The sequence below is a fragment of the Siminovitchia acidinfaciens genome (genome assembly GCF_003605385.1).
Lineage (GTDB): Bacteria > Bacillota > Bacilli > Bacillales > Bacillaceae_C > Siminovitchia > Siminovitchia acidinfaciens.
Genome location: NZ_QYTV02000003.1, coordinates 518,716 through 568,188, shown reverse-complemented (window position 1 = coordinate 568,188; position 49,473 = coordinate 518,716). Strand labels below are relative to the sequence as shown.

General features: G+C 41.2%; 46 protein-coding genes and 1 pseudogene (1 of these 47 only partly in view). 10 read left to right on the top strand and 37 right to left on the bottom strand.

The genetic code is table 11. The features are described 5' to 3' along the window. Positions 1 to 221 (top strand): hypothetical protein (locus tag D4T97_RS20485; protein WP_206435551.1); only part of this gene is annotated, 221 nt, incomplete at its 5' end. A gap of 445 nt (positions 222 to 666) precedes the next feature. On the opposite strand, the gene D4T97_RS10040 is transcribed toward D4T97_RS20485, so the two are convergent. From D4T97_RS10040 to D4T97_RS10030, 4 genes and pseudogenes are all read right to left on the bottom strand, one after another. Then, positions 667 to 1,833: an MFS transporter gene (locus tag D4T97_RS10040; RefSeq protein WP_126050206.1), complete on the bottom strand. Its 1,167-nt coding sequence runs from the start codon at positions 1,831 to 1,833 to the stop codon at positions 667 to 669. A gap of 339 nt (positions 1,834 to 2,172) precedes the next feature. Further along, entirely contained in the window at positions 2,173 to 2,319 is a 147-nt protein-coding gene (locus D4T97_RS20480) for a hypothetical protein (protein WP_164525525.1), read from the bottom strand. Between the two features lie 448 nt (positions 2,320 to 2,767). Further along, positions 2,768 to 2,863, bottom strand: a complete 96-nt coding sequence (locus D4T97_RS10035) for a YjcZ family sporulation protein (protein WP_126050204.1) — start codon at positions 2,861 to 2,863, stop codon at positions 2,768 to 2,770. A 101-nt stretch (positions 2,864 to 2,964) separates the two neighbouring features. Then, a pseudogene (locus D4T97_RS10030) lies at positions 2,965 to 3,135 on the bottom strand (tyrosine-type recombinase/integrase); the annotation flags it as partial. 206 nt (positions 3,136 to 3,341) lie between these two features. Here D4T97_RS10030 and arsR point away from each other — a divergent pair. The 6 genes from arsR (at position 3,342) to D4T97_RS10000 (ending at position 7,499) form a co-directional block, all read left to right on the top strand. Then, on the top strand, positions 3,342 to 3,656 hold the full coding sequence (arsR, locus tag D4T97_RS10025) for an arsenical resistance operon transcriptional regulator ArsR (RefSeq protein ID WP_164525524.1): 315 nt from the start codon (positions 3,342 to 3,344) through the stop codon (positions 3,654 to 3,656). Between the two features lie 58 nt (positions 3,657 to 3,714). After that, positions 3,715 to 4,116, top strand: coding sequence for an ArsI/CadI family heavy metal resistance metalloenzyme (locus D4T97_RS10020; RefSeq protein ID WP_126050202.1), 402 nt, complete (start codon positions 3,715 to 3,717; stop codon positions 4,114 to 4,116). Between the two features lie 38 nt (positions 4,117 to 4,154). Continuing rightward, complete coding sequence (locus D4T97_RS10015; RefSeq protein ID WP_126050200.1) at positions 4,155 to 5,450, top strand: arsenic transporter; 1,296 nt, start codon at positions 4,155 to 4,157, stop codon at positions 5,448 to 5,450. A 15-nt stretch (positions 5,451 to 5,465) separates the two neighbouring features. After that, entirely contained in the window at positions 5,466 to 5,867 is a 402-nt protein-coding gene (gene arsC, locus D4T97_RS10010) for an arsenate reductase (thioredoxin) (RefSeq protein WP_126050198.1), read from the top strand. 571 nt (positions 5,868 to 6,438) lie between these two features. Continuing rightward, positions 6,439 to 6,717 carry a hypothetical protein gene (locus D4T97_RS10005; protein ID WP_126050196.1) on the top strand — a complete coding sequence of 93 codons (279 nt, stop codon included), beginning with the start codon at positions 6,439 to 6,441 and terminating at the stop codon, positions 6,715 to 6,717. A gap of 257 nt (positions 6,718 to 6,974) precedes the next feature. Further along, the gene (locus tag D4T97_RS10000) at positions 6,975 to 7,499 is read left to right on the top strand and encodes a GNAT family N-acetyltransferase (protein ID WP_126050194.1); all 525 of its coding nucleotides are present in this window, start codon (positions 6,975 to 6,977) and stop codon (positions 7,497 to 7,499) included. 198 nt (positions 7,500 to 7,697) lie between these two features. On the opposite strand, the gene D4T97_RS21075 is transcribed toward D4T97_RS10000, so the two are convergent. Further along, a complete protein-coding gene (locus tag D4T97_RS21075) occupies positions 7,698 to 7,985 on the bottom strand; it encodes a LysM peptidoglycan-binding domain-containing protein (RefSeq protein ID WP_235872204.1) in 288 nt (95 codons plus the stop codon). Positions 7,986 to 8,071: 86 nt separating this feature from the next. Then, positions 8,072 to 8,566 (bottom strand): DUF1906 domain-containing protein, encoded by a 495-nt coding sequence (locus D4T97_RS09990; protein WP_164525523.1) that lies wholly within the window; start codon positions 8,564 to 8,566, stop codon positions 8,072 to 8,074. Positions 8,567 to 8,591: 25 nt separating this feature from the next. Between D4T97_RS09990 and D4T97_RS09985 the strand changes: the two genes are divergently transcribed. Further along, on the top strand, positions 8,592 to 9,209 hold the full coding sequence (locus tag D4T97_RS09985; RefSeq protein ID WP_235872218.1) for a site-specific integrase: 618 nt from the start codon (positions 8,592 to 8,594) through the stop codon (positions 9,207 to 9,209). Between the two features lie 78 nt (positions 9,210 to 9,287). On the opposite strand, the gene mutL is transcribed toward D4T97_RS09985, so the two are convergent. From mutL to D4T97_RS09890, 19 genes are all read right to left on the bottom strand, one after another. Next, the gene (gene mutL / locus D4T97_RS09980) at positions 9,288 to 11,171 is read right to left on the bottom strand and encodes a DNA mismatch repair endonuclease MutL (RefSeq protein ID WP_126050186.1); all 1,884 of its coding nucleotides are present in this window, start codon (positions 11,169 to 11,171) and stop codon (positions 9,288 to 9,290) included. Between the two features lie 23 nt (positions 11,172 to 11,194). Further along, entirely contained in the window at positions 11,195 to 13,780 is a 2,586-nt protein-coding gene (gene mutS / locus D4T97_RS09975; protein ID WP_235872202.1) for a DNA mismatch repair protein MutS, read from the bottom strand. Between the two features lie 864 nt (positions 13,781 to 14,644). Further along, complete coding sequence (locus D4T97_RS09970; RefSeq protein ID WP_126050182.1) at positions 14,645 to 15,190, bottom strand: outer spore coat protein CotE; 546 nt, start codon at positions 15,188 to 15,190, stop codon at positions 14,645 to 14,647. A gap of 613 nt (positions 15,191 to 15,803) precedes the next feature. Further along, positions 15,804 to 16,232 carry a RicAFT regulatory complex protein RicA family protein gene (locus tag D4T97_RS09965; protein ID WP_126050180.1) on the bottom strand — a complete coding sequence of 143 codons (429 nt, stop codon included), beginning with the start codon at positions 16,230 to 16,232 and terminating at the stop codon, positions 15,804 to 15,806. Between the two features lies 1 nt (position 16,233). Continuing rightward, positions 16,234 to 17,775, bottom strand: a complete 1,542-nt coding sequence (gene miaB, locus D4T97_RS09960; RefSeq protein WP_126050178.1) for a tRNA (N6-isopentenyl adenosine(37)-C2)-methylthiotransferase MiaB — start codon at positions 17,773 to 17,775, stop codon at positions 16,234 to 16,236. A 275-nt stretch (positions 17,776 to 18,050) separates the two neighbouring features. Further along, positions 18,051 to 18,308, bottom strand: coding sequence for a hypothetical protein (locus tag D4T97_RS09955; protein ID WP_126050176.1), 258 nt, complete (start codon positions 18,306 to 18,308; stop codon positions 18,051 to 18,053). A 279-nt stretch (positions 18,309 to 18,587) separates the two neighbouring features. After that, positions 18,588 to 18,848, bottom strand: coding sequence for a stage V sporulation protein SpoVS (gene spoVS / locus D4T97_RS09950; RefSeq protein ID WP_018705045.1), 261 nt, complete (start codon positions 18,846 to 18,848; stop codon positions 18,588 to 18,590). A 137-nt stretch (positions 18,849 to 18,985) separates the two neighbouring features. Further along, entirely contained in the window at positions 18,986 to 19,783 is a 798-nt protein-coding gene (locus D4T97_RS09945; RefSeq protein WP_126050174.1) for a TIGR00282 family metallophosphoesterase, read from the bottom strand. 118 nt (positions 19,784 to 19,901) lie between these two features. Further along, positions 19,902 to 21,464, bottom strand: coding sequence for a ribonuclease Y (gene rny / locus D4T97_RS09940; RefSeq protein WP_126050172.1), 1,563 nt, complete (start codon positions 21,462 to 21,464; stop codon positions 19,902 to 19,904). A 420-nt stretch (positions 21,465 to 21,884) separates the two neighbouring features. After that, entirely contained in the window at positions 21,885 to 22,925 is a 1,041-nt protein-coding gene (recA, locus tag D4T97_RS09935; RefSeq protein ID WP_126050170.1) for a recombinase RecA, read from the bottom strand. A 331-nt stretch (positions 22,926 to 23,256) separates the two neighbouring features. After that, positions 23,257 to 24,495, bottom strand: coding sequence for a competence/damage-inducible protein A (locus tag D4T97_RS09930; RefSeq protein ID WP_126050168.1), 1,239 nt, complete (start codon positions 24,493 to 24,495; stop codon positions 23,257 to 23,259). A 17-nt stretch (positions 24,496 to 24,512) separates the two neighbouring features. Then, positions 24,513 to 25,091: a CDP-diacylglycerol--glycerol-3-phosphate 3-phosphatidyltransferase gene (gene pgsA / locus D4T97_RS09925; RefSeq protein WP_126050166.1), complete on the bottom strand. Its 579-nt coding sequence runs from the start codon at positions 25,089 to 25,091 to the stop codon at positions 24,513 to 24,515. 195 nt (positions 25,092 to 25,286) lie between these two features. Further along, on the bottom strand, positions 25,287 to 26,177 hold the full coding sequence (locus tag D4T97_RS09920) for a helix-turn-helix domain-containing protein (RefSeq protein ID WP_126050164.1): 891 nt from the start codon (positions 26,175 to 26,177) through the stop codon (positions 25,287 to 25,289). Between the two features lie 9 nt (positions 26,178 to 26,186). Further along, positions 26,187 to 26,987, bottom strand: a complete 801-nt coding sequence (locus D4T97_RS09915; RefSeq protein WP_126050162.1) for a DUF3388 domain-containing protein — start codon at positions 26,985 to 26,987, stop codon at positions 26,187 to 26,189. Between the two features lie 158 nt (positions 26,988 to 27,145). Continuing rightward, complete coding sequence (locus D4T97_RS09910; protein ID WP_126050160.1) at positions 27,146 to 27,403, bottom strand: DUF3243 domain-containing protein; 258 nt, start codon at positions 27,401 to 27,403, stop codon at positions 27,146 to 27,148. Between the two features lie 90 nt (positions 27,404 to 27,493). After that, the gene (gene ymfI, locus D4T97_RS09905) at positions 27,494 to 28,216 is read right to left on the bottom strand and encodes an elongation factor P 5-aminopentanone reductase (RefSeq protein ID WP_126050158.1); all 723 of its coding nucleotides are present in this window, start codon (positions 28,214 to 28,216) and stop codon (positions 27,494 to 27,496) included. A 52-nt stretch (positions 28,217 to 28,268) separates the two neighbouring features. Continuing rightward, complete coding sequence (gene yfmH, locus D4T97_RS09900) at positions 28,269 to 29,549, bottom strand: EF-P 5-aminopentanol modification-associated protein YfmH (RefSeq protein ID WP_126050156.1); 1,281 nt, start codon at positions 29,547 to 29,549, stop codon at positions 28,269 to 28,271. Continuing rightward, on the bottom strand, positions 29,546 to 30,829 hold the full coding sequence (yfmF, locus tag D4T97_RS09895; RefSeq protein ID WP_126050154.1) for an EF-P 5-aminopentanol modification-associated protein YfmF: 1,284 nt from the start codon (positions 30,827 to 30,829) through the stop codon (positions 29,546 to 29,548). Before yfmF ends, yfmH begins: the two co-directional genes overlap by 4 nt. A 353-nt stretch (positions 30,830 to 31,182) precedes the next feature. After that, positions 31,183 to 33,495 carry an FtsK/SpoIIIE family DNA translocase gene (locus tag D4T97_RS09890; protein ID WP_126050152.1) on the bottom strand — a complete coding sequence of 771 codons (2,313 nt, stop codon included), beginning with the start codon at positions 33,493 to 33,495 and terminating at the stop codon, positions 31,183 to 31,185. Between the two features lie 221 nt (positions 33,496 to 33,716). Here D4T97_RS09890 and D4T97_RS09885 point away from each other — a divergent pair, with 221 nt between their 5' ends. Beyond that, positions 33,717 to 34,547 (top strand): transporter substrate-binding domain-containing protein, encoded by an 831-nt coding sequence (locus D4T97_RS09885; protein WP_164525521.1) that lies wholly within the window; start codon positions 33,717 to 33,719, stop codon positions 34,545 to 34,547. Positions 34,548 to 34,782: 235 nt separating this feature from the next. On the opposite strand, the gene D4T97_RS09880 is transcribed toward D4T97_RS09885, so the two are convergent. The 3 genes from D4T97_RS09880 to D4T97_RS09870 form a co-directional block, all read right to left on the bottom strand. Next, positions 34,783 to 35,007, bottom strand: coding sequence for a YlzJ-like family protein (locus D4T97_RS09880; RefSeq protein ID WP_126050148.1), 225 nt, complete (start codon positions 35,005 to 35,007; stop codon positions 34,783 to 34,785). Beyond that, positions 35,004 to 35,765: a ClpP family protease gene (locus D4T97_RS09875; protein WP_126050146.1), complete on the bottom strand. Its 762-nt coding sequence runs from the start codon at positions 35,763 to 35,765 to the stop codon at positions 35,004 to 35,006. Before D4T97_RS09875 ends, D4T97_RS09880 begins: the two co-directional genes overlap by 4 nt. 490 nt (positions 35,766 to 36,255) lie before the next feature. Next, positions 36,256 to 37,926, bottom strand: a complete 1,671-nt coding sequence (locus D4T97_RS09870; RefSeq protein WP_126050144.1) for a ribonuclease J — start codon at positions 37,924 to 37,926, stop codon at positions 36,256 to 36,258. Between the two features lie 208 nt (positions 37,927 to 38,134). On the opposite strand from D4T97_RS09870, the gene D4T97_RS09865 reads away from it, so the two are divergent. Beyond that, on the top strand, positions 38,135 to 39,565 hold the full coding sequence (locus D4T97_RS09865; protein ID WP_126050142.1) for a PAS domain S-box protein: 1,431 nt from the start codon (positions 38,135 to 38,137) through the stop codon (positions 39,563 to 39,565). 185 nt (positions 39,566 to 39,750) lie between these two features. Here D4T97_RS09865 and dapA read toward each other — a convergent pair whose 3' ends face one another. From dapA to pnp, 9 genes are all read right to left on the bottom strand, one after another. Next, positions 39,751 to 40,638, bottom strand: a complete 888-nt coding sequence (gene dapA / locus D4T97_RS09860; protein ID WP_126050139.1) for a 4-hydroxy-tetrahydrodipicolinate synthase — start codon at positions 40,636 to 40,638, stop codon at positions 39,751 to 39,753. A gap of 11 nt (positions 40,639 to 40,649) precedes the next feature. Then, positions 40,650 to 41,891: an aspartate kinase gene (dapG, locus tag D4T97_RS09855; RefSeq protein WP_126050137.1), complete on the bottom strand. Its 1,242-nt coding sequence runs from the start codon at positions 41,889 to 41,891 to the stop codon at positions 40,650 to 40,652. Positions 41,892 to 41,912: 21 nt separating this feature from the next. Then, the gene (asd, locus tag D4T97_RS09850; RefSeq protein WP_126050134.1) at positions 41,913 to 42,977 is read right to left on the bottom strand and encodes an aspartate-semialdehyde dehydrogenase; all 1,065 of its coding nucleotides are present in this window, start codon (positions 42,975 to 42,977) and stop codon (positions 41,913 to 41,915) included. Between the two features lie 619 nt (positions 42,978 to 43,596). Continuing rightward, positions 43,597 to 44,196 (bottom strand): dipicolinate synthase subunit B, encoded by a 600-nt coding sequence (gene dpaB / locus D4T97_RS09845; protein WP_126050132.1) that lies wholly within the window; start codon positions 44,194 to 44,196, stop codon positions 43,597 to 43,599. A 2-nt stretch (positions 44,197 to 44,198) separates the two neighbouring features. Further along, the gene (gene dpaA / locus D4T97_RS09840) at positions 44,199 to 45,095 is read right to left on the bottom strand and encodes a dipicolinic acid synthetase subunit A (protein ID WP_126050130.1); all 897 of its coding nucleotides are present in this window, start codon (positions 45,093 to 45,095) and stop codon (positions 44,199 to 44,201) included. Positions 45,096 to 45,522: 427 nt separating this feature from the next. After that, positions 45,523 to 45,756 (bottom strand): YlmC/YmxH family sporulation protein, encoded by a 234-nt coding sequence (locus tag D4T97_RS09835; protein ID WP_126050128.1) that lies wholly within the window; start codon positions 45,754 to 45,756, stop codon positions 45,523 to 45,525. A 255-nt stretch (positions 45,757 to 46,011) separates the two neighbouring features. Further along, positions 46,012 to 47,250 carry a M16 family metallopeptidase gene (locus D4T97_RS09830; RefSeq protein WP_126050126.1) on the bottom strand — a complete coding sequence of 413 codons (1,239 nt, stop codon included), beginning with the start codon at positions 47,248 to 47,250 and terminating at the stop codon, positions 46,012 to 46,014. Positions 47,251 to 47,599: 349 nt separating this feature from the next. Next, complete coding sequence (locus D4T97_RS09825) at positions 47,600 to 48,571, bottom strand: polysaccharide deacetylase family protein (RefSeq protein WP_126050284.1); 972 nt, start codon at positions 48,569 to 48,571, stop codon at positions 47,600 to 47,602. A gap of 244 nt (positions 48,572 to 48,815) precedes the next feature. Further along, positions 48,816 to 49,473: the final stretch of a polyribonucleotide nucleotidyltransferase gene (gene pnp, locus D4T97_RS09820; protein ID WP_126050124.1), read on the bottom strand. It continues 1,472 nt past the right edge of the window; the window shows 658 of its 2,130 coding nt (coding positions 1,473-2,130); the start codon falls outside the window, past its right edge; the stop codon is at positions 48,816 to 48,818.

Sequence of the window (49,473 nt, the reverse complement as noted above, 5' to 3'; positions counted from 1 at the left end):
AAAGAGTCGGCCGGCTTAATACGGATGTTCAGGAGGTGCGAAGTATGGGCTTTGAATTTGAAGATGATTTTGTAGGTGGAGAAAGAGAAAGACGGAGAAGGCGGTTGATTTGTGAATGCCGCGAAGTGCGTGAAGAGCGCGAAAGAGAGCGCAGGCGTGAATTTGAGTGCAGATGTAGAGAACGCCGGCGCAGACATGAGCATGAAGATTGTGATTGGTAGGTAGCTAATTTGTACAAGGAGAAATCCCTGCAGGTGATAGTCAAAGGGGTTTATCTTATTACAAAGATATCTAACGATTAAATAATCACGATTTGTAGATACTAAATCTACCTCTAAGATCTACACCATGAGAAGGCCCGGCGCTGACCGGGCTTATTGTTACTAGATATACATTTTATCGGTGATCTTACTTTAATTCTCCGGGTTTCTCCACAATCGCGCCCGATTGTGGAATATTGAAAACCATGAAAGCTGCAAAATATTTCAGCAGTTATTTTGCTAAAGCCCCCGATACTTTAAGTACGATAATTCACATACTACTATTAAAAATCCTTATTCCTATAATGGATACCGCCAACATTTCGAAAATTTTGTATGCAAATCAAATATCAACAAAAAAGTCCACCTCTATTAACATAGAAGTGGATTTGTTTTTATATCGATTTTATATATTTTTATACCTTTTCTTTTCATTCAAAAAATCCTTATAGACTAAAACAGCAACAAAAATAAAACTTAGACTAACAACCCGGAAGATTATCTCTAAACTAATCCATTCAGCTAGAATCCCTAATACAAATGCGCTAACTCCAACACCAACGTCAAAACTGGAAAGAAAGGTCGCGTTGGCTGCGCCACTTTTTTCTTGACTTACCTTTTGAACCGTCCATGTTTGTAAACATGGCATAACAGTTCCATATCCTGCACCAAATAAAATCGCTGCAATAATAAGATAAAGATTATTTGTCGTATAAGACAGCACTACAAGTGACAAAAATCCTAGCAATGCTGACACAACGATGATAGACCAAGGTCCTTTTTTGTCATACCATTTTCCTGTAAACGGACGTAGTAAAGTTGAGACAGTCGCATTTATAAGGAAGAATAGAAAAATATGATCCAATCCCTTTTGTTTTCCAAAAAGTACTAAAAAAGTAATAATCGCTCCAAAACCAAGTGTTGTGATAACCGTCAGTAATGCTGGGAACCATGCGTCTTTTTCAAAAATCGCTTCAAAAAATTGAAATAGTTGCTTCTCATGTTTAACAGGAGTAGGTGAAGATACAAATTGAAGCGCAATTACTGCCAATAGACTGAGTGCTACTGATGACCAGATTAAAATATTGAAGGAAAAAGCGTCATATATAAGGATACCTATACTCGGCGCAATGATAGCTCCGACCGTTGTTGAAATAGAAAAATACCCTATACCTTCTCCTAACCGTGTCTTAGGAATTAAATCCACTACAATCGTACTATTGGCTGTGGTTGATACTCCCCACGCTGCGCCATGGAAAAGTCGTAACAATAGTAAAAGCCAAATAATATTTAGAAAAGGATACAGCATAGTAATAAACATTAAAGCTGCACTTGCAATAATGGCAAGGCTTTTCCGTTGGTTATCAATTAAATAGTACCCTATAAAAGGTCTGATTAGAACAGCACCTAGTGTAAATAATGTTGTCATAAGACCAACCTGAATGGAAGATGCATTCATGCTTAACAAATAAGCTGGTAAAATAGGGATCAACATTTCAAACCCTATAAAAACTAAAAAGTTACTTATAAATAAAAATAGAAATGATTTATTAAAGAATTTTTGTTTTTTCATATTAATATTCCTCGCTTCTAATTATTTTTCTAAATTAGAAGCGGTTGGAACACTGAAACGTTCCTATATTGCCTAAGTTTTTTTAACAAATGTCTCACCCTTTCTTAAACTTTTTTATTGGGATCACACGAATTATTACAACTGGTTTTTTCGGTATTTGGTGGTCCCTTACGTGAACCTCACTTTTTCATGAATTTCATCCAACAAGAGGCTGTATACACATATTCATCTCAATTCTTTACCTGTAAAATGCAAAAAGACGCCATATAAAATCTGCGGCTAGTTTTTGCTTAGTATTTAATCAAAATGCACAACCAATTCAAGGGTTTTCTACACATTCTAAAATAAAAAGACAAAAAGCTTCCGGTAGCTGGTCTCTATATGAAGTTTGCTTAAAAAAGGACAGACTGGTCCCATTGAAATTAAATCACCTAGATGTAAATATGACTTTACTTCAGTTGCAATTCTTCTGAAAACAGTTCCCATGGCTTTTTGCCTCCTTTCTTAATACAAGTAAATAGATTTACGCATTATAATATATGTTGATAAAAAAAGCAAATCCATCTGAGGATCTTTGTTGTTGGCAGTACTATTCACCCCCGATTTTTTGATATTGTAAAGATTAATCAATGGTTAATTTCTAATAAAAACCTATTCACGGGTATGTATTCTGAAAAAATTCTAATATTCAATTAGACGGCTCGGGAAAAGCCATTCTGTGTCTTGCAAGGTCTTTATATAGGCTTGTATTTCATAGTAGTTATTTACTTTAAAATAACGCCTTTTTTTAATCCTTGTTAACGATTGTCCAAACTTCTTTATAATTTTTTCATATCTAATAATAGAGAGTCAAAAACTCTCTTCTGCCTCCATCCTGTCCATGTCTCATGGCTTTAAACTCAAAAGGAGCATCACTTGATGCTCCTTTTGAATCTTAGTAAACGAAAGCAGTACCAACGATGATCAGCAGAATAAATAGAACAACAATCAAAGCAAAGTTCATTCCGTGATGTCTATGTCCACCGCTCATAATAGCCACCTCCTTAAAGGTTCTATTTAATGTTATGAAACATGCAATCAATTGGTATAGGACAACGTGTATAAATCGTGATAAATCCGCAATTCCCTGACTTATAAGACAAAATTATTTAAACTATCCTCGATTTCCTCAGCGGTGATGCCGATGTATCGTTTTGTGATTTCTGGTTTTGAGTGATTCAATATTTCTTGGAGCTTGGCAATGTCTTTTGTTTGCTTATAAAACCAATAACCGAATGTTTTTCTCATTGTATGGCTGCCTATCCACCTTGGCGGCTCGGGAAAAGCCATTTTGCGCCTTTTAACGTCTTTATATACTTGGATTTCATCATAAATATTAGTATGTTGAATGATCCTGGCATTCTTTGTTCCACTATAAATCAAAGAAAATTGATTTACCTATTGCATATATATAATTATTTTGTATATACTTTAAACATCAAAAAAATTTGATGAAGGGGTAAATGAGAATGACTGTAATCACAGGACAGTTTCAAGAATATGAAAAAAAGTTTAAAGCTTTAGCTGATCAGAAGCGTTTGGAAATCATGTATGAGCTTTGTCAAAGAGGAAAAACATGTGTATGTGATCTAACAGAGGTATTTGAAATGACCCAATCGAAACTTTCCTATCACTTAAAGATTTTATTGGATGCAGGATTAGTTGTTAAAGAAACAAAAGGTACTTGGAGTTATTACGATTTAAACGATACGGAAGTAAACAAATTATTATCAGAAGAATTGTGCTGTATTTTTAGAAAAACAGGAAAAGGAAGCTGCTGCTAATTTTTTTGTGTCATACATCAACTTTTTTTGATTTATTGAAAATTAAGGAGGAATCAGAATGAAATTCGTTCACGTGGGAATTAATGTGACAAATTTAGAGAAATCCATTGAGTTTTACCAAAAGGTATTTGGTGTATCCCCTGTGAAGGTGAAAGCTGATTATGCGAAATTCTTATTGGAGAGCCCTGGACTTAATTTCACGCTCAATGTACGAAATGAAGTGAGTGGAAATCAGGTAAATCATTTTGGATTCCAAGTAGAAACAGCAGAAGAAATTACAGCTCATAAGGAACGGTTAGAAAAAGAAGGATTCTTTGCCCGTGATGAAATGAATACAACCTGCTGCTATGCGGTACAAGATAAATTTTGGGTAACGGATCCAGACGGAAATGAGTGGGAATTCTTTTATACAAAAACAGACAGTGAGGTCCACAAAATTGAAGCTTCAGCTTGCTGCTAAGAGGTGATTTTCTTTTTTAAAATAATGGAGGTTAGACAGTGACAACAGCAATATTGGCATCATTAATTTTTTTGGCAACACTCATCTTAGTTATTTGGCAGCCTAAGGGGTTGAACATCGGGTGGTCCGCCTGTGGTGGAGCACTCTTTGCTCTTCTAGTTGGCGTCGTCGGATTCAGTGATGTTTTAGAGGTCATAGACATTACGTGGAATGCGACGTTATCTTTTGTAGCCATTATCCTTATCTCTTTAATATTAGATGAAATTGGATTATTTGAATGGGCTGCTTTACATATGGCAAGGGCGGCTAAAGGAAACGGAATCAAAATGTTCGTCTATGTCAGTATTTTGGGAGCCATTGTGGCCGCGTTATTTGCCAATGACGGGGCTGCCCTTATTTTGACACCTATTGTTCTTTCGATGGTTCGTAATTTAAATTTTAAAGAAGCCATGATATTCCCGTTTATTATGGCGAGTGGATTTATTGCAGATACTACTTCATTGCCTTTTGTGGTCAGTAACTTAGTGAACATTGTGTCTGCTGATTTCTTTGATATTGGTTTCGTGGAATATGCTTCAAGAATGATTATTCCCAATCTGTTTTCATTGATTGCAACTATCACGGTATTATTGATTTATTTTAGGAAAAGCATCCCGAAAACATACGATTTGTCTAAATTAAAGAAGCCAGTCGAGGCTATTAGGGATCCAAAAATGTTTCATCTTTCCTGGTATGTTCTTGGGGTACTCTTGATTGGTTACTTTGTTAGTGAGTTTATTCATCTTCCAGTTTCGATTGTTGCTGGAATAATAGCGATTTTCTTTTTATTCATGGCGAGAAAGAGTCATGCGGTAAATACGAAATCCGTTATAAAAGGAGCACCATGGAATGTCGTGTTTTTCTCGATTGGAATGTATGTAGTGGTCTACGGCCTGGGAAATGCATGGCTAACCCATTCGTTAGCACGCTTCATTCAGGCAACCGCCGAACAAGGTTTATTTGTGGCAACGATTGGCATGGGATATATTGCGGCTTTCTTATCATCATTGATGAATAATATGCCCACGGTCATGGTCGATGCCTTGGCAATTGCTGAAACCCACACTTCCGGCACAACCCGGGAAGCTCTTATTTATGCCAATGTCATAGGTTCGGATTTAGGCCCGAAAATTACCCCAATCGGATCATTAGCAACCCTAGTATGGCTCCATGTTTTGTCGCAAAAAGGAGTTAAAATTTCATGGGGAACCTATTTTAAAACAGGGATTGTATTGACGGTTCCCATTTTATGTATCACGTTACTGGGTTTATATATAGCCTTATTACTTTACTAAAAGGAGAATTACATCATGTCTAAAAAAACAATCTACTTCTTATGTACCGGAAATTCTTGCAGAAGCCAAATGGCGGAGGGTTGGGCAAAGAAATATTTAGGTGAAGAGTGGAACGTATATAGTGCTGGGATAGAAGCACATGGATTAAACCCGAATGCTGTAAAGGCAATGCGGGAAGCTGGTGTTGATATTTCGAGTCAAACATCAGATATTATTGATCCTGAAATTTTAAATAATGCAGATTTGGTGGTTACATTATGTGGAGATGCTGCTGATAAATGCCCCATCACACCACCAAATGTTAAACGTGAACACTGGGGATTTGATGATCCGGCCGGAAAAGAGTGGTCTGAATTTCAGCGTGTGCGTGATGAAATTAGTAAACGGATTAAGCAATTTAGTGATACAGGGAATTAAAAAGCCCCTTGTATAAACTAATAACTAATAATGATGGCTTATCTTAAACAAGATACTTCCACATTCGGGCGCGATTGTGGATTAGTACGCAGAATTAAAGTAAAGTCACCGATAAAATGTATTTCCAGTAACCATAAGCCCGGTCAGCGCCGGGCTTTTTGGTGTGCGCAAATATTAAACAACGAGGGGACACTTTCATTATCGTCCAATTTATTTTGTTTAATCCCTCAGCTTGTTTTTAGAATAATGTGAGTTATAATATTAATGTCAGAATAATTGTATACCTATTGTGAAACCCTTGGATTTAGTCCCTAAACAATCAATCCAAGGGGATTTTTTTATGTCCTTAGACACATTGTTTATTTTACAAAAATTGGATAAAATAAAGCTGAGGTCATGATGTATGGCCCTGTAAAAAACCCCTTTCGATATATGAAAAGTCCCTACTATTATCATAGGGACTTTTCTACGTTTCTTATTAACCCCTCAACTTTTTAAGTAGCTTTGTAAATATTTGGACCACTAATATCTATTCAATGATAATATCCAGTGAAATTGGAGGGGAAGTATCTTGATTAAGAAAGTAAAGGAAAACGTATCAGAGGGTATAATTGATTATATAGCAGATATAAAATCGAATTACTTTGATACCGGAATGGATGTTTTAAAGAGGCATTTTAAAAAAGTAGATGGGGTTAAAGTATTAAGGAAAGGTGATCCCTCTAAAACATTAACATCTGCTATGCTAATTATTAATGAAAGGGGCAGACCTACATACGAAGTTTCTTTCACCGCTATATTCAATGATCTTGTTAAGGTTAGAATTCAAGATATGAAAAGAGCCCGTTAAATCACGGGCCTTTAATTAATTATTTTATCACTGCACCTGTCTCCCGGCCAACGTAAATGTTCCGTTTGCCGCGGCTTGTCATGATCTTAGTGTTAAAGCATACTCTGCAAAGGGCGCGATTCTGTGATTTGATCAGCATCCAATCTTAAAGAAAACAGTAAGGTTGGTTAACAAGTAAACTTATCGACTAAAGATGCAGGTTAGCTATGGAAGAGGAGCTTTAATAAATCATAAAACTTGATTGGTGGATATTATACATGGATATATTAATTGAGAAGTTATATAGCACAGATGCGAAAGAGTTGTATAAGTTTGAACTTGAAAACAGAACCTTTTTCGAGGAAATGGTACCTACTCGGGGAGATGACTATTATAAGCCAGAGTTTTTTAAAGTAAGGCATGAAACCTTACTCGGAGAACAAGCTAAAGGGATTTCATATTTATATTTAATTAAAGATGAAAATGGTTCTATTCTTGGAAGAATCAATTTAGTTGATATTGATGAATCTCATAAAATCGGTCATCTAGGCTATAGAGTAGGACAACAACATACTGGAAAAGGTGTTGCTACAAGAGCATTGAAATTATTATTAGAAACTGTAATAGAGCTAGATGTAAAACAAGTTAAGGCCAAAACAACAACCGATAATATAGCATCTCAAAAAGTTTTAGAGAAAAACGGATTTGAGCGTGCAGAAACCAGTGATAAAGTATTTGAAATGAATGGGCAGAAGTTAACATTTGTTAATTATATTTGGACTAATAAAGATTCGATTTATTAAACAAATGGGCGCGATTGTGGAGAAACCCGGAGATTTTAATAACTTTATTGTCCTTTACAAAATCTATGAGAGAATATTTTTACAGAAGATTCCCAAGCAGTCATAGTTCGCTAATACAAGAAAAACTAAGCCCGGTCCGCGCCGGGCCTTTTTCATGGTGCAAAAACATGGAGTAATTATATTATATGATGTTTGTATTTATTTAACCCTTAACCTCTGGCCAACATAAATTTTATTGATGTCCTTGAGATTATTCCAGGCTTTAATCTGTGCCTGTGTGCTGCCATACTTAATAGCAAGCCTGCTTACCACGTCACCGCGGTTGACGGTGTGGTAAACAGGTTTTTGATTAGGTGATTTTGCGGGAGCTGATGAACCTGACAATTTGATTTTTTGCCCTGGATATATAAAATTGGGGTTTTTAATCCCGTTGATACGGACCAGTTCGGCTACAGTTGTTTTGTATCTGGCTGCAATTTTGCTCAAGACATCATCTTTTTTGACAGTATATATGCCACCTGTACCAGCAGCTGGCTTAGGCGATGGGTTTGCGACTGGTCTGACAACAGGCTTTATTTGAGTTTGTACACTACCCCAATGCCCTGGGCTCTTTTTAATACTATTACGATCAATAGCCACACCGGCCACAACAATGTCATTATGAAACTGGTGCATATGGATGAAGTCTGCAACTTTACCGCCGGACCATGCGTAGGTTTGCCAGTAGTAATCAACCTGCCTTTAACAGCTTGCATGACAGCGTATGATCCATACAGTCCTACTTTATATCCTTTGAGTGTCTTTTTAACCCCAGTAATATAATTCAAGATACCCCGCATATGGATAGGTTGGGCAGCAAAGTCCACCGCAAAATAAATGGCAGAGCCTTCCGGCTGACCTACAGCTCTAGCGTATCTTTCGGCTTCTTTTCCGTCCGATACGCCTTGAGATTCCGTAAAATACCCCGAATAGTTGGCCGACTTTTGAAAGATACTGATTAATTTTAATCCGGCGCCTTGAACAGCTTTTGCTTCAGCAGTATTAAAGGTTTTCCATGAATTCCCCAAATAACGAGCCGCATAATTGAATCCAGTGTCCTTTAACCTTTTGGCAGATGCAGCAGTTAATTTTGTGGCACAATCAAATCCTAAAGTCATTATTAATCATACCGGAATGAGGCGTGGAGAACTTTTGGGGTTAAAGTGGAGTAATATCGATTTTAACAAAAAAAGAATATATGTCACACACTTACTTTATTATGTTTCTGGTCAAGGGCTCGTTTTACAAAGTCCTAAGACGAGTAGTGGGAATAGGAATATATCTATCACCGATGAGATTATTGATGAATTACAGTCATACAAACTAAAAAAGCAAGAGCAGCTTTTAAAAGTAGGCATGAAGCTAAATGATGAACACTTTATTATTTCCTCGTTCGGCGGAGAACCGCTTAATCCTAATACTATACACAAGCAATTTTTATATGATGTGAAACTTGCCGGAGTTAAAAGGATTCGCTTTCATGATCTAAGACACACCCATGCAACAATCATGTTAGAAATTGGAGAAAATCCAAAAGTGGTATCGGAGAGATTAGGTCATTCAAACGTTAGCATTACCTTAAATAAGTATAGTCACGTTACCCCTAATTTACAGGATAGTTCAGCAGAAAATTTTACAAAAGCGCTAAGCCATTCACACTCCAAGCAATGAAAGTGGTCAATATGTGGTCATTCACTAAAAAAAACGACGTAAAACCCTTATAAATAAAGGTTTATACGTCGTAACTTTTTACATGATCCGCTTAAACATTTTTTCCATATCCGTTATTGAAAAGTGAACTATAATCGGCCTGCCGTGCGGGCAAGTAAATGGATCTTCAGTCCTTCTCAATTCATCTAATAAAGCTTGGATTTCATCAGAACGCAAATAACGGTTCGCCTTGATCGCAGCCTTGCAGCTCATCATGATTGCCGCTTCTTCACGAAGTTTTTTTATATCGATTTTATTCATGGAGAGCAGTTGCTCGATCATCCCTTCGATGATCATTTGCTCCTGCCCTTTTGGGAACCACGTTGGATGTGACCTGACGATAAAGCTGTTCATTCCAAACTCTTCCAAAAAGATGCCGACATCCTCCAGTTCATTTGTATGCTCTTTGATTTTTACATATTCATCCACTGAGAATTCCAAAGTCAGCGGCACAAGAAGCTGTTGCAAATCATTTTCCACTTTGCCGACCTTTTCCCGGAAATACTCATATTTGATCCGTTCTTGGGCAGCATGCTGGTCAATCATGTACAAGCCAAGTTCATTCTGTGCAAAAATATAAGTACCATGCATCTGCCCAATTGGATAGAGAGCCGGAAAACGTTCTGTTTCCTGACCTGCTTCCGGTTGAACCTCCACTTGAACGTTTTGCACTGCTTCCTCTCTGTCAAATGACTGAACGTTTAATTCATTAGTTTTTGAGACATGGGGAGCTGACGGTTCATACTCTACAGGATCATACAGTCTTTTCATTTCTTTGGCTGGCAGCAACTTTTCTTTCTTATTAAAGGGAGCGGCAGGCTGCCTCCTCCATTCGGTTTTCGGGTGCATTTTTTCTTCGGCCGGTTCCAGTCTGAATTCAGGCTGGAAACTCACATTCTTTTTTTTCGGTGCAGGGATAACGCCTGAAGGGATGAGTTGCTCCTTTTTAAACGCCTGTTTAATGGTTTCTGTAATGAATTCCTTTAGCTCCTGCTCTTTGCTCAACCTGACTTCCAATTTTGCCGGATGGACATTCACGTCTACTAGTATCGGATCCATATCCACAGATAAAAGGGCGATTGGAAATCGGCCGATTGGGAGAAGTGTATGGTACCCCTCAAGCACGGCTTTTACCAGCGAGTAGTTTTTAATAAAGCGGCCGTTGATCATGGTAGATAGATAGCTCCGCGATGCCCGTGTAACTTCTGGCCTCGCTATAAAGCCTGAAACCGAGAAGTCCAGCGATTTTCCGCTAATTTCAATCATGTCTCTAGCCACATTTTTTCCGTAAATGGCTGCCAAGACCTGCCGGATATCCCCACTGCCATTCGTATGAAGCAGAATACGCCCGTCATGGCTCAAGCGGATGGATACATCTGGATGGGCCAGGGCCAAACGGTTGACCACATCTGTAATATGACCAATTTCTGTATGAAGAGTTTTTACATACTTTAGCCGTGCGGGAGTATTGAAGAATAGATCAGACACCGTGATATCTGTCCCTTTGCGTGCCGGAGCTTTTTCGTGTGAAACTATCTTTCCTCCTTCCAGTACGACTTTTGTTCCGTCTTTCCCTTCCTTTGCTGTGACCATTGTAAGGCGGGAGACAGAAGCGATGCTCGGGAGGGCTTCGCCGCGAAAACCCAGAGTCCTGATTCTGAATAAATCATGTTCATCTTTGATTTTACTTGTGGCATGCCTTTTAAAGGCAGACAGGATGTCCTCTTCGCCAATCCCTTTTCCATTGTCGATAATGCGGATTTCACCGAGCCCCGCTTCTTTGATATTAATTTCAACAATTGTACTGCCTGCATCAACAGCATTTTCCACCAGCTCTTTTACAACGGAGGCAGGGCGTTCGACCACTTCACCTGCAGCTATTTTATTTGACAGCATATCATCCAGCTCTATGATTTCACGCATTAATTACTCCTCCTCCGTCCTATTTAATTCCTTAATTTTTTCTGCAATGAGAACAGTACGTTTAATGCTTGAAGAGGGTTCATTTCAAGCAAGTTTAAATCCTCTATTTCTTTTAATACTTTCTTTTCATGTTTATCAACGGCTGATTCCTTCGGTTCGGAGAAGAACGCCAATTGCTCATTGGACCTGCTTATTACCGCAGACTCCTTCGCGGCCGCTTTTACCGAAACTGACGGCTTTTGCTTGCCATTGGCCTGTTCCAGCTCTCCCAATATTTCTTCCGCTCGTTGAATCAGGGACTGCGGAAGGTCAGCAAGTTCAGCAACATGGATTCCGTAGCTCTTATCGGCCGGGCCATCCTTCACTTTGTGAAGAAAGACAAGTTTGCCTTGCTGCTCCACTGCACTGACATGAACATTATTCAAGTGGAAAAGCTGCTTATCCAATTCTGTCAATTCATGATAATGTGTTGAAAACAACGTTTTGGCGCCGATTTGGTCATGGATATGTTCAATGATTGCCTGTGCGAGTGCCATGCCGTCATATGTGGATGTTCCGCGGCCTATTTCATCGAACAATATCAAACTGTTTTTGGTGGCATGGGTAATGGCATTTTTGGCCTCAAGCATTTCCACCATGAAAGTGCTCTGACCCGAAATCAGGTCGTCTGCCGCACCAATTCTTGTAAAAATTTGATCAAAGATAGGCAGCTTTGCTTTTGATGCTGGTACAAAACACCCGATTTGCGCCATGACCGCCGTAAGGGCTATCTGTCTCATATATGTGCTTTTACCGGACATGTTGGGTCCCGTAATGAGCAACATTTCCTTTTCTTCATCCATCATGCAGTCATTCGGAACATATTCCTGCGAACCCATCACCTTTTCAACGACAGGATGCCGTCCGTTTTCAAGCGTGAGTTCTCGATTAAAATGGAGTTCAGGCTTCACGTAGTAGCGCGTTTCACTGACGGTTGCAAAGCTTTGGTATATATCGATCTCGCTGATGATTTTTGCTGTTTGTTGGAGTCTCGGTATGAATTCCTTCACTTGATTCCGCAAATCAAGAAATAAATCATACTCAAGTTCGATGGACCTTTCGTCTGCCTGCAAAATCAGCGCTTCTTTCTCCTTTAACTCAGGAGTGATGAACCGCTCGGCATTCGTTAATGTCTGTTTTCTTTCATATCGCCCTTCTTCAAGGAGCTTTACATTTGCCCGCGTCACTTCTATGTAATATCCGAAAACACGATTATAGCCTACCTTAAGCGATCTGATTCCGGTCTTTTCCCGCTCTTCCTTTTCCAGAGCTGCAATCCAGCTCTTTCCGTTGCGGCTCGCATCGCGGTATTGATCCAATTCCGTGTGGTAATCGTCTTTGATTATGCCGCCTTCTTTGACGGATATTGGCGGATTTTCTGCCACCGCCCTTTCCAGCAAATCTGTCAGCTCCTCACATGGATCAAGAGCTTGAGCAAGTTTATCGGTTTCTTCATTTTCCATTCCTTCTATCAAGCTGCGAATCGCCGGAATTTGCATGAGCGATTTTTTTAATTGGATGAAGTCACGTGCATTTGCATTTCCGAAGGCAACCCTTCCTGCCAGCCGTTCCAGGTCATAGACACTTTTTAAAAGCTCCTGAAGATCAAGCCTCTCAAAATAATGCTCTATAAAAAGTTCTACGAGCAATAGTCTTTTTTCAATCATGTTTTTACTAATCAGCGGCCTGTCGATCCATTGTCTCAACAGCCGACCTCCCATGGCGGTAGATGTCTCATCCAATAGCCAGAGCAATGTTCCTTTTTTGTCTTTTCCTCGGATGGGCTCAGTTATTTCCAAGTTCCTTTTTGAATAAAAATCTATTTTCATATGCTGGTTGTTTTCATAGATTGCAAATGGCTGCAAATGATCAAGGCTTCGCTTTTGAGTCTTTTTAAGGTAGTGCAGCAGCCGCTGTGCAGATTCCTGCAGCTCCGCTGTATTCAGCTTCTGCAGGATTGGTTGAAATTCATCCTGAGTGTGTGAGCTCTCTTCATATGATATGACCGCTTGGCATCTCTCTTTGATTTTTCTTAGAAGGTCTTCATCTTCATTGGGGCATGCCACCACTTCTTTTGCACCTATTGTTGCCAGTTCATCCAATAATAGATCTTCTGAACCATCAAGCACTGTCACCCTGTTCTCCCCTGTTGAAAGGTCCGTATAAGCAACACCGAACGTTTGTCCGGAGAAATTGGCTATTGCCGCAATATAATTATTTTCTTTCGCCGATATCCCTTTGCCGTCCATTACCGTTCCGGGGGTAATCAGCTGGACGACTTCGCGTTTTACTACACCCTTTGCATGTTTAGGATCTTCAGTCTGTTCGCATATCGCCACTTTATAGCCTTTTTGTATCAGGTTTTCAATATATCCAGAGGCGGAGTGATGCGGAACACCGCACATGGGTATTCTCTCTCTCGTTCCGCCGTCTCTGCTTGTCAATGTGATTTCAAGTTCCTGAGAAGCCTTTACGGCATCTTCAAAGAAAAGCTCATAAAAGTCTCCCAAGCGAAAAAATAAAAAGGCATCCTGGTACTCTGCCTTTATTTTTAAATATTGTTGTATCATTGGTGTATGCTGCTGAACCATTTATACCCGTTTCCTTTCCATTCCTACGCTAAGACTGATTATAACATATCATTGATAAATCAGGCGTTACCAATTACGAAAAACGCAAGCCGCGCACCCTTAGGCGAGAAACAAAAAGTACATTTTAAAAATAAGGGAGTTTTTTTCAGCCACCATAGTATAATAAAGCAACCGACTTTGATTACATCATGGGATGCTTATTAGAATAGGCCTCATGAAAATTTGCTATGATGAGCCAAAGCTCTTTCGAATATTCTACGCCGCATGAGCACTTTCTTCCCGAATAAACTTCCGCGAGACTTGTGACCTTGAGCCGATGGCGCCTAGCCGAATTAAAACGCCACGGCCTGCGCCATCGAAGGCACTAGGACTTCCTGTCCGTCGGAGTAGACATAACACATATTTTCTGAATGTTTACCTATGGGTTGAAATATTTTTTTCAGCAAGTATAGGCCTGGTGCATTATGTAATGGACAACGATGAAAAAACGGTTCGTTGATTGCAGTGGAAGGCGGCGACTCCAGCGGGAGAGCGCGGGCCTTGAGACCCCGCAGGAGGCCAAGCGGACGAGTAGGCTCTTGGAAAAGCGGAAACGCCTTGCTCAGGCCCCGACAAGCACAAGACGAGCGCTGAAGAAGGCGTTCTGTGCCTTCAAAAGCGATCGCTTGTGACCTCTAGGGGCTAGGCGTTACAGCTAGACAAACCCCGCCCGCGGAATGCGTCCGCCTGTAACGGAAATAAACGGTGGCTTCTAAGTATGCACAACCTTTAGTTCAATTTATATAGTCAGATTTATTCTCTCTTTTACCAAAGAAAAAACCGGGAGCGCTCCCGGTGCCATGTTTATTCCTCTTCGTGTGCCACAAGAAAGTCCGGATCAATTTCCTCGAATTCTTTATCATCCAACTCATCTTCCCAATCATCGTCATCGCAAGAGCATTTACCATGATGTATGGCGACACAAACTTTTGTTTCACCAATGACCTCTACAAGGAATTCCCTTTCCACATTGACGAGTATTCTGTTGCCTTTCTTTGATATGACAGCTTCGACACAATTTGGCTGCTGGATTACTTTGGCAGAGACAATCTTATCATCCAGACAATCAGGGTCACGGTACTTAAGTTTGATTACATCTTTATAATCAACTTTTTCGGTCACCACGGATGTCTTCGTATTATCGTGATGGGAATACCAAACATTAATCTCAAAAGAGCCGCAGACTTCGACATTCTTGCCTACTTTCCGCGCTTCGTATTTATGGTTGATAATCCAACAGCCCAGAATGCTCGAAGGATGTTGTGGCGGGTTGATCGTATGATTGGACTGTGTAAATTTCCGCCCTTTCGCAACGACCGCTTTTGTTATAATTTCTCTATATTCTGCCATTCGAGCGTAACCTCCTCATTCATTTTCACTTCATCGTATGCATTCGTCTGGACTCCTGTGCTTAATTTGAATCCCCTTGACCGCCTATATTTAGGCAGTTATCCAGAGTCGCAATTCAGATTCTTTCCGCCGGTCCATTCTTAATTTTTCCACATAAAAAAGACACATCGAAAGCCTGGCTGCTCACAATAGAATATGGTATTAGTCATGATTGGGTGTTTGTCCGTGCAGAGAAAGACATGATAGGCATGTGAAAGGAAATAGGGAGCTTTATCTACTGTGCGGGCAGGTATCCCACCGCTTCACCTACAGAGCAAACGATATTCACGATTAAGTGCTCTCGCGATTTAACAGCAAACGAAGGGAAGTTTCGAATATATAGAAGGTATTCCAAAAAACACTTGGAAAATGTTGTGCAATTAACTTAATGCTTGAGTGAAACTTTCGTTTTTCTAGGAGGTTTTCGAGGGTTTACCTTCCTGGCATTCAATATTTCCAGACCTTTCTCTTCTTAAAATGTACACGGAGCAATTTAAGAAAAAAATAAACCTTCACCCCAAAATGGGCGAAGGCTCGGATTTCTCTGAATGCTCCTTAATATAAAACAGATTAATCAGGAGCAGCTTGATGAGCTATTTTTAATCTTGGATCCAGTCTCACCTGACAAGAGATCTCCTCCTGTTGAAATAAGGATTTCATCTGTGACTTTATTGGAAATGGCGCTTGCTACCATTTGTAGCAAGTCGTTGACATCCGTTTGTGATTGTTTGAACTCCTGGACAATCGGTATTTCATCTAGTTCTTTCTCCAGATTTTCCAGTTTCTCTTCAACAAGCTTCAACGCACGGTCTTTTTCGTAATGCTGAAAATTGACCGCTTGTTTCTGTAAGCTTTTGATACTTGCAATCATTTCTCTGACTTTTTGATTTTCGTTAATTTGCGCCTCTGCACGTTTAAAGAAATCCACTTCATCTGTATTGGCAATCATTTTTGCCAATTCATGTGCACGAGCAACAATATCTTCTTTTGTATATTTTGCCATCTTAATTCACCTCAGCCGCTTCTAGTTCTTCCACCATTACCCCGTCCAGTGTCCATGTTTTAGCCTCGACAATTTTCACATTAACCAATGTACCGATGGCAGACTTTGGACCTTTGAAGTTCACCAATTTGTTTTTACGGGTATATCCTGCAAGAACGTCAGGGTTATTTTTACTTTCGCCTTCAACCAGTACTTCAACGACTTGGCCTTCGTATTTCTTCATTGCTTTTGCTGACAGCTCATTCACCAATTTATTCAGTCGCTGCAATCTTTCTTTCTTCACTTCCATGGATACATTATCTTTCATTTTCGCTGCGGGTGTACCTTCACGAGGAGAGTAGATGAAAGTGTATGCAATTTCAAAACCCACTTCCTCGTATAGTGTCATTGTCTCTTCAAATTGCTCATCCGTCTCATTTGGGAAACCGACAATTATATCCGTTGACAAAGATACATCAGGAATAGCAGCTTTGATTTTTCGTACTAGCTCCAGATATTGTTCGCGATTATAAACTCGGCCCATAATTTTTAAAATTTCACTCGATCCCGATTGAACAGGCAAGTGAATATGTTCCACCATATTGCCTTTTTTGGCAAGGACTTCGATAAGCCGATCGTCAAAGTCGCGCGGATGGCTTGTTGTAAACCTGATCCGAGGAATATCGATCTTTCTGAGCTCATCCATTAAATCTCCAAGGCCATATTGGATATTATCAAGATCTTTTCCGTACGCGTTGACATTCTGGCCTAAAAGAGTGATTTCTTTATAGCCCTGTGCAGCCAGATGGCGGACCTCCTGGATGATATCTTCGGGACGACGGCTTCTTTCCTTTCCGCGAGTATACGGAACAATGCAATACGTGCAAAACTTGTCACATCCATACATGATGTTGACCCATGCTTTAATATTGCCCATTCTTACCTTTGGAAGGTTCTCGATGATGTCCCCTTCTTTGGACCAAACCTCGATGACCATTTCCTTGGACATATAAGCCTCATTCAAAATTTGCGGCAGGCGGTGGATATTATGCGTACCAAAGATCATGTCGACGAACTGATGTTTTTGCAAAATCCGGTTGACGACAGACTCCTCTTGAGACATGCAACCGCACACGCCAATTAACAAATCGGGCTTTTCCAATTTTAGCGGCTTCAAATGCCCAAGTTCGCCAAATACTTTATTTTCAGCATTTTCACGGATAGCACATGTGTTTAAAAGAATAACATCTGCATCATCAACGGATTCCGTATATTCATAACCAAGCCCCATGAAGATACCCGCCATGACCTCCGTGTCATGTTCATTCATTTGGCAGCCATACGTACGGATATAAAACTTTCTTCCATCTCCCATACTTAGAAGTTCCTCGGGAATCTCGAAGTCTTTATGATATTCAACCTCTTCGCGTCCCCTTTTTCTCGCATCTTTCAAGGAAGGAGGCATATAGACAGTTTGGAAATACTTGCTGTAATCCTTCTCTTCCTTATCAGAGGAGGCACTTTGCTGTACTTGCTTACTTTCCAAACGCTGCTTTTCGTTCATACAAATCCCCTTTCTATTTAAAAAACAAAATTGGCCTTATTGAGTGCCAAAATGGATTTATTCGCAATGCAGGTTATTCCCATACATTCTATTAGTATAATCCCTTTTATTTTTGAAAACAACAGGGGACTGCTTTTGTAGATAATTATTCGAAAATATCATTCGTATAAAAAAATAGACACTTTAGTAATTAATTTTAGCCGATTTGCACTTTGATGAAAAAATCTATTTTTTTCATTGAATGGAGCTATATTGAAAAATAGAGCTTTTCAGCTCTACTTAACATCTTTATTTTTATTATTATTTTCCATTAAATTTTTCCCGCCGCTATACAGACCGCTTGCGGAAAGACCTAACATCAACCCGATGATTATACCTTCCTTCAAATTGGGAGTAACGAAGAAAATTCCAAGTGCAAGTCCCATGAAAATTGCAGCCAACGGAGAATATTTTGCCGGGAATCCGTATCTTTTTAAAAGCTGTACGATTCCAATGATTAAAGGGACAATGGCAACATTATATATTTCAAACAAAGATGCACACCCCCCTCCGCCTTTTACTCTCAGTAAAGACTTGTACTTTATTTATACGCACGAAAAAACACTTTTGAACTAAGCAAAAATATTATTTTTACAGAACAAAGGCGCTGGAGCTGGACGAAGCATATACCGATTAACAAGTTATCTACATGCATAAAATTTTATAGTACGCTAAACCATAAAAAAAAAGCCGAATCCATATGGATTCGACTCATAGTTTGTGTTCCACTTATATTAAACCCGTACTCATGAAACAGGTCTTTTATATTTACGCTATCTTGGCTCCACAATCAGCTTGATTGCTGTTCGTTCTTCTCCGTCAATAAGAATGTCCGTGAAAGCGGGAATACATATCAAATCTACACCGCCGGGGGCGACAAATCCTCTTGCAATCGCAACAGCCTTTACTGCCTGATTCAAAGCCCCGGCTCCTATTGCTTGGATCTCCGCCCCGCCTCTTTCACGGAGAACCCCTGCCAACGCGCCCGCTACAGAATTTGGATTGGATTTTGCTGAAACTTTTAATATCTCCATTTCCTGTTCCTCCTTGTCATTTCCCCATATCGATTGCATATTTAAGCAACCGCGGTAGACCTTTCCACTGATACTATATTCGGGGATTGGAGGAACTATTCCGGTTTGTCCCAAACTGAAATTTTTATTGAGAAGAGTTAATCCTTGAAAAAAGGCCTGTCGTCATTGATCATAATCCGTTCAATTGACTTTGCTCTTCCCGTTTCTTTATCCACTTGAATGAGACAGGCGGATAGTTGCGTTCGTCCGGATTTCGGAACCTCAAAACGAGCAGGTAACGAAGTCAGGAACCGATGTAAGACAGGGTTCTTATCCATGCCGAGAATTTCATCATACGGTCCAGTCATGCCTACATCTGTCAAATAGGCAGTGCCTTCAGGCAATACTCTTTCATCCGCAGTTTGAACATGAGTATGAGTGCCAATTACAGCAGACACTTTCCCGTCAAGGAACCATCCCATCGCCTGTTTTTCGCTGGTGGCTTCTGCATGGAAATCCACAAAAATGATATTCGTGCGGGCCTTGGCGGCCTCTACCAACTCTTCCGCTTTTTTGAACGGACAGTCAAGGGGCGGCATAAAGGTCCGGCCCTGAAGATTGATGACTGCTGCCTCTATATCATTGATTCTTAAAAAGACCAATCCGGTCCCAGGAGCATCCGGAAAATTTGCCGGTCTTGTCAAATATTTGGCAGTATCAATAAAGTCAAAGATTCCTTTATTATCCCACGCATGGTTTCCAAGCGTAACTGCATTGGCGCCTGTTTCAAGCAATTGTTTATAAATTGATTCGGTGATTCCTCTTCCTGCGGCGCTGTTCTCACCATTTACAATGGTTACTTGTGGTCTATAATGGGATTTTAATTTCGGCAAATATTCTTTGACCATATCCCTTCCCATAGAACCGACAATATCACCGACAAATAATATATTCATTCATGCCCCTTCTTTTCTAAAAACTAATTTTCCCTGATTGTATCATATTCATTGTACCATTTTATATAACCTGGTAGTTTTTTGCACAGGAAAAGCGGTGTGAATCATTCACACCGCTTTATTTAGCGTATTCAACTGCTCTTGTTTCCCTGATGACAGTAACTTTGATATGTCCAGGGTAATCAAGATCATCTTCAATTCTTTTACGAATATCACGGGCTAACCGATGTGCTTCCAAGTCATTGATCTGTTCGGGCTTGACAATGATTCGGACTTCTCTACCCGCCTGAATGGCAAATGATTTTTCGACTCCGTCATATGACTCCGAAATCTCTTCCAGCTTCTCCAGTCGTTTAATATAGCTTTCGAGCGTTTCACTCCGTGCTCCTGGTCTTGCTGCAGATAATGCATCTGCTGCTGCGACAAGAACAGAAATGATTGAAGTAGGCTCAGTGTCTCCATGGTGAGAGGCAATACTATTGATAACAACTGGATGTTCCTTATATTTGGTAGCCAGTTCAATTCCGATTTCCACATGGCTTCCTTCGACTTCATGGTCAATTGCCTTTCCAATATCATGAAGGAGTCCTGCGCGGCGTGCCAAGGCTTCATCTTCCCCGAGTTCGGCTGCAAGTAATCCGGATAAATGAGCCACTTCCATTGAATGCTTAAGAACATTCTGACCATAGCTTGTCCGGTATTTCAATCGCCCAAGAATTTTTATCAAGTCAGGGTGGAGACCGTGAACACCAACTTCAAATGTTGTCTGTTCACCAACTTCACGAATATGCTCATCGACTTCACGCCTTGCTTTCTCTACCATTTCTTCAATTCTGGCTGGGTGGATGCGTCCGTCTTGTACCAGCTTTTCCAGTGCAATTCGAGCGGTTTCCCGTCTGATTGGATCAAAGCCTGACAAAATTACAGCTTCTGGTGTGTCATCTATGATGAGGTCAATACCTGTCAATGTTTCGAGGGTTCGGATGTTTCTTCCTTCGCGGCCGATAATCCGTCCTTTCATTTCATCGTTAGGCAAGTTGACAACTGAGACTGTCGTTTCGGCCACATGCTCGGCAGCACAACGCTGGATTGCGAGAGAAAGGATGTTTTTCGCTTTCTTGTCCGCCTCTTCCTTCGCGCGTGTTTCACTCTCTTTAATCATCAGCGCAGTTTCGTGCGCCAATTCCTTCTCAACACTTGATAAAAGGAGTGTCTTGGCTTCCTCACGTGTCAACCCTGAGATGCGTTCCAGTTCTGCTTTTTGCTGGCGGATCATTTCATCCACTTTGCTTTCCATCTCTTCAATATGTTGTTGTCTTCCATTCAGAGAGTCCTCTTTCCGTTCAAGCTGTTCTTCCCGCTTGGACAGAGTGTCATCTTTTCTGTCGAGGTTCTCCTCCTTTTGCAATAAGCGATTTTCCTGTCTTTGCAATTCAGTTCTTCGTTCACGAAGTTCACGTTCAGTTTCAATACGGAGTTTGTGGTTTTCATCCTTCGCTTCCAACAGGGCTTCTTTCTTCAGAGATTCCGCTTCTCTCTTGGCTTCTTCCAAAATTTGTTCCGCGGAACCATGTGCACCTGTTATCTTTGCTTGAGCAACTGATTTAAAGATGAAATAGGCAACAACTACACCGACGATAAGGGCAAGCAAAATGGAGATGATGAGTATGGTTAGATCCATGTTTTCACCCCCTCTTGCTATAAACTTGTATCATTTTCTAACTGTCGGTTGGTACATGTTACAATATCCAGAGCCAAGCTCTAATTTTACGAGAAAAAATTGTAAAATATACAGTTTAATTTTATAGGTGTGACGAATTATTGTCAAGTACCGACCCTTGCATTCTTAAAAAGAAAACAGCAAAACAAAAGTTTTGCTGTTCAATCCTCTCATCGGGATAAAAAAGTATAGAAGGTACTTAGAGTCTAATGACTATCCGGCTTCGACGGACAGTCATTACTAGTGCAAGCGAAGCGACAAGATGTCGCGCTTGGAGCCTGCCGAAGCCACAGATTGTGCCTTTGAGGCGGTCAGCGCTTTTCTTTATTGTCCAGCTGCAGCGCTTGTCGCCGATAAACAGGCGGCCTCCGCTTTTCTATATTATTGATCCAACAGGCTGAACTCTTCCTGATCTTCATCCGAGGCTGTCCTTTCCTCATCCAATCCATAATAGTCACGTATCTTGTACATGATCTCGCTGCGAAGATCTTCATTTTCCTTCAAGAAGAGCTTTGCGTTTTCGCGCCCCTGTCCGAGACGCTCATCATTATATGAGTACCAGGAGCCGCTTTTTTGGACAATATCAAGCTCGGAGCCCATATCGATGATTTCACCTTCACGTGAAATTCCTTCCCCATACATGATATCCACTTCGGCCACTCTGAAAGGAGGAGCTACTTTATTTTTGACAATCTTGATTCTTGTCTTGTTTCCTACGATATCCTGCCCTTGCTTCAATTGTTCTGCACGGCGAACTTCAAGCCTTACTGAAGAATAGAATTTCAAAGCACGACCGCCCGGTGTGGTTTCCGGGTTTCCGAACATGACCCCTACCTTCTCCCTGATTTGGTTTATGAAGATAGCAATCGTTTTTGATTTGTTAATCGCTCCAGAAAGCTTTCTTAATGCCTGGGACATAAGTCGCGCCTGCAAACCAACGTGTGCGTCTCCCATTTCCCCTTCAATTTCCGCTTTTGGTACTAGAGCAGCGACAGAGTCAATAACAAGAATCTCTATGGCACCACTCCGGACGAGGGCTTCCGCTATTTCCAAAGCTTGCTCCCCTGTATCAGGCTGGGAGAGAAGAAGTTCATCAATATTGACGCCTAATTTTTGTGCATAAACCGGGTCGAGTGCATGCTCCGCATCGATGAATGCCGCTGTTCCCCCACGCGATTGAGCTTCCGCAATCGCATGCAAAGCAACAGTTGTTTTACCGGAGCTTTCAGGGCCATATATTTCGATGACCCGTCCCCTTGGATAGCCGCCCACGCCAAGCGCGATATCAAGCGCCAGCGATCCGCTCGGGATGGTTGAAACCTTACTGTCCGTCTGTTCACCTAATTTCATGATGGACCCTTTTCCAAATTGTTTTTCTATCTGTTTCAAAGCCATATCTAAAGCCGCTTGACGATCACTCACACATTTTCCTCCTCAAAAAATATATTCATTCATAGTTTCAAACCATGGAATTTCCATTACAAAATCTATTTATATTATACCTGCTTTTCATATCATTGCCAAGCAAAAAGCGAACATTTATTCTGTATTTTCATCAGTAGGAATGATAAGAAAATTTAATTTCCACTAGCTGACTGTTGTATTTCGGGACCTAATTTCTGTTAATAATTAAATTTCACAGGAAATCCTTTCAATATTTCTTGTCACTATGAAACCCTTATGGTGACCCTTCTATCAACTTTCCCGTTGCTTCTGTCACTATGAACGGATAAAAAAATAGAGCCGTTAAGCTCTATTTTTTTAACTCTTTTAATAAATAATAGCATCCCATTTTAACAGACCGTCTTCTATTTCCGTTACGTGTACCCGCTAATTTCACCAGCACTGCCTTGGATTGCCCTTCCTTGAACGACATGCCGATCCACACGGTACCCGCTGGATGGCCCTCAAGCGAATCTGGTCCGGCCGCTCCCGTAAAGCTGATGCCAATATCGGCATTCAACGATTTTCTTACATTATCAGCCAGCTCTATCGCACATTGCTCGCTGACCGCGCCATGTTTTTCCAAAGTCTCAGGTTTTACATTGCACAGCTTGATCTTTGCATCATTCGAATAGCAGACGATTCCGCCAAGCAGCATCGTGCTCACCCCGACAACGGCTGTCATTTCCGACTGGAACAGACCGCCGGTCAAGCTTTCCGCGGCAGCAATGGTCATTTCCCGATCTTCCAGAATCTTTAGAAGCTCGGCCATCAATGATGTATCATCATAACCGTAAAGATATTCGCCAGCTTTTTCTTGCACTTGCTTTTCTATGTCATCGAGCATAACCACGGCCTTGTCTTTGTTATCGCTCCTTGCAGTCAATCTGACTGTGACTTCACCGTCTCCAGCCAATGGGGCTACTGTCGGATTCGTTTGGGCATCGATGATGTCAGACAATCTATCTTCGATCTCCGCTTCACCGATATTGAAAAAACGAAGTACTCTTGATTCAATGCACTCAACTTTTTCCAGTTGCTTAATGATTTCCTGCCGGCCATAATTTCTATACATCGGCTTCATTTCATGCGGAGGCCCAGGAAGCAGCATGTAATAATGATCTCCTTCTTTCGCAAACATGCCGGGTGCCATCCCGTGATCGTTCGGGAGCACAGTTGCTCCTTTGATGACGTAAGCCTGTTTTTCATTGTTCGCTGTCATATAACGCCCGGTCTTCTTGAAGTATTCCTGGATTTTTTTCCACGAATCTTCGTCTGTCACCATTTCACGCTGCAAACGTTCGGCAATGATTTCTTTTGTAAGATCATCCTTTGTGGGTCCCAATCCTCCCGTAAAAATAAGAAGATCCGCTCTCGTTTCAGCCAGCTTTATGGCACTTGCCAGCCGCTCCGGATTATCACCGACTACTGTATGATAATAGACGTTGACCCCTATTTCTGCCAATTGTTCAGATAAATATTGCGCATTTGTATTTGCAATTTGTCCAAGCAGCAGTTCCGTTCCAACTCCAATGATTTCAGCTTTCATGTCATGCATCACTCCCTTTACTTTGAGTGCTTAAAGATCCCACGATTGATATAAAAATAGTCCCATCCAGACCAAACAGTAAATATTAAAGCTACCCATAGCATAATATCGGCAAATGGGAAGTTAATAGCAGAGAACGGCATATTGTGAAGAAGCAAGGCACTGATTGCAATGATTTGTGCCCATGTCTTGATTTTCCCGAGCATGTTGGCAGCAACTACTTCACCTGTTCCGGCCAAAATGAGGCGCAAACCTGTGACAGCAAATTCCCGGCTTATGATAACGATGACTATCCACGATGGAGCAAGATGCATTTCCACAAGCACGATGAGTGCAGCAGAAACAAGGAGTTTATCTGCTAGTGGGTCGAGAAATTTCCCCAGGTTTGTCACAAGGTTATATTTACGGGCCAAGTGGCCATCGATCCAGTCGGTGACCGAAGCGATGATAAATAATATGGCGCCCGCAAAATGTGCAACTTCTATATCCGCATTAAAATAATGAATGGTTCCCCAGTCAAGTGGAGCCAGCATCAATATTAGAAATACGGGTATTAGTAAGATTCTTGATATGGTAATTTTATTAGGTAAATTCATTTGTTGCCTTCCTCCTAAGGATAACGAACGCACCGAATATGGGCGACAACCATTAAGCGCTTATCAAAAGCTCAAACTTCACTCGGCAGATCAAGCAAAAGCGCCCGGAGCTATGTCAGCTCCATCCCTATTTTATGTAATTTTTTCTTGAAAATGGCCGCCAAAATACGGCGGCCTATCGGACACTAATATTTTCTATTCATACTGGATTCTGATTTCCTGTGTGACGTTTTGCGCAGGATCTAATTCATATTCCAGCTTCTGATCGTTGATAAAAATGTCGGTCTCGAATGCCCGGCCAATAATGATGTGTGCGCCGTTTTTATCAGATACATCAAAGCTTTGGCTCGCCCCGTCCTGAAGCATCCCTTGAAAAAGGACCTGATTGTCACCGCCCAAGATTTTTACCCATGTTTCACCAGAAGCGGCGGCACTCACCTTCAAATCGAATTTGTCGGCACCTGACAGCTTATATGTCGTTACATTGCCAGACACATTATCCATTGTCAGTTCTTGATCGGTATTATTATCGGCATCTTTGTCCTGTTCTTGTGGATCTGCCTTATTTTCATCCTCAGCTCTTTCCGTATTATCCGAAGACGGCTCTGGGGTTTTAATTTCATCTGATTCTTCAATATCAACGGTCGGATTTTTATCCTCTGCAGGTTGATTCCCCGTATCTACATTTTTGGAAAAAAGATACCAAATAAAAAAGAGTACCGCTACAATTGCAACACCAACCAAAATTTTGGGCAGCAATTCGACAATTTTCGAACTGCTTGCGGAGACTGTCCGCCTCGTCTGTACTCGGGACAACTGCTCTGAAATATCATCCTCATAAGCAGCAGGAATTTCACTTTTGTATTCTTCAAACAGCTCATCGGGCGAAAGCCCTACCGCTTCGGCATATTGTTTTATAAAAGCTCTCACATAAAACTTCCCTGGAATCTGGCTATAGTTCCCTTCCTCTATACCAGCGAGGTACTTTTTCTGAATTTTCGTCATGGACTGTAGCTGATCCAGACTTATTCCTTTTTCCTCACGAGCCAGTCTCAGACGGCTCCCCAATTCACTCAAAACAAACACCTACCAATCCTAAAAATCAAAGTTTCCGAATCCTCCGATGCCTGGCTCATCAAATAATTTCTGCTTTTCAACCACATCGTATGTAATTTCTTCCTCAGGACTATTTCTCAGTTCGATAATGTAATCAAAGTCCTCAATTGAATACTCCGAATGCTCAACAAAGATATCCGGATGTTCGATCACTTTTACTGCGGGCATGCGCATGATTTCCCTGACAAGCTGCAGGTGCCTTTCATCGGCTCTTCTTCTTGACACAATTCCGTCCATAATAAAGATATTATTTTCATTATACTCATCTTTGATTAATTCTTTTCGAATCGTCTGTTTCAATAAAGTGGACGAAACAAAGAGCCATTTTTTATTGGCACAAACACTGGCCGCTACTACAGACTCCGTCTTGCCTACTCTGGGCATTCCTCTGATACCAATCAATTTATGTCCCTTTTGCTTAAATAATTCTGCCATGAAATCGACGAGAATACCCAATTCGTCCCTGACAAACCGAAATGTTTTCTTATCATCATGATCCCTTTGGATATAACGGCCATGTCTTACAGCCAGTTTATCACGTAATTTCGGCTCCCTGATTTTTCTAACTTTGATTGTTTCCACTGTTTCCAAAATGGATTCAAGCCGCTTGATTTGATCCTCACTCTGTGCACGAATCAATAAACCTCGCCGGCCGGCATCAACACCGTTGATACTGACAATATTGATTGAAAGCATGCCCAATAATGATGAAATATCGCCCAATAAACCAGGCCTGTCAATTGTTATCTCATATTCTAAATACCACTCTTTACTTTCCATTAGAAACAGCTCCTTGAAAAATGGAAATCGGTCCAAATTTATCGTCTCATATCATTTCTAGCTTATATCATATCTGATTTTAGTCAAAGAAAAAAGGAAAAACTTATTCAAAGTAAAAAGAGAGGAAAAATCCTCTCTTTAAAAAACTATCTTTCAATTTAGTGAGTGCCGTTGTTTTCAACCAGTTTAACCATCACGCGGGCAATCGCTTGTTGTTCTTCATCAGATGCAACTGACCATAAATCAGAAAGCACTCGCTCTTGCTCATTTTTCGGATCAACCTGCTTTGCCAAGTAGTCTCCGACTTGATGGGCCATTTGGTCGATAATGTCTTGCGACATACCCTGCTGTTGAGCCTGATCCAAACGATCACCAAGGAAGTTCTTCCATTGCTCCCAGTTTTCAAGTACTGACATACTTCAGCGCCTCCTTCACATTTTCGTACGATTTTATTATTTGCGCAAGTGAAGGATTTATACATTGAAGTTTAGTTTACAATTCATTTATTATGTATACCATCCGCCGTTTACAGCTAACACCTGGCCGGTAATATAAGAGGCTTTTTCAGATATTAAAAAGGAAACTGTATCTGCAATTTCTCCAGGCTCCGCAAGCCGGCGAAGCGGTATATCCTCTTCGAGGTTTTCAAGTTCCTCTCTCGAAAAGCGATGTAGCATCCCGGTATTTACAGCTCCAGGGGCCACACAATTCACCCTTACACCCGAACTGGCAATTTCTTTGCTTAAAGCTTTTGCAAATGAGATTTGCGCTCCCTTTACTGTTGAATAAATCACTTCACAAGCAGCCCCTGTTTGGCCCCACATCGAACTGATGATAACAATTTGAGAAACGGAATTTCTCATCAGTTTTGGTAGCAGATTTCTTATCAACTTAATCGGGCTTTTTACATGTAACTGTATAGCACTTTCTGTTGTGTCATCATCTAAATCGCAAAAAAGCCCAAAGGGGGCGTTCCCGCTTGAATAAACAATCGCATCCAGCTGAAATATGTTTTCTACAATCTGTTTACATCCGTTATCGACAGATAAGTCTGCCTTAATCGGTATGATTTCAATCGGGTAATTTTCTAATTCAGTCAAAAGTTCAACAATTCTTTGCTCGTTGCTGTGATAGTGCAAATACAAATTCCATCCTTCTTTTGCAAGTGTTTTTGCAGTGGCTGCTCCGATTCCTCCGCTTGCTCCCGTTATCAATGCAAATTTTTTCATTTTTACACTTCCTGCCATAGAAAAAACCCGGACAAGGGCCGGGTTTTCATATTTATTTAGGTACTACCTGACAGACCGACATCCGGTCTTCAGAAAAAAACTCATTTGCCGCATTTGTTAAGTCCTTGAAAGATATACTCTCAAGAATTGGCACGACTTCAAAAAGGCTCACTCCATTAAAATTATATCGAGTAAACTGGTTAGCGATGTATTCAGGCGAGTTGAAAGCCCTTAAAAAGCCTCCGATCCGCTTTTTCTTGGCTCTTTCCAATTCCCCTTCATTCAATAGCTTTCCGGCTTCCATCATCATGCTCTGCAGGCGCTCCGCCAGAAGGTCTGGATCCCGGGTATCACTTCCAGCAATCGCAAACCCAAAACCTTCTTCCTGTGTGTAATCGAATTGGAATGTTTCATCAATTAATCCTTTACTGTACAATTCTTCATAGTTCGGGGAGCTTTTTCCAAATATGATATCAAGCAGAACATTGATAGTCAGTTCTTTTTTTAACAAGTCTTCACCATTGCCGTTAAAATGTGCCGCTTTGACGCCGACCATACACTTAGGCGTTTGAACATCCATTTTAAGCACCTGTTTTTTCTTTGCAGCGGTATCTGGCTCGTCTTCGAAATGCCTGACAATTTTCGGCGCAGCTTCAAACTGTTTATTCTTTTGGTCTTCTCGTACGAAAGTGATAATTTCTTCTGGATCGACCGGGCCCGTAACAAAGAACACCATATTGCTGGGATGATAAAATGTGTTGTAGCACAAGTAGAGAAGTTCTGCGGTTATATGTGAGATTGACTCTATGGTGCCTGCAATATCGATCTTGACCGGATGATGGTGAAACAGATTTTCGATTAATCCGAAATAAACCCGCCAGTCCGGATTATCATCGTACATTGTGATTTCCTGTCCGATTATGCCTTTTTCCTTTTCAACAGTCTGCTCAGTAAAATAAGGCTCTTGGACCATTTGGATCAGTGTATTTAAATTTTTCTCGACATTTGATGTACTGGAAAACAAATATGCTGTCCGGGTAAATGATGTAAATGCATTGGCAGAAGCTCCCTGTTTACTGAACAGTTGAAACACATCGCCATCTTTCTTTTCAAACATTTTATGCTCGAGAAAATGCGCTATGCCATCTGGAACTGTTTGCTTTTCAGAACCATCCAAAGGGACAAAAGTGTTGTCGACTGAGCCGTACTTAGTTGTGAATGTGGCATAAGTCTTATTAAAGCCTTGTTTCGGAAGCACATACACTTGTAGTCCATTATCAAGCGTTTCATGGTAAACAGTTTCTTTTAACTGATCAAAGAAAATGCTTTTCACCTATTGTCCCCCTCCTTCATTCCGGTCAAAAAGTAAATAGTGTCCATTTCAATTTTTCTAGCTGCGTTCACTATATCCTCTTTCGTGGTATTGGCGATGTGATCCTGCCACTCGTCTAGATTGATGCTCGTATGCGCAACTACATTATGGTAGAGCACTTCGATCAGCCCGCGTGCCGTATCTATTGTTTCAAGAAACTGATTTTGGATAACTGCTTTCGTCTGCTTTATTTCTTCATCGGTAAAATCACCGTTTTTCATTAATTCCATTTGTTCTTTTATAATGTTGACCGCTTTTACATAGTTTTGGTCATCAATACCGGACATGACCATCAACAGACCTTTATGACTTTCTATTCGGCTGGCAGCATAATAGGCCAGATTCTCTTTTTCCCGCACATTGATAAAAAGCTTTGAATGTGGAAATCCGCCAAATATCCCGTTTACCAATTGGAGAGGAAAATAGTCTTTTTCGCCGTATAATATATTCGTGCGGTAACCAATATTCAATTTTCCCTGCTTTAAATCCTGTCTCTCGATGATTTCTTTTACTTCGATGTTTTCTTTGACGGCAGGCTCCGCCGTTCTTTTCGGCTCACGGTCCGCAAATTGAAGTTCATCACAATACTGCTCTACTTCACCCTTATCAATATCACCGACAATGTATAGATCTAGTTCATCTTCATTTAGTGCCTGCTCATAGTATTTGTAAAGGGAAGTTTCCGTAATATCATCAACTTGATCAAGTTGTCCATGAACATATAGGGAATACGGTTCCTCCTTACACATCTCTTCAGTAACCCGATACGTTGCATACCGCATTTTATCGTCATAGACAGATTTGATCCGCTGCTTTAATGTCCGCTTCTCCTTTTCGACTGTCTCGGAATCAAATGCACCGTTATTGGCATTTGGCTCAAGCAGAATCTCCTTTAAAAGCTGGACAGCCTTTTGCAGCAATGGTGTTGAATCCTTCAGAAATGCTTCGTTTGCAACTTCAATGGTCAAAGTGATGATATGGTAGTCCCCTTTTTTTCCGAGATCAACATGCAGGCTCGCACCATACAAATTATCAAGATAAGAACGAAGTTGAGCTGTTGAAGAATGTTTCTTCGTACTGCTTTGCAAAACATGCGGTAAAAGCGCACGATAAGTAACAGTTTTTTCATCGAGGGGCGCTTTCATTTTCCAGATAAAAGTATTTGTTTTGAATTTACCAGTTTGGATCAGATGTAGATTATACCCTTGCTTTTTTACTGTTTCTTCCCGCAGCAACGACATCAGCCACGCCTCCTTTTTTATAAGGGAAAGATAATGTATTATCTAGGAATTGCTGGATGAATGTTCAGTTTCGGCGCCTATCGACTGGCATACGTCGATGAACAGGCGCTTCCGCTTTTCTTATTGTCTAGCTCCACCGCCTATCGACTAGCAGACTTCGCGCTTCCTCCTACGATAAGTCAACATCGGCTCCTTCGTCGCCGTGTTTCCTTTATCTCGTCAGAAGCTCTCCAGCCTGTACGTCGATGAACAGGCGCTTCCGCTTTTCTTATTAAATCATAGTTTACAGGCTATGATTATCGTATGTCCAATCTTATCATTATATACAGGGCTGATGACATCCATTCCCGGTATTAGGAAGTTTGTTCCTCGGTTTGGGAAATTAGTACGGTTCTTGGCTTACTGCCTTCGTATGGTCCGACAACTCCTCTGGCCTCCATTTCGTCGATGAGCCTTGCGGCACGAGTATAGCCTATCCTGAAACGGCGTTGCAGCATTGAAACGGAGGCGGTCTGCATTTCAACAATCAATTGAACTGCCTCGTCATAAAGTTCGTCATCCACCTCTGTTGAAGTTTCGGGAATGTCTTCAGGAATCATGTCTTCCTGATATTGGGCTTTCTGCTGCGAAATAACAAAATTAACAACGTCCTCGACTTCTTGATCCGAAAGGAATGCCCCTTGGACCCGGACGGGCTTTGATGCTCCTACAGGAAGAAACAGCATATCACCCCTGCCCAGCAATTTCTCAGCACCACCACTGTCAAGAATGGTTCTTGAGTCTGTTTGGGATGAAACTGCGAATGCGATTCGAGAAGGGATGTTTGCCTTGATGACACCGGTGATGACATCAACTGAAGGACGCTGTGTTGCTATAATCAAATGAATCCCCGCAGCACGAGCCATTTGCGCAAGACGTGTAATCGAATCCTCCACATCATTAGAAGCCACCATCATCAGATCAGCCAATTCATCCACAATGACAACGATATATGGTAAAAGCGGCTGGCTGGCATCACCTTCCGCATTTACCCGTTGGATAAAATCATTATACCCTTCTATATTCCTTGTGCCGGTATGTGAAAATAATTCGTAGCGCCTTTCCATCTCGCTTACCACTTTCTTAAGTGCCTGTGATGCTTTTTTTGCATCTGTTACAACAGGAGCGAGCAGATGTGGAATACCGTTATAGACGTTTAACTCAACCATTTTCGGGTCAATCATCATCATTTTTACTTCATGGGGCTTGGCCCTCATTAGAATACTTATAATGATTCCGTTGATACAAACACTCTTTCCACTCCCGGTAGCTCCCGCAACGAGAAGGTGCGGCATTTTGTTCAATTCAGCAACGACAGCTCCGCCAGTGATGTCTCTTCCAAGCCCGATCTGCAATTTTGCTTCCGGCTTTTGGTGCTCTTTTGCTTCAAGTACTTCCCGTATTGAAACCACCGCGATTTCGGAGTTGGGCACCTCAATGCCGATAGCCGATTTTCCTGGAATCGGCGCTTCAATCCGAATATCTTTCGCAGCCAATGCCAGCGCCAGATCGTCACTCAGACTGACAATTCGGCTGACTTTAACTCCCGCATCCGGGTGAACTTCGTATTTTGTAACTGCAGGCCCTAAGTGTACTTGAGTTACACGGGCCTTTACTCCGAAGCTTTGGAAAGTTTTCTCCAATTTTGCGGCGTTCGCATGGATCAATTTATATTCACTGCTTTGATCTGCGGCTTTCGGTCTTGACAGAAGTGTCGAAGGCGGCAGTTCATAATCTTCATTCTCCACTTCTACGAAAGTTAAGTTAGGTGCAAGATCAATTTCCTCTTGGACTTTCTCCGGTTTATCTAATTCTTTTTCCCTTTCGTCCGCAGGCGGATTAATTCGCTCGGAAAAACTCGAAATGATCGGTTCAAGCGGTTCATCTGTTTGCATATCTTGATTCTGGTGTTCAACAATCAGAGGTGACTGGGCGCTGCTGGCACTCTTCTCCTCTTCCTGTTTTTTAGCCTCTTTCTTTGCCTTTCTTTCTTCTTTCATTTCTTTAAGATCGTTTAAAAAAGCTGCCCATTGACCTTTTATAAATAGCCCTGATTTTTTCCCCGCTTTTCCAACATACTCACCGATTGATTTACCGGATATTAAAATAATCCCTACTAATATGAGAAAAAAGCTGATAATCTTTGTGCCCGTTGCATCAAAAAGAAGATAAAAGCCTGAAAATAATACTGCCCCTATCATTCCTCCGCCCAAATCGTTCGTAGATGCTTCACCGTGGATAATTTGCAAAAACAGGGAATAAGTACTTTTTATCACACTTTTATTCGTAAGCAACCCTGAATTATTCATCAGACCGAAAAGCTTCACATGAGAGAGTACCAGTGTACTGGCCAAGATTAAATAAAGGCCTATTAATCTTCCTTTAAATAAAACCGGCCACTCCCTTTTTATAATGAAAAAACCGGCTAGACATAATGTCGCCAGCAATCCAACCATGTACCATTCCCCAAGGAGAAAATAGAAAAAATGCGAAATCCCCCGGCCAACCGCCCCGAGTTTAATAATGGATATTATCGTTAATGCAATTAGGGCAATACCTGCCAATTCAAATTGCAATATTTTTTTAAGTTTATTTTGCTTGCGACTTCTTCGTTTCTTTTTCGCCATTTAAATCACCTTGCCTACTAGATCATTTTGAGCTTGATGTGCGCCTTTTAAGGTCTGCCGCAACTAGAACATATGAGCTGTATGATCCTTCCATTATAGCACATTTCATTTGGACGCTTTAGGAAGTTTTTCCTGTTTTTCTTAATATAGCCTCTTATTAGAGGATTCGTTTACCATTCTGGAGAATGATTGTTTTTAACTACAAAAATGGAGGTATGAAGATGTTCCACAAATATAAATTTTTCATTATTCTTTTCATTTGTTTTATGTTCGCAGGATGTAATCAAACTACTGAGGTTTCAAATGAAAATAGTTCCAGTGAGCTTGAACATGAACCGGAACAAACAGTCCAGCTGGATCGAATATTGAGAGACGGTGTCATCCGGATAGGAACAACGGGTGATTACAAGCCTTTTACATATTTAAATCCAGATACAGACGAGTATGAAGGCTATGATATAGACGCTGCAAAGATGATGGCTAAAGATTTGGGAGTGGAAGTGGAATTTGTTGAAACAAGCTGGCCGGACTTAATGGATGACCTTCTTGCGGACAAATTCGATATCGGCATGGGGGGAATCACTAGGACTCTTGAACGGCAAAAGACAGCGCATGTATCATATCCATATCTGGATTTCGGAAAAGGAGCGCTTGTCAGAGTGGGAGATAAAGATAAATTCAAAAGCCTTGAGGATATGAATCAGCCGGAGGTCAGGGTAGGGGTAAATCCGGGTGGAACTAACGAAAAGTTTGTTAAGGAGCATTTAAAAAATGCTGACATAACTGTAGTTGAGAAGAATCTTGACATTCCTCCCAAGGTCGCGGACGGAGAATTTGATGTAATGATCACCGATAATATTGAGGCTATTATTTATGCCAAAGAAGACGAGCGGCTGTTTTCCGCATTTGAAAAAGAGACATTGACCCACAGTCAAATGGGATATTTGATGAACCAAGATGAAGAAAGCTTTCATAACTGGGTAAATTTGTGGATTGATGAAATGAATCTGAATGGAGAGTTTATTAAGCTTAAGAAGAAGTGGATTGAATAGGAAATGCGCTCTCTGCGACAAACAACTAATAATAAACATTGCGTAAGTGATGATCATTCCATATCCAGAGTGGCTTGCTACTTCATAGTTTTTTTACGACTGATTGTGGATGAATAACTTGGATGTGGTCACCTTTACTGGGATGATTACATGATATCAGCCGCTAAATCAATAGCAGATGGAAAGACGCTTCCATCTGCTGTTTTAATGATTTTTCATTAGCCGATAATGATGATCAAGAAAAATTGATTTCGTTTATATTAACGTATGAACCAGGCTGAATGTTACCATTTAAATAATCTGCCGGATTACTGCTCATGATGCGGATGACCCTGCATTTAGATCCCTCTTTCTCAACCAGCATTGGAACATTATTCCATGTGCACTCAGTTTGGTTTGAAAAAACTTCTTGATTGGCAGGGAATATATGCTCCTGCGGCACGATTGAATGAATTATCATTGCAGGATCCCCCCCTCTTCCTCACTATCTTTTTTTGCAGCTATCATTTCATTCAGCTTTACCAAAGCTGCACCAACACCGCCAACCTCGTCAATCAGCCCATATTCCACTGCATCAGCACCAATGACATTTGTACCGATATCACGCGTCAGGTTCCCTTTGGCAAACATGAGATCTTTAAATGTTTCCTCGGAGATATCTGAATGCTTTGTTACAAACCTGACTACCCGTTCCTGCATTTTATCCATATATTCAAATGATTGCGGTACGCCGATAACCAAGCCTGTAAGACGGATTGGATGTATAGTCATTGTAGCCGTCTCAGCAATGAATGAGTAGGAGCAGGAAACAGCTATCGGAACACCGATGGAATGGCCGCCCCCTAATACAATAGATACAGACGGTTTTGATAAGGTCGATATCATTTCCGATATGGCAAGCCCCGCCTCCACATCTCCGCCGACAGTGTTCAAAATAACAAGCAGCCCTTCAATTTTTGGATTTTGTTCTATTGCTACGAGCTGCGGAATAATATGCTCATATTTTGTTGTCTTATTCTGAGGAGGCAGTTGCATGTGCCCCTCAATCTGGCCGATAATTGTTAAACAATGAATATTTGCATCCTGCCCAAGATCAGGTACATTCGTTTGTCCTAGCTGCTGGATCTTTTCCACAATTCCGGATGGTTTCGTTTCCGGTGTTTGATTCGGATCACTTGTTTCTTCAAGCCTATAATTGGATGAATGATCGTTCTGCATGAAATCCTCCCAAATCAAAAGGTAATTGGGATTAGTATTCATCCTCTTGAACGATTTCATTCAAAAACTAATTGCGCTACACCTGCACCATGGAATGCATCCTACTTTTGCTTTTCTTAATACAAAAAGATGGCCCTTTAAACAACACCGTAGATTGGTTACCACCATTTTCAGTTCCTAACAAAAAAGTTCATCCTTTGGGCTTCTCTTATGACAGTAGCGTTTTTTTCGCAGTTTTGATCGCTTAGAATCAGCTTTAATAATAGTCTTAGCAATTTTTCCGCCACTCGGGTCGCTTAGAAAACCTCTAAGTAACCATACTTCTGCCTCCGACCAAAGCCTGTTACTAAAGGAAAACTGGGCTTCTTGAAAAAAGAATGACATGCTTTGTTCCAAATTCTTGTTTAAACTTTGACTTCTTATATTCAAAAAAAGCCGTCCAGAAAATCAGTTTTAACTGATTTTCCTGGACGGCCTTACAAATTCCTTATTATACTTCCATAATTATCGGTAAAATCATCGGTCTCCGTTTTGTCTGGTCATATAAAAACTGGTTTAACCTGTCGCGGATATCCTGTTTGATCCCCGACCAATCAAAAGAACCTTCAGAGATGGCATGTTCAACTATTGTACGAACGATATTCGTTGACTCATCGATCAGTTTCTCCGATTCTCTTACGTAAACGAACCCTCTGGAAATGATCTCTGGTCCAGATGCAATTTTCTTGTTCTTTTTATCGAGGGTGACTACAACCGTGAAAATTCCATCCTGGGAAAGCAGCTTACGATCCCGAAGTACGATGTTTCCAACATCTCCAACCCCGATTCCGTCAATCAAGACGTTTCCTGCAGTTACTTTTCCTCCGGGAGACATTTTTCCGTTTTTGTATTCAACGACTTCCCCATTGCCCGGAATAAAAATTTGATCTTTATTTAAGCCTGTTTGTTCAGCAAGCTTAGCATGTGAGAAAAGCATCCGGTATTCACCCTGAATTGGAATAAAAAATTTCGGCCTCATCAAATTAAGCATTAACTTGAGATCTTCTTGGCTTCCATGGCCTGAAACATGAATTTTAAAGTACGGCGTACTTACTACCGCTCCAGCCCTGTATAATAGGTCAATCGTTTTATACATGAATGTTTCCAACCCAGGTGAAGGAGTGGCTGTGATCAAGACGGTGTCACCTTTTTTGATATTAATCTGTTTATGATTTTGCCTTGCCATTTTTTGCAATGCTTCAAATGGCTCTCCCATTGTACCCGTTGAAATGATGACTATTTCATTATCATCGTATTTAGGTATATCGCTGATTGGCACCATAAGCTCGTCTGATGCCAGGGAAAGGTAGTTCAGCTTAAGGGCGATTTCAAAGCTACGCTCTATGCTTTTTCCTACAACTGCCACTTTTCTGCCATTCTCATATGCAGCATCAAGGGCTTGCTGAATCCTTATGAAATTGGAAGCGAAACAGGCAACGATAATTCTTCCTTGAGCGGTATGGAATGTATTGGAAAGTTCCCTTCCCGTAACTGCTTCTGAAGTTGTAAATCCAGGATTTTCTGCTTCAGAACTGTCGGATAATAGACAAAGAACTCCGGAATCTCCGATACTTGCCATCTTTCCGATTTCTGCACGGTACAATTCAGTTGCTGCCTGATCGAATTTAAAATCGCCTGTATGGACAATTTTCCCCTCAGATGTTTGTAAACTTATTCCTACAGAATCAGGGATACTGTGGGTTGTATGGAAAAAAGTGACAACCGTCCGTTCAAACTTTATCCTCGAGTTTGATTTGACTGTATGAAAGCGGCTTGTCGTTTTCAATCCGAATTCTTTCACTTTTTCCTTTGCCAGCGCAATTGTCAACTTTGTACCGTAAACAGGTGCATTGATCTTTTGCAAGACATACGGAAGTGCACCAATTGCATCTTCATGTCCATGTGTTAAAAATATCCCTTTGATCCGATCTTTTTGTTCCTCCAGCCACGTTGTGTCCGGTATAACAATATCGATGCCTAGCATTTCATTTTCTGGAAATTTCAATCCGGCATCAATGATAAAAATATCCGAATCAATTTCGATGACATACATATTTTTTCCAATTTCACCCACTCCTCCAAGCGGGATTATTTTTATGTTGTCATTTTTTACTTTAGTCAAAATATTTATTCCTCCCATGATGTATATTCCCGATCTTCATCAGTTACAATTCATTATACTTGATTGTGAATTCCATGTTCAACCAATACGGAATATAGCACTTGTTATAAATTAAATCAAAAGCTCAATGTAAAAAAAACTCTTTAAATATGATACAATTTCAATAATTGTGTCATTTGTATTTCATAGACAAAATAGGAGGCTTATTATGAATAACGGGACATTGCTCCAAGAGCTTGAGATTTATCGTTCATTCATTCAATACTCTGATACTCTATTTTCATTTCACTCTATTAACGGAGATTTCACATATGTTTCCCCGACTTCGTTTCCCTTGCTCGGATATGAACCGGAGGAACTTCTTAATACCTGCCTCTTCGACTTCTCTCACCCTGATGATAGAAAAAAATTGGAAAACATTTGTTTTACCAAATCTTATGAAACGGTCAACTATCGGTTCTGCAAAAAAGAAGGTGATTACATTTGGCTTGAAACTACGCTTATCCCCTATTGTCACGAAAATGAAATAAAAGGGTTTTCCTGTATTTCAAGAGATGTGACAGCACAGACTGCAACAAAAGCCCAATTGGAAGAAAACAAAGAGATGTACCGTTTGCTAGTCGAGAACTTTCAGGATACCGTTGGAATCATAACAAAGCGCGGTCATTGGATCTATATCAATAATACGGGCAAAAAGCTTTTTGGCGTAACTAGAAAAGAAGAGATTATCGGTAAATCGATTTTTGATTTTGTCTACCCCGCTGCCTACAAAGAAACAGAGAACCAGATCTTGCTAAATGGATTTAAAGAACCTTTCGAGCTTACGGTAGCCAGGCATGATGGGCTGAAAAAATATGTTCAAGTCAAGTTGATTCCCACGAAATATAAAGAAAGGGATACTTTTCAAATTTTGATCAGGGACCTGACCGAGCAGAAGAAAACAGAGGAAATCATGCATAGGACAGAGAAGTTATCGGTTGTCGGGCAACTCGCTGCCGGTATAGCCCATGAGATACGAAACCCCCTTACAGCCATTAAAGGTTTTACGCAGTTATTAAAAAAAGAGGACAATAACGATTATCTGGAAGTGATGTTAAGCGAATTGGAACGAATAGAAGATATTGTAAGCGATTTATTAATATTGGCTAAACCGCAGCCTTCAAAAACGGAAAAGGTGGATATCGGATTATTATTGAAAGAGACTGTCGATCTATTTAAATCAGAAGCCCTCCTTCATAATGTAGAAATTATGATAGATATTGAAATATCCGACCTCTTCATAGAGGGTGAAGCGAATAAGTTAAAACAGGTCTATATCAATTTACTTAAGAATGCCATTGAGGCCATGCCCGACGGTGGAAAAATTCAAGTATCAGCTATTAAGACAAGAAGCGACCAAATCGTGACGAAAATCATTGATAATGGAATAGGAATCCCTGAAGAACGCATCCCCAATTTGGGTGAGCCCTTTTACAGTACCAAGGAAAAAGGTACGGGACTGGGGTTGATGATTTGTAACCGGATCATAAAAAATCACGGCGGCACAATGAAAATTAAAAGTAAAGTTGATATAGGAACAACAATCATTATATTATTTCCTGCATTCAACTCCGGTAAGTCACCTGCTATTATAAAATAATCCCCTGGCAAAAGAGTACGGTCTCTTTGCCAGGGGATTTGTTACTGTTACTACAATTTATACGGCTAACTGCGACACAGGATGCGCTATTCGAATAAATATTATTCAGCTCGCCGCAAAGCTCTGCCTCCTCGGGAATCGCCTTATGCTTGCCCGCGCTGACCAAGGCGTTTTCGCATTCGTATCTATTCGTTTGATATTTTCGTTGTATTCAATACCGTTTGCAGATCTAGTCTTTCCTCTTCGGATAGAGGAACAAGTGGCAGACGTACAGAGCCTACATCAAATCCGGTAAGCTGTAATGCCGTCTTGATAGGACCTGGGCTAGGCGCCTTGAAGATGCCCCTCATGAGCGGAAGCAGCTGCTGGTGAATAATGGCCGCTGTCTTATTGTCTCCATCCAAGAAGGAATGAACCATTTCCTGCATCTCTTCTCCGATCACATGGCTGGCGACAGAAACGACTCCCACTCCGCCAATGGCCAGCACTGGCAGTGTAAAAGCATCATCGCCACTGTACAGCATAAAGTTGTCGTCTGTATTGGCTATGATTTTTGCCATGGCGTCAAGATCGCCGCTCGCCTCTTTGACTGCAACGATATTATCAATTTTTGACAGTTCAATAACAGTATCAGGCAATAGGTTGACGGATGATCTTCCTGGTATATTGTAAAGCATGACAGGCAATTTTGTTGACGCAGCAATTGCCTCAAAATGTCTATACATCCCGGCCTGGTTCGGTTTGTTATAATACGGTACAACTAACATAATAGCATCGACACCAAGCTCTTCAGCTTTCTTAGTCAACTCGATGGACGCATACGTATTGTTGCTGCCTGTACCGGCTATGACAGGAACACGCCCTGCAGCCTCTTTGACCACATGCTCGAAAAGTGCAAGCTTTTCTTCAGTAGTCAAAGTGGGGGATTCACCGGTTGTTCCGGCCACTACTAGAGAATCAGTACCATTACTGATTAAATGGTTCACAAGCTTAGAAGTTTTTTGGAAATCAATATTTCCCTTATTGTCAAAGGGTGTCACCATTGCCGTTGATACCCTGCCAAATTGAGCCATACCCTTACACCTCAATCATATAATTCATATTCAATTTTATCATTTTGCAATTCAAACGCATCATGCAATGCATTCACTGCATTCACTAATTCGTTTCCTTCAACCAGTACCCAAATGGTAGTATGACTGTCGGCTGATTGAAGGATCCGAATTTCTTTTTCAGCCAAGGCTGTTACGATTTTAGCTGTAACACCAGGGACTCCAGTAATTCCTGCGCCGACAATCGAAACTTTTGCACATTGGCGTTCCACTACAGGTTCATAACCGACCTTATTCAATTCGGCGACAGCCCGTTCCACCGTATCTTCAGGGATCGTATAAACGACGCCTGTAGGTGAAATATTGATGAAGTCCACGCTGATGTTCGCATTGGCCATTGCTTTAAATACTTCCGATTGAAAGTTATACTGCCCTTTTTTGGCTGAGACTTTAATCTGAGAAATATTTTCCAGAAAAGCAATCCCGGTCACAAGCTGATCACGAACCTCTGGCTGTTGGTTTTTTCTGTCCAATGTAGTGACAAGTGTCCCAGGGGAATCAGAATAAGTTGATCTGATCCTTAATGGAATCTTGGCCTGCATTGCTATTTCCACCGCGCGCGGATGAATGACTTTTGCTCCCTGATAAGCCATATTGCACACTTCGTCATATGTGACAACGGAAAGTGGACGTGCCTTTTTTACTATTCGCGGGTCGGCGGTCATCATTCCTTCAACGTCTGTAAAAATATCGATGAACTCCGCATTGAGTGCAGCTCCAAGAGCAGCTGCAGACGTATCACTTCCACCGCGGCCGATTGTTGTTATATCGCCGTTTTCAGCCGCTCCTTGGAATCCGGCGACAACGACTACATCATATGTTTTAAGTTCGCCTTTAAGCCGTTCGCAGTTCATTTTTAAGATTTTAGCGTTAGTATAATCAGCATTCGTTACAAACCCTGCCTGCGCACCTGACATCGCAGTAGCTTTTATCCCCTTTTCATTTAACATATGCGTGAATACAACACTTGAGATTGTCTCGCCGCAGGAGACCAGCATATCTTTCTCTCTGTTGGATAGTGTTGACTTTTTGTCTCCAATCAGTCCCAATAAAGTATCCGTTGCATAAGGATCGCCTTTGCGCCCCATGGCCGATACGACCACGACTACCTTATTTCCGTTTTCAACCGCTTTTTGGATATGCTTTTTTGCATGCGCACGTGATTCATTGTTTTTTACGGATGTTCCGCCAAATTTTTGGACTACTACTTTCATTCTAACACCCCGATTTAAAATTTAACTGTGCTGCGGCGTTGATACTATACCTAATTTAACAAGACTTTCCGCTATTTGAACCGTATTGAGAGCTGCGCCTTTAAGCAAGTTGTCAGATACGATCCACAAATGGAAACCATTTTTTTCATCCAAATCTTGGCGAATCCTGCCGACAAATATATCATCTTCACCTGCAGCCATTGCTGGCATCGGATAAACCTGCTCACTCGGATCGTCTTGAAGTGTCACACCTGGCGCTGTTGAAAGTACTTTTTTAATATCTTCAACAGTCACGTCATTTTGTCCAATTTCGATATAAACTGACTCAGAGTGGCCTGTTTCGACCGGAAGCCGGACACAAGTTGCTGCCACTTTCAAGGATGGCAGATTCATAATTTTTTTTGTTTCATTAATCATTTTCAATTCTTCCAATGTATATCCATTGTCAGTGAATTGATCGATTTGCGGTATGACGTTAAATGCAATTTGATAATGTTTGTCTGCTCCGCCTACTGGAAGAATTTCAGGTTTGATCTCTTCTTCATTCAGAATTGATTTTGTTTGATTATTCAACTCATCTATCGCTTGGGCACCTGCACCGGATACCGCCTGATAAGTAGATACTATTACCTTGTTCAACCCAAAAGCTTCCCTAATTGGCTCAAGTGCTGCCACCATTTGAATGGTAGAACAGTTTGGATTTGCAATGAGTCCTTTATGTTCTTTTACAGCAGCCTCATTCACTTCTGGTACAACAAGCGGTACTTCCGGATCCATACGGAATGCACTTGTATTATCTATAACAATAGCACCACGCTTTACTGCTTCGGGCGCAAACTTCTGGGATATGCTGCCTCCGGCACTGAATAAAGCGATGTCTACTCCTTCGAATGATTCAGGAACAGCTTCCTCTACCGTGAGAGTTTCTCCTCTAAATTGGATTTGTTTACCTGCTGATCGAGCGGATGACAGCAACGTTAATTTACCTATTGGAAAATCTCTTCTTTCCAAAGTCTTTAAAATTTGCTGCCCAACTGCTCCAGTCGCTCCCATAATGGCGACATGATAACCTGTAGTTTTTTCCATTTGAAAGACTCTCCTCCTAATCCATACTTCCCTGAATTCAGGTTCCCTAGGATTATTTCAATAAATATCATTTTACCATACTTTAGTGAGCTATCGGAATCATTTTATACAAAAGATTGAATTGACGGGAAAAGAAAGAATATTATCATCCTTCTTTTCCCATTTTTTAAGAAAAGCGCAAGCGCCTTGCTTAGCACGGGCAAACAAGACGATTCCTAAGGAGGAAGTTCTTCAGCCAACCTGCTGACTTAAATTTCATCGTGTGCATCTCCGATTATGCCTCATGCAGCTTTGCTATGATGTTCCATAGGCTTCTCCGATTAGGCTGTGCCGTAGGAGCATAATCTTCCTTGCAAGTTTGAGATCTCGAGGGCTAGGCCGCTGGCCGCCTCAGATCGCCACATCCTCGAAAAAGCTCACGTTTTTCCTTCGTGCGATGTAACACTGCCGAAGCTTTCCTTGTCATGTGGCTTTGACAGGCTCATAGTGCGACACCCCGTCGCTTCGCTTGCTCTGGCACTTCCTGCGCGTCGGTGGCACTAAGACCTCCTGTCCGTCGAAGCTGGACATAGAAAAGCTACTTATAAATAAAGTTTCCTCTAACAAGTTATACTTTCTTTTACGAAAAATCCCTGAACCTTTCGATAATCACAGGCTGCAGCTGATAGCCGTTAATTGCAGCTTCCACTGCCGCAGGAAGCATCTCCATACGCGCTACCATCGAGGTCGGCTTTTTTTCTGGATCATCCTGGCCATATGGAATAAAATAAATGTTTTTGGCAGCCATGAGCCTCATAAGATTGACTCCATTCAGCCCAAGGGCATCATTAGTGGAGATGCCTAAAACTACAGGCTTTCTATTCCTCAAGGTTGCCTTGGCAGCCATTAAAACCGGAGAGTCAGTCAACGCGTTAGCGAATTTACTCATTGAATTTCCTGTTAGAGGTGCAATAACCATACAATCAAGCGGCATTTTTGGACCTAACGGTTCCGCATCGACGATCGAATCAATGACCTTCCTTCCGGCAGCATTTTCAATTCTGCCAATCCAATCATCGCTCTCTCCAAACTTGGTATCCGTACTTTTCACCGTATAGGTCACAACAGGCACGACCTCCGCCCCGGCATCCACCAGCTTTCCAATCTCCGGTATGACCGCGTCATACGTACAATGTGATCCGGTTAAACCGAAACCGATCCGTTTACCTTCTAAACTCATCATTATTTCCCCTTTCGGCTTTCGAGCTCTTCTCCCAATAATTGTGCGAGGACGTTTGCCAAAATTTGTCCCGCTGTTTTCGGTGCGACAATTCCCGGAAGCCCAGGCGCAAGGAGTGCTTTGATGCCGCGCTTTTCTGCATAACGAAAGTCCGTTCCGCCCGGCTTGGATGCCAAATCGATAATGAGGGTGTGCGACGGCATTTGGGCGATAACCGCAGCGTTGACTATTGGATAAGGAACAGTATTAATGCAAATATCAATATTATTGACTTCATTTCGCAAGTCACTTAAATGAAACGGCTGTAGTCCCATTTCCGTAATCCTTGCAATATGTTCACTTTTTCTTGCCCCTACTTTCACCTTGGCTCCCAGAAGCGAAAATGTACGGGCAACACTCATTCCAACCCTCCCGAGTCCCAGTACAGCGATAGAAGACTGATGGATCGTTATGTCTGTATTTTGTATGGCCATCATGATTGTGCCTTCAACGGTGGGAATCGAATTGTAGATGGCTACATCGTCTCTTTCAAACAGGTTTATTAGCTTTCTTTTAGATTTTTTTGCAATATCGTCCAAGTATCTATTACTGATTCCTGAATAAATGGTGCAATGAGACGGGGTCTGATGAAGAATTTCTTCTGTAAAAACAATTTTTTCACTGGAGAAAATCGTTTCGACTTCCCCTTCCAGACTCGTTCCTGGTACAGGCAAAATGATGGCGTCTATATGTGAAAAATTAAGGTCATGGAGCTTTTCCTTCACAGCTCCGGAAAAAGGCTGTTCAAGTTGTTCGAAACCGGCTAAATATATTTTCGCATCCAGTTCCGTCAGTTTTCTAATAATCTCCAGTTGTCTTGCATCTCCGCCCATGACAACTATCTGCATATCGGTCAACATCAAAGTTGCATCACCTTCTTTCGCTCATGCTGAACCTCTCCGCAACAATATTGTATGTTCCCATAAAAAATAGAGTGCTTGGACATAAGCACTCTAAAAATAAGAGGACCAGCATCTCGTTTCATTGATGATTAAATGAAGAGCTGCAATGCAAATAAATAAGCATGATCCAACAAATGAATATGATTGTAAACTTTAGATTCCGGTGTGATACATTTAATGAACTTACCTTTACGGTCCTCGCGATAGCCCAAGGGTAGCATTATACGGACCGATCAAAAAGGCAGATACGACGCCTGAAAGCATAACGACTGTTAAGACTGCGAAGAAATACCGATTGCAGCGGGATCCAGCGCTCCGGCCATCAAAGATAAAAAACCGGCTGCCATTTTTCGTTAGCGCCGGTAAAGGAATCCTGCTTTTCATTCTAATTGTCGGGAACCTCCAGGATGATCATATCTGTTCCGATTGTTCGTATATTTCTCCATGGCACCCTAATCTCGCCGCCATTTTTTCTAATCCATTTCCCAGTGGGAATGATCAAGTGATTAATTTCACCTGTGTTACTGTTTATCTCCAGGTCGGTCTGTCCCAATACCCCCATTCGTTCCGCTCTTTTAAAATCAACTATTTCTTTGCCGCCCAGCTCGCTTAGCCGCATAATACACCTCCTTATTCATCATCGCCCTTACTAAAATATATAGCCTGTTCATTAATTTTAGAATGAACAAAAGTGAATGGCGTCTATATATGCGGCATCATCACATTCATCAACATGTTATTCAATTATAGGAATCAGAATAAAAATCAACGATTTAAATATAATCTATGTCCAGCAGCCTTCCCTTCCGCCCGCAACGAATAAGAAACAACAAAAGCAGGTGGAATATTTTTCTTCCACCTGCTGCTTCTAAATTTAACTTGTTTGTAATAATAGTTTTTCTTCGGGGCTGATCAAAGCAAGCGTATATTGGTCTGTAAAAATACGTGCTGCCAGCTCATTTACACTTTGGATGCTAACGCGGTCTATTTCATCCACGATTTCATCCAGAGTCCTGTGCCGTTTCAACAATAATTCATTTTTTCCGTTTCTGCTCATACGGCTGTTTGTGCTTTCTAAGCCAAGCATCAAATTTCCTTTTAATTGCTCTTTGCTGTTCCTTAGTTCTTTTTCAGTAATACCGTCCCTTTTCAACTGGTCAAGCGTATTGTTAATCGTTTCGAAAAGCTCATCGATCTGATTGGCTCCTGTACCGCCATAAATGGTGACAATTCCACTGTCTTTATACGATGAATGGTATGAGAAAACAGAGTAAGCCAGACCTCTCTCCTCACGCACTTCTTGAAAAAGGCGGGAAGACATGCTACCTCCAAAAATATTATTCATGACGATTAAACTGTATATATCAGGATGTCCAATTGACAAGCCCTCAAAACCGATGCATAAATGAGCCTGCTCCGTATCTTTCTGTCTTGTAACATGATTTGATTTAAAGACAGGCGATGTTTCAGCTTGGTGACCGCCCTTTCTTTCGAAGGATCCAAAAAGACGCTCAACCTCTTTAATGAAATTTTCATCAATATTTCCTGCTATAGATACTACAATATTTTCCGGCGTATACATCTTTTCAACATAGGCCCTTAATGTGTCACCTGTAAATGTAGACAATGTCTGCTCTGTTCCTAGAATCGGATATCCTAGTGGATGATTTTCGTATGCCGCTTTGCTCAGCAGATCATGGACGATGTCATCAGGAGCATCTTCATACATTTTAATCTCTTCACAGACTACATTTTTTTCTTTATTCAGCTCGTCTTCTGCAAAGGTGGAGTTAAAAAACATATCCGCCAAAGTTTCCAATGCATACAGTGAATGATTATCAAGTACCTTGGCATAGTAGCAGGTATATTCCTTTGAAGTAAACGCATTTACTTGTCCTCCGATGGAATCGAAAGCCTCGGCAAGCTCTTTTGCGTTCCGGGTTGCTGTACCCTTGAAAAACATATGTTCAAGAAAATGAGAGATGCCGTTATTTTCCGGAAGCTCGTCACGGGAACCTGTTCCCACCCATATACCGATAGCAACCGAGCGGACAGAAGGTATATTCTCTAATACGACTCGGACTCCGTTTTGGCATGTATATTTACTAATCACTGAAGTTCCTCCTGTTCATGGTGTATAGAAAAGCGGAAGACGGCTGCTTAGGGGCGACAAGCGCTGGAGGACTAGCCAGTGAAGTCGTTCTTTGACTTCATTGGCTAGGCCGAAGCGACCTCGAGCCCCTGCCGTCTGCAGCTAGACAATCAGAAAAGCGGAAGCGACTGTCCATCAACGTACAGACTGGAGTGACTCCGACGAGATAAAGGAAACACGGCGACGAAGGAGCCGATGTTGACTTATCGTAGAAGGAGGCGCGAAGTCTGCTAGTTGATAGGCGCTGTAGCTAGACATTAGAAAAGCGGAAGCGACTGTCCATCAACGGACAGACGGGACCGGCCGACGCTTATTTATCCATTTGCTGATCTAATTTAATGATATGTTCTTCATCCATTAATTTTGTAACAGTCCCAATCCTTAAGTTTTTATCTTTTAATTGCTCTATAAGCCGATCCAACGCTTTCGCCGTTGAATCCGTCGGATGCATTAATATCATTGCTCCGGGGTGGACCTTGGTGATTACCCGCTCTATAATCGTTTCCGGAGAGGGCTTTTGCCAGTCGATTGTATCAACCGTCCACAAGACTGTTTTCATGTTTAGGTCACTGGCAATCTGGAGAGTTTTGTCACGAAAACCACCAGCGGGTGGTCCGAACCAAACAGGGTTTTCCCCTGTGGTGGCCTCTATTATTTCGTTTGTTTTAATGATCTCTTCCCGCGTTTTTGCATCTCCAAGTATTTCCATCTTTGGGTGGGTGTATGAGTGGTTACCTAATTCATGTCCATCAGCGGCGATCATCTTGGCAAGTTCCGGGTTTTCTTTCACCCAGCGGCCTTCCAAAAAGAATGTCGCCTGAACGTTATGTTTTTTTAACGTTGTCAGCATGGAAGGTAAATATTCATTTCCCCAGGCCACATTGATTAAAAAGCTGACCATCGGTTTTTCCGGATGGGCTCTGTAAATTGGAGCCGTGGGCAAATCGTCCAAATGAACCTTTGGGGGAATTTGCTTAAATACAAGCTTACGGGAATCAAAAGTCCCACTTTTCATTTTTTTGTATGATGCTTTGATATCTACTTTAATCCCATTATACCCAGGCATCGCTTTCCAAACCCTGTCTATTTTGGCATCCTGGGGGGGCGTATAATATTTTTCAGCAGCAATTTCAATCTGTTCATATAATTCATCCTGATGGGAATTTACCAATTGGGGATCATTGACCAGCCCATTCAAATAGATTGTTGTATAAGGATTATTAACAATCAATATTGCTAGAATAGCAATAAGCCCTAAACCTAGCAAGTGTTTTGTTTTCATCACGACCATTTCCTCCTTCAACCAATATTATGAGGAAAATGGACAAGATAGAACAAGGATCCCTGCCTCTTAAAAGCAGGAGTTCCTCAAAGAATTTTCATTTCAATAAAAACGCATACATTTTTAAACTTAAAAAAAGCCAGGATTACCTGGCTTTTTCAATGTCCAGTTTCAGCGCCAAGCCCCTAAATGGGAGTTGTCCTATGCTTGCGAAGCAGACTTGGCGCTTACACCTTTTTCAAAATTACTCTTTTTCTTGATTTTGCTTTTCTTTTTCTTTCTGTTCTTTAAGAACAACTTTACGGGAAAGATTTACTCTTCCCTGGTTATCAATTTCCACTACTTTCACCAGAAGTTCGTCCCCAATGGAAACAACGTCTTCCACTTTATTGACCCTTTCTTCAGCCAATTGGGATATATGGACAAGACCATCTTTACCGGGGAAAATTTCCACAAAAGCACCGAACTTCTCAATTCGTTTCACTTTACCCATATACATTTGGCCGACCTCTACTTCACGAACGAGATCTTCAATAATCTTCTTGGCTTTTTCGTTCATTTCCTGATCAGCAGAAGCAATGAACACTGTTCCATCTTGTTCAATGTCAATTTTCACGCCGGTTTCTTCAATAATTTTATTGATTTGCTTCCCGCTTGGTCCAATAACGTCCCTGATTTTATCAGGATTGATATGGAGCGTAAGAATTTTCGGCGCATAAGGAGAAAGTTGTTCTCTCGGCTCGGAAATCGCAGAGTTCATTTTTTCAAGAATGAACATGCGTCCTTCTTTTGCCTGATGCAATGCTTCTTCAAGGATTTCACGCGACAAACCTGCAATTTTGATGTCCATTTGCAAAGCTGTGATTCCCTGTGCCGTCCCCGCGACTTTGAAGTCCATGTCA

What these genes read in the sequence shown, in the direction of transcription:
- D4T97_RS10040 (WP_126050206.1), bottom strand. Translation starts at nt 1,833, where the DNA reads ATGAAAAAACAAAAATTCTTTAATAAATCATTTCTATTTTTATTTATA.
- D4T97_RS20480 (WP_164525525.1), bottom strand. Translation starts at nt 2,319, where the DNA reads ATGGGAACTGTTTTCAGAAGAATTGCAACTGAAGTAAAGTCATATTTA.
- D4T97_RS10035 (WP_126050204.1), bottom strand. Translation starts at nt 2,863, where the DNA reads ATGAGCGGTGGACATAGACATCACGGAATGAACTTTGCTTTGATTGTT.
- arsR (WP_164525524.1), top strand. Translation starts at nt 3,342, where the DNA reads ATGACTGTAATCACAGGACAGTTTCAAGAATATGAAAAAAAGTTTAAA.
- D4T97_RS10020 (WP_126050202.1), top strand. Translation starts at nt 3,715, where the DNA reads ATGAAATTCGTTCACGTGGGAATTAATGTGACAAATTTAGAGAAATCC.
- arsC (WP_126050198.1), top strand. Translation starts at nt 5,466, where the DNA reads ATGTCTAAAAAAACAATCTACTTCTTATGTACCGGAAATTCTTGCAGA.
- D4T97_RS10000 (WP_126050194.1), top strand. Translation starts at nt 6,975, where the DNA reads ATGGATATATTAATTGAGAAGTTATATAGCACAGATGCGAAAGAGTTG.
- mutL (WP_126050186.1), bottom strand. Translation starts at nt 11,171, where the DNA reads ATGCGTGAAATCATAGAGCTGGATGATATGCTGTCAAATAAAATAGCT.
- mutS (WP_235872202.1), bottom strand. Translation starts at nt 13,780, where the DNA reads ATGATACAACAATATTTAAAAATAAAGGCAGAGTACCAGGATGCCTTT.
- D4T97_RS09970 (WP_126050182.1), bottom strand. Translation starts at nt 15,190, where the DNA reads ATGGCAGAATATAGAGAAATTATAACAAAAGCGGTCGTTGCGAAAGGG.
- D4T97_RS09965 (WP_126050180.1), bottom strand. Translation starts at nt 16,232, where the DNA reads ATGGCAAAATATACAAAAGAAGATATTGTTGCTCGTGCACATGAATTG.
- miaB (WP_126050178.1), bottom strand. Translation starts at nt 17,775, where the DNA reads ATGAACGAAAAGCAGCGTTTGGAAAGTAAGCAAGTACAGCAAAGTGCC.
- spoVS (WP_018705045.1), bottom strand. Translation starts at nt 18,848, where the DNA reads ATGGAGATATTAAAAGTTTCAGCAAAATCCAATCCAAATTCTGTAGCG.
- D4T97_RS09945 (WP_126050174.1), bottom strand. Translation starts at nt 19,783, where the DNA reads ATGAATATATTATTTGTCGGTGATATTGTCGGTTCTATGGGAAGGGAT.
- rny (WP_126050172.1), bottom strand. Translation starts at nt 21,464, where the DNA reads ATGGATCTAACCATACTCATCATCTCCATTTTGCTTGCCCTTATCGTC.
- D4T97_RS09930 (WP_126050168.1), bottom strand. Translation starts at nt 24,495, where the DNA reads ATGAAAGCTGAAATCATTGGAGTTGGAACGGAACTGCTGCTTGGACAA.
- pgsA (WP_126050166.1), bottom strand. Translation starts at nt 25,091, where the DNA reads ATGAATTTACCTAATAAAATTACCATATCAAGAATCTTACTAATACCC.
- D4T97_RS09915 (WP_126050162.1), bottom strand. Translation starts at nt 26,987, where the DNA reads ATGGAAAGTAAAGAGTGGTATTTAGAATATGAGATAACAATTGACAGG.
- D4T97_RS09910 (WP_126050160.1), bottom strand. Translation starts at nt 27,403, where the DNA reads ATGTCAGTACTTGAAAACTGGGAGCAATGGAAGAACTTCCTTGGTGAT.
- ymfI (WP_126050158.1), bottom strand. Translation starts at nt 28,216, where the DNA reads ATGAAAAAATTTGCATTGATAACGGGAGCAAGCGGAGGAATCGGAGCA.
- yfmF (WP_126050154.1), bottom strand. Translation starts at nt 30,829, where the DNA reads ATGTCGTTGCTGCGGGAAGAAACAGTAAAAAAGCAAGGGTATAATCTA.
- D4T97_RS09890 (WP_126050152.1), bottom strand. Translation starts at nt 33,495, where the DNA reads ATGGCGAAAAAGAAACGAAGAAGTCGCAAGCAAAATAAACTTAAAAAA.
- D4T97_RS09885 (WP_164525521.1), top strand. Translation starts at nt 33,717, where the DNA reads ATGTTCCACAAATATAAATTTTTCATTATTCTTTTCATTTGTTTTATG.
- D4T97_RS09880 (WP_126050148.1), bottom strand. Translation starts at nt 35,007, where the DNA reads ATGATAATTCATTCAATCGTGCCGCAGGAGCATATATTCCCTGCCAAT.
- D4T97_RS09875 (WP_126050146.1), bottom strand. Translation starts at nt 35,765, where the DNA reads ATGCAGAACGATCATTCATCCAATTATAGGCTTGAAGAAACAAGTGAT.
- D4T97_RS09865 (WP_126050142.1), top strand. Translation starts at nt 38,135, where the DNA reads ATGAATAACGGGACATTGCTCCAAGAGCTTGAGATTTATCGTTCATTC.
- dapA (WP_126050139.1), bottom strand. Translation starts at nt 40,638, where the DNA reads ATGGCTCAATTTGGCAGGGTATCAACGGCAATGGTGACACCCTTTGAC.
- dapG (WP_126050137.1), bottom strand. Translation starts at nt 41,891, where the DNA reads ATGAAAGTAGTAGTCCAAAAATTTGGCGGAACATCCGTAAAAAACAAT.
- asd (WP_126050134.1), bottom strand. Translation starts at nt 42,977, where the DNA reads ATGGAAAAAACTACAGGTTATCATGTCGCCATTATGGGAGCGACTGGA.
- dpaB (WP_126050132.1), bottom strand. Translation starts at nt 44,196, where the DNA reads ATGAGTTTAGAAGGTAAACGGATCGGTTTCGGTTTAACCGGATCACAT.
- dpaA (WP_126050130.1), bottom strand. Translation starts at nt 45,095, where the DNA reads ATGTTGACCGATATGCAGATAGTTGTCATGGGCGGAGATGCAAGACAA.
- D4T97_RS09835 (WP_126050128.1), bottom strand. Translation starts at nt 45,756, where the DNA reads ATGCGGCTAAGCGAGCTGGGCGGCAAAGAAATAGTTGATTTTAAAAGA.
- D4T97_RS09825 (WP_126050284.1), bottom strand. Translation starts at nt 48,571, where the DNA reads ATGAAAACAAAACACTTGCTAGGTTTAGGGCTTATTGCTATTCTAGCA.